Consider the following 47379-nt stretch of genomic DNA (forward strand, 5'->3'; position numbering starts at 1 on the left):
CGCACGGTAACGCCATCAAGATATTTTGCTACCAGATGTTCCTGGCCAGCACGTTCGCGAACCTGTTCTTCCGTTGCATCTACCGGAACGGTGATTTTGGCACGGACTTTACCGTTAACCTGCACCACCACCAGAGTGGAATCTTCCACCATCGCTTTCTCGTCTGCAACCGGCCACGGCGCGTTGTCGATATCACCTTCACCTTTCAGTTCCTGCCACAGCGTGAAGCAGATGTGCGGCGTGAACGGGTTAAGCATACGAACAACGGCCAGCAGGGCTTCCTGCATCAGCGCGCGATCCTGCTCACCATCGGTCGGTGCTTTTGCCAGTTTATTCATCAGCTCCATTATCGCCGCAATTGCAGTGTTAAAGGTCTGACGACGACCGATATCATCGGTCACTTTAGCGATAGTTTTATGAACATCACGACGCAGAGCTTTCTGATCTTCAGTCAGTGCGTCAACGTTCAGCGCCGCAACATCACCTTTCGCAGTGTGCTCGTACACCAGTTTCCAGACACGTTTCAGGAAGCGGTTAGCCCCTTCAACGCCGGACTCCTGCCATTCGAGAGTCATATCCGCCGGAGAAGCGAACATCATAAACAGACGAACGGTGTCCGCGCCGTAACGTTCAACCATCACCTGCGGGTCGATACCGTTGTTCTTCGACTTGGACATTTTGCTCATGCCGGTATACACCAGTTCATGGCCTGCCGCGTCTTTCGCTTTCACGATACGGCCTTTCTCGTCGCGCTCAACGATAGCATCAACCGGGGAAACCCAGTTACGTTCGCCGTTTTCGCCTACATAGTAGAAGGCATCTGCCAGCACCATACCCTGACACAGCAGCTGTTTCGCTGGCTCGTCAGAGTTCACCATGCCTGCATCACGCATCAGTTTGTGGAAGAAGCGGAAGTAGAGCAGGTGCATGATGGCGTGTTCGATACCACCAATGTAGATATCTACCGGCAGCCAGTAGTTAGCTGCTTTGGAATCCAGCATACCCTCTTTGTACTCCGGGCAAGTGTAGCGCGCATAGTACCAGGAGGACTCCATAAAGGTGTCGAAAGTATCGGTTTCACGCAGTGCCGGCATACCGTTAACGGTGGTTTTCGCCCACTCAGGATCTGCTTTGATCGGGCTGGTAATACCATCCATTACCACATCTTCCGGCAGGATCACCGGCAACTGGTCGTCCGGAGTAGGCATCACAGTGCCGTCCTCCAGCGTCACCATCGGAATCGGTGCGCCCCAGTAACGCTGACGGGAAACACCCCAGTCGCGCAGGCGATAGTTTACTTTACGCTCGCCAACGCCCATTGCCGTCAATTTGTCGGCAATGGCGTTAAAGGCCGCTTCATGGTCAAGACCGTTGAACTCACCAGAGTTGAACAGCACGCCTTTTTCAGTCAGGGCTTGCTGAGAAAGATCTGGCTCAGAGCCGTCAGCAGCCAGGATCACCGGTTTGATGTTCAGGCCGTATTTAGAGGCAAACTCGTAGTCGCGCTGGTCGTGACCCGGAACCGCCATGACTGCGCCAGTGCCGTACTCCATCAATACGAAGTTTGCTGCCCAAACCGGAATTTCTTCGCCCGTTAATGGGTGAACCGCTTTAAAGCCGGTATCGACACCTTTTTTCTCCATTGTCGCCATTTCAGCTTCGGCAACTTTGGTGTTACGGCATTCGTCGATAAAGGACGCCAGTTCAGGATTATTTTCTGCCGCTTTCTGTGCCAGCGGATGACCCGCCGCTACCGCCAGATAAGTACAACCCATAAAGGTGTCCGGGCGGGTAGTGTAAACGGTCAGCGTGTTGTCATAGTCGTTAACGTTGAAGGTGATTTCCACGCCTTCGGAACGACCGATCCAGTTACGCTGCATGGTTTTAACGGTGTCTGGCCAGTGATCCAGTTTATCCAGATCGTTGAGCAGTTCGTCAGCGTAAGCGGTGATTTTGATAAACCACTGCGGGATCTCTTTACGTTCAACTTTGGTATCGCAGCGCCAGCAGCAGCCGTCGATAACCTGTTCGTTCGCCAGTACGGTCTGGTCGTTCGGACACCAGTTGACCGCAGAAGTCTTCTTATATACCAGGCCTTTTTTATACAGCTCGGTGAAGAATTTCTGTTCCCAACGGTAGTATTCCGGCGTACAGGTTGCCAGCTCGCGGCTCCAGTCATAACCAAAGCCCAGCATTTTGAGCTGGTTTTTCATATACGCGATGTTGTCATACGTCCACGGTGCTGGCGCGGTGTTGTTTTTCACTGCTGCGCCTTCCGCAGGCAGACCAAACGCGTCCCAGCCGATCGGCTGCAGGACGTTTTTGCCCAGCATACGCTGGTAGCGGGCGATCACGTCACCGATGGTGTAGTTACGTACGTGGCCCATGTGTAGTCGACCAGAAGGATAGGGAAGCATAGACAGGCAGTAATACTTCTCTTTGCTCTCGTCTTCGGTTACTTCAAATGTGCGCTTCTCATCCCAGTGAAGCTGTACTTTGGATTCTATCTCTTCCGGGCGGTATTGCTCTTGCATGGCAGCCAGTGGTCCTGTTTTCAATACGGCTACAAATGTAGCGTTGAGGTGGTTTTTCAGATCCGCATAGCATAGCCCAAACGTCCGCGTCAAAACAGCCTTTCGCGCACTCGACGTTGAAATGATGCCCGGATTATTCATACATTAATTTACAGAGTTTGTGGGCGTATTAGCAAAGCAAGGAACAAAGAACGTCTATTATTATAGTCAGTTAACGACCCGGGAGATGAAACGATGAACAAGGTTGCTCAATATTACCGTGAACTGGTCGCGTCACTGAGCGAACGCCTGCGTAATGGCGAACGTGATATCGACGCACTGGTGGAACAGGCGCGGGAGCGCGTAATAAAAACAGGGGAGTTAACGCGAACCGAGGTCGATGAGTTGACGCGAGCTGTCAGACGTGACCTGGAAGAGTTCGCCATGAGCTATGAAGAGAGCCTGAAAGAAGAATCTGACAGCGTCTTTATGCGGGTGATAAAAGAAAGCTTGTGGCAGGAGCTGGCAGACATCACCGATAAAACGCAGCTTGAATGGCGCGAAGTTTTCCAGGATCTCAACCATCACGGGGTTTATCACAGCGGAGAAGTGGTAGGGCTGGGGAATCTGGTCTGCGAGAAATGTCACTTCCATTTCCCGATCTACACGCCGGAAGTCCTAACGCTATGCCCGAAATGTGGTCATGACCAGTTCCAGAGACGCCCGTTCGAGCCGTAATGGTAGTGCCGGATGACGTGATACCATCCGGCGAGTTATTAAGCGTAAAATTTAAGCCGTTCAGCCAGTAAATCAACAAAGCCCTGACGATCAACATCGACCATTACAGTGGCATTCGGTTTATTGCCAGTCAGATAATAATAATCAACCACCGTCATACCCTGGGTATATTTCCCCTGTGTTTCCACGCCGACCCAGCGTTCAACGGTGGTGAACAGTTCAGGTTTCAGTAGCCAGGCGATGGTGCATGGGTCATGCAGTGGTGCGCCGACAAAGCCCCATTTTTCGTCTTTATGATATTCGAGGAAGAAATCCAGCAGTTCGGCAACAATGGTTGAAACAGGGTTGCCAATCGCGCGGAAACGCTCGGTGTCCTCAACGTGGATTTGTGCTTTGTGAGTAACATCCAGACCGGCCATCACCACCGGGATCCCTGACTGGAAGACAATTTCTGCCGCTTCCGGGTCAACGTAAATATTAAATTCAGCCGCAGGCGTCCAGTTACCGAGTCCCATTGCACCGCCCATAATCACGATACGGGCGATTTTACTATGCAGTTCCGGATGGCTATTGAGCAGCAAGGCGACGTTAGTTTGCGGTCCGGTAGAGACAATGGTGACGGGTTCAGCACTTTCGTGCAGCGTTTTCGCCATCAGCTCCACCGCCGTGCAATTTTGCGGCGCAAATGCGGGTTCCGGTAATGCCGGACCGTCCAGTCCACTTTCGCCGTGCACGTTGTCGGCGATAATCAACTCACGCATTAACGGTTTCACCGCGCCGCCTGCTACCGGAATATCGGTGCGATTAAGCAAGGTCAGCATACGCAGAACATTGCGTAAGGTTTTTTCTGGTGTCTGGTTTCCGGCGGAAGAAGTAATCGCTTTAACATCAAGCTCAGGTGAGGCGAGGGCGAGAACTATTGCGATAGCGTCATCATGACCTGGGTCGCAATCTAACAGAATTGGCAGTGCCATTGTTGCTCCTTGTTGTGTGCTTCTTTGCGACAAGGGTAACGCCAGGATGTAACAGATACGAGGGGCGAAACGATAAAGCGTGAGATGGCGCGCACTTGGCTATGCGCGCCAGAGTGATTAATGCAGGATTTTCGCGAGGAAGTCTTTTGCGCGGTCCGATTTCGGATCATCGAAGAAAGCGTCTTTCGGCGAGTCTTCGACAATCTTTCCCTCGTCCATAAAGATCACCCGATTCGCCACTTTGCGGGCAAAGCCCATTTCATGGGTCACCACCATCATGGTCATTCCTTCGTTCGCCAGTTCCACCATTACGTCCAGCACTTCGTTGATCATCTCCGGATCCAGCGCCGATGTCGGTTCGTCGAACAGCATCGCAATAGGATCCATACACAGCGCGCGAGCGATCGCCACACGCTGCTGCTGACCACCAGAAAGCTGTGCCGGAAATTTATTGGCATGTGCGGAAAGTCCCACGCGCTCCAGCAGCTTGAGTGCTTTTTCACGAGCTGGTGCTTTATCGCGTTTAAGCACTTTCACCTGCGCCAGCGTCAGATTTTCGATAATCGACAGGTGAGGGAACAGCTCGAAGTGCTGGAACACCATGCCGACGCGGGAACGCAGCTTCGCCAGGTCGGTTTTTTTATCGTTAACCACGATGCCATCGACGGTGATTTCACCTTGCTGCACCGGTTCGAGGCCGTTGACGGTTTTAATCAGCGTTGATTTGCCGGAACCAGACGGGCCGCAAACCACCACAACTTCGCCTTTTTTCACTTCGGTTGAGCAGTCGGTCAGCACCTGAAAGTGACCATACCATTTTGAAACATTTTTCAGGGAAATCATTATGCTGTCCTTCTTTTCAAGTAGCTGACCAACAACGATGCGCTAAGGCTAATAACGAAATAAACAAATCCGGCAAACAGGATCATCTCAACCTGCGTACCATCACGTTCACCAATGGTTGAGGCGGTACGGAAGAAATCGGCCAGAGATAACACATACACCAGCGAGGTATCCTGAAACAGTACGATGCCCTGAGTGAGCAGTAGCGGCACCATTGCACGGAATGCCTGCGGCAGAATAATCAGTTTCATCGACTGCCAGTGGGTCATGCCGAGTGCCAGCGCGGCGCTCGACTGCCCACGGGAGATACTTTGAATACCGGCGCGGATAATCTCGGAATAGTAGGCCGCTTCAAACATCGAAAACGCCACCATGGCAGAAATTAAGCGGATATCTGTTTTTGGTGATAATCCCAGCACGTTTTGCAGAAAACCCGGCACGATCAGGTAAAACCATAGCAGAACCATTACTAATGGGATTGAACGGAACACGTTAACGTAGGCTTTGGCAAACCACGCCACGGGCGCAAAGCTGGACAGGCGCATCACCGCCAGCATGGTGCCCCATAAAATACCAATCACGACTGCCGTGATGGTAATTTTCAGGGTGATCACCAGCCCGTCCAGCAGATACGGCAGGGAAGGAACTATGGAACTCCAGTCAAACTCGTACATTACTTGCCTCCCATGTTGCCGGGCAGGCGAACTTTACGTTCAACCAGCGTCATCACCAGCATGATAACCGCGTTAATCAATACATACGCCAGCGTAATGGCGGTAAACGATTCCCAGGCGTGGGCGGAGTAATCGAGCAATTTACCGGCCTGCGCCGCCATATCCACCAGCCCGATGGTCGAGGCGATGGCGGAGTTTTTCACCAGGTTCATCATCTCGGACGTCATCGGCGGGACGATAACGCGATAAGCGTTAGGCAACAGCACGTAGCGATAAGCCTGTGGTAGCGTCAACCCCATCGCCAGCGCGGCATTTTTTTGCCCACGTGGCAGCGACTGGATCGCGGCGCGCACCTGTTCGCAAACACGAGCGGCGGTAAACAGCCCCAGACAGAGCATGGATGAAAGGAAAAACTGAATATTGGGATCCAGCTCGGCCTTAAACCACATGCCGATCTTCTCCGGCAGTAGCTCCGGGATCACCAGATACCAGGTAAAGAACTGCACAATTAGTGGCACGTTGCGGAACAGTTCGACATACAACGTACCCAGACCGGAGAGAAAACGGTTAGGAACGGTACGCAAAATGCCGAATAACGAGCCGACGAGGAAAGCGATAATCCAGGCGCAGATCGACAAAGCGATCGTCACCTGAAAGCCGCTCCAGATCCAGCCAAGATAGGTGGTGTTGCCGAACGGGGCTTGTTGTAAAAAAATACCCCAGTTCCAGTCTATAGACATAAATCTACTCCAGAAAAAAGAGGGTAGCAGCGTTAACTGCTACCCTCGAAGATTGTTACCCAGCGTATTGCGGTTTTCAGGCTCGATGGGGAACGACCATCAGGCGTATAGTCTGTCCGTGCTACGTAACAATCGAGAGGGCTGGAATTTCCGCCCCTGGTTCTTGTAATTAGTTCAGTGCCTTGTCATTCGGTTCTTTGAACAGTGCTTTCATTTCGTCTGACAGTTCGAAATTCATGTTCAGGTTTTTTGGCGGAATTGGATTTTTGAACCACTTATCAAACCATTTTTCCGCTTCACCGGAGGTCTGCACCTGAGCGATGGTGTCATCCATCAGCTTTTTGAACTGCGGATCATCTTTACGCAACATGCAACCGTAAGCTTCCTGAGACTGCGGCTTGCCGACGATTTCCCAGTTGTCTGGTTTCTTCGCTTTCGCACGCTCACCGGCCAGCAGGGCATCATCCATCATAAAGGCAACGGCGCGACCACTTTCCAGGGTGCGGAAGGAGTCACCGTGATCTTTGGCGCTGATGATGCGCATATTCATTTTTTGCTCTTCATTCAGTTTGTTGAGCAAAACTTCAGAGGTGGTGCCGGAAGTGACGACTACGGCTTTATCTTTCAGATCGGCAAAATCTTTAACATCGCCACCTTTTTTGGTCAGCAGGCGCGTACCGACCACGAAAATGGTGTCAGAGAAAGCCGCCTGTTTCTGGCGTTCGAGGTTGTTGGTGGTAGAACCACATTCAAAATCGAAAGTGCCGTTTTGCAGCAGCGGAATACGGTTTTGTGAGGTGATCGGAATCAGTTTCACCTGCAAGTCCGGTTTGTTGAGTTTCTTTTTCACTGCTTCAACAATGGCGTTGGAGTAATCCTGCGAGTAACCCACCACTTTTTGCTGATTGTCGTAATAAGAGAAAGGTACTGAAGATTCACGGTGACCGACGACAATCACGCCGTTTTTGGCGATTTTGTCCAGCGTACTGCCCGCTGCCGGGGCAGCGTCTTCTGCCTGTGCCAGTCCAGCAGAAAGCGCCAGGGCCAGGATTGCTGTGGCAGGTTTACGTAATTGCATATCCAACTCCTTTATCTCCTGCGTTAAGAACGCATGGATACCCGTTGTGAGTGTTTGTGTTGTTATCATCTGCAACTTTATTGTGCAGTGTTGTGCTTGTTAGGTAACATTTAGTTTGGCTAAATGTAAAGATATTGCTGTTTTATTGTTTGTTTTTGCGAGATGTACCGCACCATTCCGAAGCAAAATTCTTAAAATGCACCTTTTTGGTGCTATTGCTGTATTGCTGTGGTGCAACCGGGTTGCGCTAATGCCGGTTCAGGGTTTGCCTTGTATAACAAAGCAATAGATGTGCCAAAGTTGGATAGGGGAATTTTGTTATCCGGATAACGCACTGATGCCGCATCCGGCGAGCGTGCCGAAATACGGGATGTATTCCGGCACGATAAGAAGGGGTTATTTACGTCGCTGACGCAGGCTCATCAACACAGCGGCAAAACCAAACAGTGCCGTCAGCACCCACAGCGGCCAGTTGCCGGTACGTGCGTAAGGTGTGAGTCCGGTGGTCGGCGTCACGTGAGTGGTTAACACCTCGCGGGTGAACTGCGGGATCATCGCCTGAATCTCACCCTGCGGGCCAATCACCGCTGTAATGCCGTTGTTGGTGCTGCGCAACAGTGGGCGCGCCAGCTCCAGCGCACGCATTCGCGCCATCTGGAAGTGCTGCCACGGGCCAATAGACTTGCCGAACCACGCATCGTTGGAGATAGTCAGCAGATAGTCGGTATCCGGGCGGAAGTTATCGCGCACTTGCTCGCCGAGAATGATCTCGTAGCAAATAGCCGCAGTCAGCTCAATACCATTTACCGACAGCGGCGGCTGGATATATGGTCCACGGCTGAATGAGGACATCGGCAGATCAAAGAACGGCGCTAACGGACGCAGAATCGACTCCAGCGGGACAAACTCGCCAAATGGCACCAGATGGTTTTTGTTATAGCGATCGGCTGATTCGTAGCTGTATGGTGCACCTTTACCCAGCGTGATGATGGTGTTGTAGGTATCGTAGCGGTTCTGTTTATTGAGACGCGCGTCAACAATCCCGGTTACCAGCGAGCTACCTTTATCGCGCAACTCACCGTCCAGTGCTTTGAGGAACGGTTGCTGATTAATTTCCAGATCGGTTATCGCCGACTCCGGCCAGATAATCAACGATGATTTGCCCATCAGCGGTGCCGTTGCGTTGTAGTAAATCTTCAGCGTATTAAGAAGCTGGCCTTCGTCCCATTTCAGCGATTGCGGAATATCGCCCTGAACCATCGAAACCTGAATGGTTTTCTCCGGTTGCGGGGTAAACCACAGGATGTAACGCAGCGGGAAGGGAAGTGCGAACAGCACGACGGCCACCACCAGCGGACGCCAGTTGCGTTTGACCAACGCCAGCGCCAGCAGGCCGCTTACCATCATCAGCAGGAAGTTAATGGCTTCCACGCCCATTATCGGTGCCAGCCCTTTTAACGGGCCGTCAATCTGGCTATAGCCGAACTGTAACCACGGGAAGCCAGTCAGCACCCAACCGCGCAGAAACTCGGTCACTTGCCAGAGGGCAGGAGCCGCAATGGCTACGCGCAACCAGGTGGTTTTTGGCCACAGACGCGACAGCACGCCAGCAAACAGTCCGGTATACAGCGACAAATACGCCGCCAGCAGCACCACCAGGAAGATGTTAACCGGGCCAGGCATCCCGCCAAAGGTCGCGATGCTGACATAGACCCAGTTAATACCGCTGCCAAAGAGACCAAATCCCCAGCAAAAGCCAATAGCGGCAGACTGGAGTGGACGGCGGTTAAAGGTCAGCGCCTGAAGCCCCATCAGCGAAATAATCGCCGTAGGCCAGACGTCGTAAGGAGAGAAGGCCAGCGTTCCGCAGGCACCGAATAATAACGCCAGCAGCAGGCGAATGCGCTGGCGTTCAATTAATGAGGCAAAAGCCATGTAGTTATCTATCCAGTTTCGGTTTTATTCATCCAGCTTCGGCTGGGGTGAGTCATCCGGGATTTTGACATGAACCTGAATAATACGCCGACTGTCAGCCATCGCCACTTTGAACTGGTAACCGTCGATGTCGATGGTTTCACCACGTGCCGGAAGATGCCCAAACGCCTGCATCACCAGACCACCGATAGTGTCGACCTCTTCATCGCTAAAGTGAGTGCCGAACGCTTCGTTGAAGTCTTCAATGGAAGCCAGTGCGCGCACGGTCCAGGTATGACGACTCAGCTGACGGAAGTCGATATCATCTTCTTCGTCATACTCGTCTTCAATCTCACCAACAATCAGTTCCAGGATGTCTTCAATGGTCACCAGACCGGAAACACCACCGAATTCGTCAATGACGATCGCCATGTGGTAACGCTGAGAGCGAAACTCTTTCAGCATCCGGTCTACGCGCTTACTTTCAGGAACGACAACCGCCTGACGTAACACTTTGTCCATGCTGAAGGCTTCGGCATCGCTGCGCATAAACGGCAGCAAGTCTTTCGCCATCAGAATCCCTTCAATGTGATCTTTGTCTTCGCTAATCACCGGGAAACGTGAGTGGGCAGACTCGATGATGACATCAAGGCATTCGTCCAGCGTCTGGTTGCGTTTCAGGGTAATCATCTGGGAGCGGGGGATCATGATGTCGCGGACGCGTTGGTCTGCGATGTCCATCACTCCTTCGAGCATATCGCGCGTATCTTCATCGATAAGGTCGTTCTGCCCGGAATCACGGATCAGCGCCAGCAGTTCGTCACGGTTTTTCGGTTCACCGTGGAAAAGTTGGCTGAGTAACAGGGAGAAAAATCCCTTCTTGTTGCTTATCGTGTCACTACTGTGTGAATTGTCGTCGCTCATGGCGTCGTATGGGTTCTCATGTTAGTTAATCAAAACGCCGTCGTTAATCACCAACGGCGGGGACGTCTGCCAGTCAAATGCCTGGCAAATTACTCTTTCTCGGCAATGTACGGATCCTCATAGCCCAGAGCAAGCATAATCTCTGTTTCGAGGGCTTCCATCTCTTCTGCTTCGTCATCTTCGATATGATCGTAACCTAACAAATGCAGACTGCCGTGCACCACCATATGCGCCCAGTGCGCCTCCAGTGGTTTGCCTTGCTCCTGTGCTTCCTTCTCAACCACCTGACGGCAGATAACCAGATCGCCCAGCAGCGACATCTCCATGCCAGGCGGCACTTCAAACGGGAAGGAGAGCACGTTGGTCGGCTTATCCTTACCGCGATAGGTCAGATTCAGACTGTGGCTTTCGGCGGTATCGACCACGCGAATCGTCACTTCCGATTCTTCCTGAAACTGCGGGATCACCGCATTCAGCCATGTCTGAAACTGGCTCTCTTCCGGTAACCCGGAATTATCTTCACATGCCAGTTGTAAATCGAGGATCACCTGACTCATTTTTGTTCCTGTTCTTCGCGCTTGCGTTCTGCTGCCAGCGCCGCTTTACGTTTTTGTTCGGCTTCTTCCCAGGCTTCATAAGCGTTAACGATACGCGCCACCACCGGGTGACGAACCACGTCTTCGCTGTGGAAGAAGTTAAAGCTGATCTCTTCGACATCGGCCAGCACTTCGATGGCATGACGCAAACCTGATTTAGTATTACGCGGCAGGTCGATCTGTGTGACGTCGCCGGTGATAACCGCTTTTGAGTTAAAACCGATACGGGTCAGGAACATCTTCATCTGTTCGATGGTGGTGTTCTGGCTTTCATCGAGAATGATAAACGCGTCGTTCAGCGTACGGCCACGCATATAGGCCAGCGGCGCGACTTCAATAACGTTGCGCTCAATCAGTTTCTCAACTTTCTCAAAGCCCAGCATTTCAAACAGCGCGTCGTACAGCGGGCGCAAATACGGGTCTACTTTCTGGCTTAAATCGCCAGGCAGGAAGCCCAGTTTCTCACCGGCTTCTACCGCCGGACGAGTCAGCAGAATACGGCGAATTTCCTGACGCTCCAGGGCATCAACTGCCGCAGCCACTGCCAGGTAGGTTTTACCCGTACCCGCCGGGCCAACGCCGAAGGTGATGTCATGGTCGAGAATATTGGCGATGTACTGCGCCTGGTTTGGCGTGCGCGGCTTGATTACGCCGCGTTTGGTTTTGATATTGACCGCTTTGCCGTACTCCGGCACGCTCTCCGCGCTTTGCTCCAGTACCCGCGCTTCTTTAATCGCAAGGTGGATCTGTTCCGGTTCGATATCCTGAATCTGACCGCGCATCGGGGCTGTATCGACATACAGGCTACGCAGAATGTCTGCCGCAGCGGTGACGCAAATCGGACGGCCGGTCAGTTTAAAGTGGTTATCGCGGCGATTGATCTCGATGCCGAGACGGTGTTCGAGTTGTTTGATGTTGTCATCAAACGGGCCGCACAGGCTCAACAGACGCGCATTGTCTGCTGGCTCCAGGGTGATTTCGCGAGTGTCTATGTTCAAACCGTTCCTCTTATCTGTATGCCGCCGGAAGCTGAACATTCACCGGCCTATAAGGAAATTATTCACGCCACAGGAAAAAGGCGCAAGCATTGCGATAAAGATGGGGATAAAGAGAGAAAAAACAAGGCCCACCGGAACGGCGGGCCTGAGAATTACGGCTGATAATAACCCACGCCAAGGTCGTTTTCTTTGCGAGTACGGGCAATCACCGATTCCGGCGTTTCTGCCACACGCAGACCCATTTCCTCTTCGGTACGTACCACTTTACCGCGCAGGGAGTTCGGGTAGACGTCGGTAATTTCTACATCGACGAATTTACCGATCATATCCGGCGTGCCTTCGAAGTTAACCACGCGGTTATTTTCAGTACGACCAGAAAGCTCCATGATGCTCTTACGCGATGTACCTTCTACCAGAATACGCTGGGTGGTGCCGAGCATCCGGCGGCTCCATGCCATCGCTTGCTGATTGATACGTTCTTGCAGAATATACAGACGCTGTTTCTTCTCTTCTTCCGGAACATCATCAACCATATCGGCGGCTGGTGTACCCGGACGTGCAGAGAAGATAAAGCTGTAGCTCATGTCGAAATTGACGTCGGCAATCAGCTTCATCGTTTTCTCGAAGTCTTCGGTGGTTTCGCCAGGGAAGCCAACGATGAAGTCAGAACTGATCTGAATATCCGGACGCGCCGCACGCAGTTTACGGATGATCGCTTTGTACTCCAGCGCCGTATGGGTACGACCCATCAGGTTCAGAATGCGATCGGAACCGCTCTGTACCGGCAGATGCAGGAAGCTCACCAGCTCCGGCGTGTCGCGATACACTTCGATGATATCGTCGGTGAATTCGATTGGATGGCTGGTGGTAAAGCGAATACGATCGATCCCGTCGATCGCTGCAACCAGACGCAGCAGATCGGCAAACGATCCAGTGGTGCCGTCGTAGTTTTCACCACGCCAGGCGTTCACGTTCTGACCGAGCAGGTTGACTTCACGCACGCCCTGAGCCGCAAGCTGGGCAATCTCAAACAGAATATCGTCGGATGGACGGCTTACCTCTTCACCACGGGTGTAAGGCACCACGCAGTAGGTGCAATATTTATTGCAGCCTTCCATGATGGAGACAAATGCGGTCGGCCCTTCGGCGCGCGGTTCCGGCAGACGGTCAAACTTCTCAATTTCCGGGAAGCTGATATCTACAACCGGGCTGCGGTCGCCGCGCACAGAGTTGATCATCTCCGGCAGACGGTGCAGCGTTTGCGGCCCAAAAATTATATCGACATAGTGGGCGCGCTGGCGAATGTGCTCGCCTTCTTGCGATGCCACGCAGCCACCGACGCCGATAATCAGGTCTGGATTCTTCTCTTTTAACAGTTTCCAGCGACCCAACTGATGGAAGACTTTTTCCTGAGCCTTCTCGCGGATTGAGCAGGTGTTCAGCAGCAGCACATCCGCTTCTTCCGCCACGTCGGTCAGTTGATAGCCGTGGGTGGCATCCAGCAGATCGGCCATCTTCGATGAATCGTACTCGTTCATCTGACAGCCCCAGGTTTTAATATGGAGTTTTTTGGTCATCGACTTGCTCTTGCGAAATAGTAGCCAGGAATGCAGGGCGCATAGTGTAATGCTTTGCTGCCGTTGTGACCAGTATGAGCGTTATCAGCCCTTGGGGGTAAAAATCCTGTAAACTTAAAGCATATTGCTAACAGGATGATTGACCATGACAAATCAACCAACGGAAATTGCCATTGTCGGCGGAGGAATGGTCGGTGGCGCACTGGCGCTGGGACTGGCACAGCACGGATTTACGGTAACGGTTATCGAACATGCCGAACCTGCACCGTTTGTCGCAGGTAGTGAGCCGGACGTGCGGATCTCAGCGATCAGCGCGGCTTCGGTATCATTGCTTAAAGGTTTAGGCGTCTGGGATGCGGTACAGGCCATGCGTTGCCATCCTTATCGCAGACTGGAAACCTGGGAGTGGGAAACCGCGCATGTGGTGTTTGACGCAGCTGAATTAAAGCTGCCGTTGCTGGGCTATATGGTGGAAAACACCGTCCTGCAACAGGCGCTGTGGCAGGCGCTGGAAGCGCATCCGAAAGTAACGTTACGTGTACCTACCTCGCTGATTGCGCTGCATCGCCATAATGATCTTCAGGAGCTGGAACTGAAGGGCGGTGAAACGATCCGCGCGAAGCTGGTGATTGGTGCCGACGGCGCAAATTCGCAGGTGCGGCAGATGGCGGGAATTGGCGTTCATGCCTGGCAGTATGCGCAGTCGTGTATGTTGATTAGCGTACAGTGTGAGAACGATCCCGGCGACAGCACCTGGCAGCAATTTACCCCGGACGGACCGCGTGCGTTTCTGCCGTTGTTTGATAACTGGGCATCGCTGGTGTGGTATGACTCTCCGGCGCGTATTCGCCAGTTGCAGAATATGAATATGGCGCAGCTCCAGACGGAAATCGCGAAGCATTTCCCGTCGCGTCTGGGTTATGTGACACCGCTTGCCGCTGGTGCGTTTCCGCTGACGCGTCGCCATGCGTTGCAGTATGTGCAGCCAGGGCTTGCGCTGGTGGGCGATGCCGCGCATACCATCCATCCGCTGGCGGGGCAGGGGGTGAATCTTGGTTATCGTGATGTCGATGCCCTGATTGACGTTCTGGTGAACGCCCGCAGCTACGGCGAAGCGTGGGCCAGTTATCCGATCCTCAAACGTTACCAGATGCGGCGCATGGCGGATAACTTCATTATGCAAAGCGGTATGGATCTGTTTTATGCCGGATTCAGCAATAATCTGCCGCCGCTGCGTTTTGTGCGTAATCTCGGGTTAATGGCGGCGGAGCGTGCGGGCGTACTGAAACGTCAGGCGCTGAAATATGCGTTAGGATTATAGCCTTACAACATTGCCGGATGCATGCCAACCGTAGGTCGGATAAGACGCGGCAGCGTCGCATCCGACATTGAAGGATAAGACGTGTCAACATCGCATTCGACATTGAATATACGCAGAAAAACAAAAAGCTCGCCGAAGCGAGCTTTTTTAATGTGGCTGGGGTACGAGGATTCGAACCTCGGAATGCCGGAATCAGAATCCGGTGCCTTACCGCTTGGCGATACCCCAACAGGGCGCACTTACAAAGTAAGCGACTTGAATAAATTGGCTGGGGTACGAGGATTCGAACCTCGGAATGCCGGAATCAGAATCCGGTGCCTTACCGCTTGGCGATACCCCAACAGGGCGCACTTACAAAGTAAGCGACTTGAATAAATTGGCTGGGGTACGAGGATTCGAACCTCGGAATGCCGGAATCAGAATCCGGTGCCTTACCGCTTGGCGATACCCCAACAAATTTGTTTTTGAATTTGCCGAACGTATTCGACACATTCAGAATTTGGTGGCTACGACGGGATTCGAACCTGTGACCCCATCATTATGAGTGATGTGCTCTAACCAACTGAGCTACGTAGCCAGATTGTTTCTTCGATGGCTGGGGTACCTGGATTCGAACCAGGGAATGCCGGTATCAAAAACCGGTGCCTTACCGCTTGGCGATACCCCAATAACCGGGCGGTGAACCGCTTACTCGAAGAATATGGCTGGGGTACCTGGATTCGAACCAGGGAATGCCGGTATCAAAAACCGGTGCCTTACCGCTTGGCGATACCCCATCCGTACAACGCTTTCTGGTGAATGGTGCGGGAGGCGAGACTTGAACTCGCACACCTTGCGGCGCCAGAACCTAAATCTGGTGCGTCTACCAATTTCGCCACTCCCGCAAAAAAAGATGGTGGCTACGACGGGATTCGAACCTGTGACCCCATCATTATGAGTGATGTGCTCTAACCAACTGAGCTACGTAGCCATCTTTTTTTCGCGATACCTTATCGGCGTTGCGGGGCGCATTATGCGTATAGAGCCTTGCAGCGTCAACCTCTTTTTCAAGGAAAATTGCTCGAAAGTGACTGTTTGGTTAGGTTGCGAACAGCGTGGCGCTATATTCGTCAATTATTGTTTACTTTGTGTTTTTTCCCCACCCTACAGCCATTCTTTTGTCGTACAGGATGAAATTCGGAATTCAACAATAGTGGTGGGAAATTAATCTATGAAGTACTGGCCTACAGTGATGAATTGTCAAACAGTGATGTAGCAAATCCGGAACATTTCCTCACTGCGTATCAGAATCAGCAAGCTCCCCAGTAACTGAAATTGCCCCGGAATTCTCCGGGGCGTTAATACACTTCTTATTTATATGCCGACTGGTGAACGCCGACCGCGCGACCAGAAGGATCGTCCATTTTCTTGAACGCTTCATCCCACTCGATCGCTTTGGCAGAAGAACAGGCGACGGATGGGCCGCCCGGTACGCACTCAGCGGCGCTCGGAAGCGGGAACAATTCTTCAAAGATTTCCCGGTACAGATACGCTTCTTTTGAGGTCGGTGTGTTGTACGGGAAGCGGAAGCGGGCGGTTTCCAGTTGTTGATCAGAAACCTGCTGCGTTGCCACTTCTTTCAGAGTGTCGATCCAGCTATAACCGACGCCATCCGAGAACTGCTCTTTCTGCCGCCAGGCCACGCTTGCGGGCAAATACGATTCAAAACATTCACGCAGGATGTGTTTTTCCATTTTGCCGTTGCCGCACATTTTATCCTGTGGGTTAATGCGCATTGCCACATCGAGGAATTTCTTGTCGAGGAACGGAACGCGCGCTTCCACGCCCCAGGCTGACATCGCTTTGTTGGCGCGCGCGCAGTCATACATATGTAGAGCCAGCAGTTTACGTACTGTCTCTTCATGCAGCTCTTTGGCGTTTGGTGCTTTGTGGAAATAAAGATAACCACCAAACACTTCGTCAGAACCTTCACCGGACAGCACCATTTTAATGCCCATCGCCTTGATCTTACGCGACATTAAATACATCGGTGTTGAAGCACGAATAGTCGTCACGTCATACGTTTCGATGTGGTAAATCACGTCGCGGATGGCATCGAGACCTTCCTGTACGGTGAAGTGAATTTCATGATGTACAGTACCCAGATGGTTTGCCACTTCCTGTGCCGCTTTCAGATCCGGTGAACCCGGCAGACCCACGGCAAAAGAGTGCAACTGCGGCCACCAGGCTTCGGAACGTTCCTGATCTTCCACGCGACGGGCGGCGTATTTCTTGGTGATAGCGGAAATAATTGAGGAATCCAGACCACCAGAGAGCAGCACACCGTAAGGCACATCAGACATCAGATGGCTTTTCACGGAATCTTCCAGTGCCTGACGTAGCTCGTTTTTGTCGGTCACGTTATCTTTCACCGCATCGTAGTCGAACCAGTCACGGTGATAATAAGAACGGATTTCGCCGTCCTGACTCCACAAATAGCTCCCCGCCGGGAACTCTTTAATCGTGCGGCAAACCGGCACGAGGGCTTTCATTTCTGAGGCCACATACAGCTGACCGTGTTCGTCATAGCCCATATACAGCGGGATGATCCCCAGATGGTCGCGACCAATCAGGTATGCATCTTTTTCGCTGTCGTACAGGGCAAAGGCAAACATGCCCTGCAAATCGTCAAGAAATTCCGCCCCTTTTTCCTGATATAGCGCGAGGATCACTTCGCAGTCAGACCCGGTCTGGAACTGGTAACGATCACCATATTCAGCGCGCAATGCCTGGTGGTTGTAGATTTCACCGTTTACCGCCAGTACGTGGGTTTTTTGTTGGTTGTAGAGAGGTTGCGCCCCCGCGTTAACGTCAACAATTGACAGACGTTCGTGAGCGAGAATGGCGTTATCGCTGGCATAAATACCGGACCAGTCCGGGCCACGATGACGCATCAGGCGTGACAGCTCGAGTGCTTTCTTACGCAGCTCAACTGCGTCTGTTTTGATATCGAATACGCCAAAAATTGAACACATAACCTTCTCCGTTAACCTGGTATTTGTTGCTTGTTGTGTTTGCTTGTTTAAAAAAATGCCGCAAAGCAGCACTGTGCGCAAGCGATTTGGCGGTAGAAAAATAAAAAACGTAATGGTGATTGCTGATTGATGAAAAAGGGTAGGGTATGGTGGCGTGTTTATTGATGAATCGATAATTTTTAGCGGGTTTTATTGAATGGTTATATTTTACGGGGGCCAAATTGCTGACAAAGTGCGATTTGTTCATGCCGGATGCGGCGTGAACGCCTTATCCGGCCTACAAAAGCATGAATATTCAATATATTGCAGGAGCTGCGTAGGCCTGATAAGCGTAGCGCATCAGGCAGTTTGGCGTTTGTCATCAGAGCCAACCACGTCCGCAGACGTGGGTGGTATTCAGATAACGTCGATTTCAGCGACTGACGGGTAAATCCAGCTTGGGCGGAACGGCATACTGTCGATATCGTCAAGCGACGAAACACCAGAGAGCACAAGAATCGTCTCCAGACCGGCCTGGAAGCCCGCCAGAATATCGGTACGCAAGTTATCGCCGACAATCACCGTTTCTTCCGAATGCGCCTGCATTTTGTTTAATGCCGCGCGGATGATCCACGGACTCGGCTTTCCAACATAGAACGGTTTGCGCCCGGAGATTTTCTCAATCCCTGCACACAACGCGCCACAGGCGGGATAAAAACCGCGCCCGTGGGTGTCCGGGTTGGTGGCGATAAAGCGTGCACCGTTAGCGACGAAATAGGCTGCTTTATGCATCATGTCCCAGTTGTAGGAACGCGTTTCGCCAACAATCACAAAATCAGGGTTCACATCGGTAATAGTGAAACCGGCTTTGTACAGTTCATGAATCAGTGCGCCTTCGCCCACCACATACGCTTTCTTGCCTTCCTGGCGACGCAGGAAATCGGCGGTCGCCATCGCGGAGGTATAAAACACGCTATCCGGTACATCGACACCAGCAGTGGCAAAGCGGTTCGCCAGATCTTGCCCGGTCTGCGAAGGATAGTTGGTCAGCAACACCAGCGGCAGGCCTTTATCCATAATCCCGTGTAAAAATTCCGCTGCACCTGGTACGGCGACATTATCGTGCATCAGCACGCCGTCGATATCGCAAATTACATTTTTAATGGTCATGGACTACCCAGAATATTGACAACAATAAGCGCCACTATAAAAGCACATTAATTTTCCAGCAAATGCTGGAGCAAAATACCGTTGAGCATGGCGCGTTTTACCAGCGCAAAAGCGCCGATTGCTGAGCGGTGATCCAGCTCAGAACGTACCACCGGCAGATTAGTGCGAAATGCCTTCAGCGCCTGGGTATTAATGCAGCTTTCAATAGCAGGGAGCAGCACTTTATCGGCTTCGGTGATTTCACCGGCAATAACAATTTTTTGCGGATTAAATAAGTTGATAGCAATGGCGATGGTTTTACCCAGATGACGACCGACATACTCAATCACTTCCGACGCCAGACCGTCACCTTTGTTCGCGGCTTTGCAGATAGTTTTGATGGTGCAATCGTCCAGCGGCACGCGACTCTGGTAGCCCTGCTTTAACAGATTCAACACCCGTTGTTCAATGGCAGCGTTGGCAGCGATAGTTTCCAGACAACCAAAGTTGCCGCAGTGGCAGCGTTCACCCAGCGGTTCGACCTGAATATGACCAATTTCACCGACGTTGCCGTTGCGACCGATAAAAATGCGCCCGTTAGAGATAATTCCGGCTCCGGTTCCGCGATGTACTCGCACCAGAATGGAGTCTTCGCAATCCTGACTTGCACCGAAGTAGTGCTCTGCCAGCGCCAGACTACGGATATCGTGGCCGACAAAACAGGTCACTTTAAAACGCTCTTCCAGTGCTTCTACCAGCCCCCAGTTTTCCACCTGAATATGCGGCATGTAATGAATTTTGCCGCTGTCCGGGTCAACAAGCCCAGGCAGGATCACGGAAATCGCGATCAGCTCGCGCAGTTTGCGCTGGTAGCTATCAATAAACTGAGCAATGGCATTCAGCAGGGCATGTTCCAGCGTCTGCTGGGTTCGTTCAGGCAGCGGGTAATGTTCTTCTGCCAGCACTTTGCTACTGAGATCAAACAGGGTGATGGTGGCATCGTGACGACCAAGTCGTACGCCGATAGCGTGGAAATTACGAGTTTCAGTGACGATGGAGATAGCGCGGCGGCCTCCGGTGGAGGCCTGCTGATCGACTTCTTTGATCAGCCCGCGCTCGATAAGCTGACGTGTAATTTTGGTTACGCTGGCGGGGGCAAGCTGGCTTTGCTCAGCAATCTGAATTCGCGAGATTGGCCCGAACTGGTCAATCAGGCGATAAACCGCCGCGCTGTTAAGCTGTTTTACGAGATCAACATTACCTATCTGAGCTTGTCCGCCTGGTGTCATACTTTCTCTTATTGAGTTACGACCTCGTTACCATTAACGATGGTCTTAGTGATTTTAAAATCAGGTGTGAATGCGGTCAGGTTGGCCACTTTGCCTGCGGCGAGCGTGCCGAGACGTTTTTCAACGCCAATTGCACGTGCTGGGTAGAGCGTCGCCATACGCAAAACTTCATCCAGTGCGATACCGCAATGTTCGACCAGATTACGCACGCCTTCAATCATGGTTAAGGATGAACCGCTTAACGTACCATTTTCATCCACACAAAGTCCGTTGCGGTAGTATATTGTTTTACCCGCAAAAATGAACTGTTCAATATTGGCGCCTGCTGGTGCAGTAGCGTCGGTGACCAGACACAGTTTGTCGCCTTTCAGACGCTTGGCGTTGCGGATGTTAGCGTAATCAACGTGCAAGCCATCGGCAATAATACCGCAATAAATGTCGGCGTCATCGAGGATCGCGCCCGCCAGACCTGGCTCGCGACCGGTAATATACGGCATCGCGTTGTACAGATGGGTGGCAAAGGTAATCCCCGCGCGGAAACCGGCTTTCGCTTCTTTCAGTGTTGCGTTGGAGTGACCGGCAGAAACTACAATCCCGGCATTTGCCAGTTTGCTGATCACTTCCGCAGGAACCATTTCCGGTGCCAGGGTAACTTTAGTAATCACATCAGCGTTTTCGCACAGGAAATCAACCAGCGCAGCATCGGGTTTACGCACGAAGTTCGGGTTATGAGTGCCTTTTTTCACCAGGTTCAGCCACGGACCTTCCAGATGCAAACCTAGCGCCTGGTTCGGATGGTTTGCCAGGTACTCACGCATTACGCGCACACCCTGTTTCATCAGGTCATCGCTGGTGGTGATAAGCGTTGGCAGATAGTTAGTACAGCCAGATTTCTCATTGGCTTTTTGCATGATTTCCAGCGTTTCAACGCTTACCGCTTCCGCAGTATCGTTGAACTGTACGCCGCCGCAGCCGTTTAACTGCACATCAATAAAACCGGGGGAGAGAATGGCTCCGTTCAGTGAACGCTGTTCAATCTCTGGCGGCAGTTCCGCTACCGGACAGACACTTTTAATCAGGCCATCAGCGATAACAACCGCGTGGTCATCAAGAAATTCGTGACCGGTAAAGATCCGGCCCTGGGTTAATGCATACATTCCGACCCCCGATTTTAAAGATAATATTGCCCTGAACAAGGTGTCAGGGCAGGGATAATAATTACAGACCTTTGATATTTTCTGCTTCTAATTCATTGAAATATCTTAAGGTCTTAACTTTCAGCTCCATGGTGGAAGGTTCATCGCACACCATGATCGCTTTCGGATGCAGTTGCAGACAGCTGATGGTCCACATATGGTTAACGCAACCTTCAACTGCGGCTTGCAGCGCCAGTGCTTTCTGGCTACCCAGAACCAGAATCATCACTTCTTCGGCATCCAGCAATGTACCAACACCGACAGTCAGGGCATATTTTGGCACCTGATTAACATCGTTATCAAAGAAACGAGAGTTCGCGACGCGAGTGTCATGAGTCAGGGTTTTGATACGGGTGCGAGAAGCCAGAGAAGAGGCTGGTTCGTTAAATGCGATGTGACCGTCGTTACCTACGCCGCCCATAAACAGATGAATTTTACCGTAAGAGCGGATTTTTTCTTCATACTGGCGGCACTCGGCGTCGATATCCGGGGCGTTACCGTTGAGAAGGTTTATATTTTCTGCTGGAATATCAACGTGATCGAAGAAATTACGGTGCATAAAGCTGTAGTAACTTTCCGGATGCTCTTTCGGCAGACCGACATATTCATCCATGTTGAAGGTGACAACGTGCTTAAAGCTGACCTGGCCTGCTTTATGCATTTCGACTAACGCTTTATAGGTGGTCATCGGTGTGCCGCCAGTCGGCAGACCGAGCACGAACGGACGATCGGCAGTCGGTTTGAACGCGTTGATACGATTAACGATATGGCGAGCAGCCCATTTGCCGACCTGTTCAGCGGTAGTCAGGGGGATCAGTCTCATTATTCACCTCAATAAGTAAAATGTAAGCCGTTGGCGGATTAGGCATCTTTAAGCGTAACCTGGATTTGCGCAGAGAGGCGTCAATCCGACCTGATTTTTTGAATGATAAAATAAGTTTTCTGGTTTAGCCAGTAAAAGGGAGTAATGATAACGATATTTGGTGACAAAACTCACAAAAGACACGCGTTTAATTTGCGGTACGAATTAATTTTTTACACACTCTGTAGCAGATGATCTAACAATATGATTACAGAACATCGGCAGTACAGTTTGCAGCAAAATAAAAAACGGCTTTAAACGAGCCAAATAGGGTTCTCGTAGGGGGAATAAGATGAATATTTTAGGGTTTTTTCAGCGACTCGGTAGGGCGTTACAGCTCCCTATCGCAGTACTGCCGGTGGCGGCGCTGTTGCTGCGATTCGGTCAGCCAGATTTACTTAACGTTGCGTTTATTGCCCAGGCGGGCGGCGCGATTTTTGATAACCTCGCATTAATCTTCGCCATCGGCGTGGCATCCAGCTGGTCCAAAGACAGCGCAGGTGCGGCGGCGCTGGCGGGTGCGGTAGGTTACTTTGTGTTAACCAAAGCGATGGTGACCATCAACCCGGAAATCAATATGGGTGTACTGGCGGGTATCATTACCGGCCTGGTCGGTGGTGCAGCCTATAACCGTTGGTCCGATATTAAACTGCCGGACTTCCTGAGCTTTTTCGGCGGCAAACGTTTTGTGCCGATTGCCACTGGCTTCTTCTGCCTGGTATTGGCGGCTATTTTTGGTTATGTCTGGCCACCGGTGCAGCACGCTATTCATGCTGGTGGTGAATGGATCGTTTCTGCGGGCGCGCTGGGTTCCGGTATCTTTGGTTTCATCAACCGTCTGCTGATCCCAACTGGTCTGCATCAGGTGCTGAACACCATTGCCTGGTTCCAGATTGGTGAATTTACCAACGCGGCAGGGACGGTTTTCCACGGCGACATCAACCGCTTCTATGCCGGTGACGGCACTGCGGGGATGTTCATGTCCGGCTTCTTCCCGATCATGATGTTTGGTCTGCCGGGTGCGGCACTGGCGATGTACTTCGCAGCACCGAAAGAGCGTCGTCCGATGGTTGGCGGGATGCTGCTTTCCGTTGCTATCACCGCGTTCCTGACTGGTGTTACCGAGCCGCTGGAATTCCTGTTCATGTTCCTTGCGCCGTTGCTGTACCTCCTGCACGCACTGCTGACCGGTATCAGCCTGTTTGTGGCGACGCTGCTGGGTATTCACGCGGGCTTCTCTTTCTCTGCGGGCGCCATCGACTATGCGTTGATGTATAACCTGCCGGCAGCCAGCCAGAACGTCTGGATGCTGCTGGTGATGGGCGTTATCTTCTTCGTTATCTACTTTGTGGTATTCAGTGCAGTTATCCGCATGTTCAACCTGAAAACGCCAGGCCGTGAAGATAAAGAAGACGAAATTGTTACTGAAGAAGCCAACAGCAACACTGAAGAAGGTCTGACTCAACTGGCGACCAACTATATTGCTGCGGTTGGCGGTAGCGACAACCTGAAAGCGATTGACGCCTGTATTACCCGTCTGCGCCTGACGGTGGGTGACTCAGCCCGCGTCAACGATGCGATGTGTAAACGTCTGGGTGCTTCTGGGGTGGTGAAACTGAACAAACAGACCATCCAGGTGATTGTTGGTGCGAAAGCGGAATCTATCGGTGATGCGATGAAGAAAGTCGTTGCTCGTGGCCCGGTAGCTGCTGCTTCTGCTGAAGCGGCTCCGGCAACTGCCGCGCCGGCAGCAAAACCACAGGCAGTACCAAATGCAGTGTCTATCGCTGAGCTGGTATCGCCAATTACCGGTGATGTTGTCGCACTGGATCAGGTGCCAGACGAAGCGTTCGCCAGCAAAGCCGTGGGCGACGGTGTGGCGGTGAAACCGACGGATAAAATCGTTGTATCACCAGCGGCGGGAACCATCGTGAAAATCTTCAACACCAACCACGCGTTCTGCCTTGAAACTGAAAAAGGCGCAGAGATCGTCGTCCACATGGGTATCGACACCGTAGCGCTGGAAGGTAAAGGCTTTAAACGTCTGGTGGAAGAGGGCGCGCAGGTAAGCGCAGGGCAACCGATTCTGGAAATGGATCTGGATTACCTGAACGCTAACGCCCGCTCGATGATTAGCCCGGTGGTTTGCAGCAATATCGACGATTTCAGCGGTCTGATCATTAAAGCCCAGGGTCATGTTGTGGCGGGTCAAACGCCGCTGTATGAAATCAAAAAGTAATCTATTTCATGCCTGATGCGACGCTTGACGCGTCTTATCAGGCCTACAAAAGCTCAGTGTAGGTTGGATAAGACGCACCAGCGTCGCATCCAACAATGACACAGGAGTGGCAAAAGCGGCGGATATCATCTTCGCCGCTTTTTTTTTCATCAATCATCCCCATAATCTCAGTGAGATTTTCTATTTTCTCTAACTAACAGTTGTCAGCCTGTCCCGCTTATAAGATCATACGCCGTTATACGTTGTTTACGCTTTGAGGAATCCACGATGAGTGAGGCAGAAGCCCGCCCGACTAACTTTATTCGTCAGATCATTGATGAAGATCTGGCCAGTGGCAAGCACACCACAGTACACACCCGTTTCCCGCCAGAACCAAATGGCTATCTGCATATTGGTCATGCGAAATCTATCTGCCTGAACTTCGGGATCGCTCAGGACTATAAAGGCCAGTGCAACCTGCGTTTCGACGACACTAACCCGGTAAAAGAAGATATCGAGTACGTAGAGTCGATCAAAAACGACGTTGAATGGTTAGGTTTTCACTGGTCTGGTAACGTTCGTTACTCCTCCGACTATTTTGATCAGCTCCATGCCTATGCGATCGAATTGATCAATAAAGGCCTGGCGTATGTCGATGAACTGACGCCGGAACAGATCCGCGAATACCGTGGCACCCTGACGCAGCCGGGTAAAAACAGTCCGTACCGCGACCGCAGCGTTGAAGAGAACCTGGCGCTGTTCGAAAAAATGCGTACCGGTGGTTTTGAAGAAGGTAAAGCCTGCCTGCGTGCGAAAATCGACATGGCTTCGCCGTTTATCGTGATGCGCGATCCGGTGCTGTACCGCATTAAATTTGCTGAACACCACCAGACTGGCAACAAGTGGTGCATCTATCCGATGTACGACTTCACCCACTGCATCAGCGATGCGCTGGAAGGTATTACGCACTCTCTGTGTACGCTTGAGTTCCAGGACAACCGTCGTCTGTACGACTGGGTACTGGACAACATCACCATTCCTGTTCACCCGCGCCAGTACGAATTCTCGCGCCTGAATTTGGAATACACCGTGATGTCCAAGCGTAAGCTGAACCAGTTGGTGACCGACAAGCACGTAGAAGGCTGGGACGATCCGCGTATGCCGACCATTTCCGGTCTGCGTCGTCGTGGTTACACTGCGGCTTCTATTCGTGAGTTCTGCAAACGCATCGGCGTGACCAAGCAGGACAACACCATTGAGATGGCATCTCTGGAATCCTGTATTCGTGAAGATCTCAACGAAAACGCGCCGCGCGCAATGGCGGTTATCGATCCGGTGAAACTGGTTATCGAAAACTATCAGGGCGAAGGCGAAATGGTCACTATGCCGAACCATCCGAACAAACCGGAAATGGGTAGCCGTCAGGTGCCGTTTAGCGGTGAGATTTGGATCGATCGCGCCGATTTCCGCGAAGAAGCTAACAAGCAGTACAAGCGTCTGGTGCTGGGTAAAGAAGTGCGTCTGCGTAATGCTTACGTGATTAAAGCAGAACGCGTGGAGAAAGATGCCGAAGGCAATATCACCACCATCTTCTGTACTTACGATGCCGACACTTTAAGCAAAGATCCGGCTGATGGTCGTAAAGTGAAAGGCGTTATTCACTGGGTAAGCGCGGCACATGCGCTGCCGGTTGAAATCCGCCTGTACGATCGTCTGTTCAGCGTGCCGAATCCAGGCGCTGCGGATGATTTCCTGTCGGTGATTAACCCTGAATCACTGGTCATCAAACAGGGCTTTGCTGAACCGTCTCTGAAAGACGCGGTAGCGGGTAAAGCGTTCCAGTTTGAGCGTGAAGGTTACTTCTGCCTCGACAGCCGCCATTCCACTGCGGAAAAACCGGTATTTAACCGCACCGTTGGGCTGCGTGATACCTGGGCGAAGGTTGGCGAGTAATTCTAAGTTTCACCATGCCGGATGCGGCGTAAATGCCGCATCCGCAAGAAACACACAAACAGTATCAAACGCTAAATTGCCTGATGCGCTACGCTTATCAGGCCTACGAGATCTCTGCAATATATTGAATTTGCGTGCTTTTGTAGGTCGGATAAGGCGTTTACGCCACATCCGGCATGAAACATACAAACAATCCCAAACGCCGCGCTCTGCGGCGTTTTTTCTGCTTATCATCGCGAATTAATTCCGCTTCGCAATTTATCCGTAAAATAAATTTAAAAACACAAATCATAATTAAATAAAATGTAACCGCTTTCATCCTACTGGAAAGCCACATATTTTTTCTTCTACAAACTCTTCTGCTGCAAACTTAAATCCTGTAACAAAAATCATCAAAATATGTGCGGTTGCTCATGTTCTTACATTCTGGTTACAGAAAGAGATTGATAATTCGCGTCGCGAAAAATAGTCTGTTCCTGTAGTCAGCGAGACTTTTCTCAACGCTACTTTTTTAATTTTTATTTTTTTCGCTGTTCACCTTTGGTGCAGCAATTTATACGTCAAAGAGGATTAACCCATGCGTACGTTTAGTGGCAAACGTAGTACGCTGGCGCTGGCTATCGCCGGTGTTACAGCAATGTCGGGCTTTATGGCAATGCCGGAGGCTCGCGCCGAAGGATTCATCGACGATTCAACCTTAACCGGCGGTATCTATTACTGGCAGCGTGAACGCGACCGTAAAGATGTTACCGACGGCGACAAATACAAAACCAACCTTTCTCACTCCACCTGGAACGCCAACCTCGATTTTCAGTCTGGTTATGCTGCTGATATGTTCGGCCTTGATATTGCTGCGTTTACGGCGATTGAAATGGCAGAAAACGGCGATAGCTCCCACCCGAACGAAATCGCGTTTTCAAAAAGTAATAAAGCCTATGACGAAGACTGGTCCGGCGATAAAAGCGGTATAAGCCTGTATAAAGCAGCGGCTAAATTTAAATACGGTCCGGCGTGGGCGAGGGCTGGTTATATTCAGCCAACCGGTCAGACGCTGTTAGCGCCGCACTGGAGCTTTATGCCGGGTACTTATCAGGGTGCGGAAGCCGGGGCGAATTTTGATTACGGCGATGCCGGTGCGTTGAGTTTCTCCTACATGTGGACCAACGAATACAAAGCGCCGTGGCATCTGGAAATGGATGAGTTTTATCAGAACGATAAGACTACCAAAGTTGATTATCTGCACTCCCTCGGGGCGAAGTACGACTTCAAAAATAACTTCGTACTGGAAGCGGCGTTTGGTCAGGCGGAAGGGTATATCGATCAATATTTTGCCAAAGCCAGCTATAAATTTGATATCGCCGGTAGCCCGTTAACCACCAGCTACCAGTTCTACGGTACGCGCGACAAAGTTGACGATCGCAGCGTCAACGATCTTTATGACGGCACCGCCTGGCTGCAGGCGTTGACCTTTGGCTACCGGGCGGCTGACGTAGTGGATTTGCGCCTCGAAGGCACCTGGGTTAAAGCCGATGGTCAGCAGGGATACTTCCTGCAACGTATGACCCCAACCTACGCTTCCTCGAACGGTCGCCTGGATATCTGGTGGGATAACCGCTCTGACTTTAACGCCAACGGCGAAAAAGCGGTCTTCTTCGGTGCGATGTATGACCTGAAAAACTGGAATCTTCCCGGCTTCGCCATCGGCGCTTCCTACGTTTATGCATGGGATGCCAAACCAGCGACATGGCAGAGCAATCCGGATGCGTACTACGACAAAAACCGGACTATCGAAGAGTCTGCTTACAGTCTGGATGCGGTCTACACCATTCAGGACGGTCGCGCCAAGGGCACGATGTTCAAACTGCATTTCACCGAATACGACAACCACTCCGACATCCCAAGCTGGGGGGGCGGTTACGGCAACATCTTCCAGGATGAGCGTGACGTGAAATTCATGGTTATCGCGCCGTTCACTATCTTCTGATGCCCGACGCGGCAGGCATTTCACCTGCCGCATGTTTGAGGAATTTGCTATGAAAAAACTGATTCTCATCGCCATGATGGCATCGGGGCTGGTGGCTTGTGCGCAATCAACCGCGCCACAGGAAGACAGTCGTCTGAAAGAAGCTTACAGCGCCTGCATCAACACAGCACAAGGCTCGCCGGAAAAAATTGAGGCCTGCCAGAGCGTGTTAAACGTGCTGAAGAAAGAGAAACAACATCAGCAGTTTGCCGACCAGGAAAGTGTGCGGGTACTGGATTATCAGCAGTGTCTGCGCGCAACGCAAACCGGAAATGATCAGGCGGTGAAAGCCGATTGTGATAAGGTCTGGCAGGAAATTCGCAGTAATAACAAATAAGTGAGAGCTGTAACTCTCGCTTTTCTTATTTCCCTTATATAAAAAAGCCAACCCGCAGGTTGGCTTTTCTCGTTCAGGCTGACTTATTTGCCTTCGTGCGCGTGCTCATCTTCGCGGCAATCGCCTTCGGCGCAGTGACCGTAAAGATAGAGACTATGGTTAGTCAGGCGAATACCATGTTTCGCGGCGATTTCACGCTGACGCGCTTCGATAGATTCATCACTAAATTCAATAACCTTGCCGCAGTCGAGGCAGATCAGGTGATCGTGATGATGTTGCTGGGTCAGTTCAAATACGGATTTACCGCCTTCAAAATTGTGGCGGGTGACGATACCGGCATCGTCAAACTGGTTCAGTACGCGATATACCGTAGCCAGACCAATTTCTTCACCCATATCGATCAGACGTTTGTATAAATCTTCCGCACTGACGTGATGGTTGTCCGGCTCCTGAAGAACTTCCAGGATTTTTAAACGAGGAAGCGTTACTTTCAGGCCAGCTTTCTTTAGGGCGGTATTGTTATCAGTCATGCGGAATCTGTCCTGTTACTAAGCGGTTCACTTCATTAGGAGAAGTGACAGAATTTGCTCTTGAGATAATGCGTATCATTATAGAATTGCCACGCCTAAATGAAAACTACAAGTCCCTGGCAAATATTGTTAATAAAAACGTGGCTTAGCTTACATTTACATCGGCAAGGCCACTTCAATACTGGAACATTGTACAGGTACTACGGCAAAAGTTACAAATTTGTAGCAATTATTTTGATTGGCATTATCTATTAATACGGCGTAGACATTAGCCTACACCGCATCACATCAGGCGTTGATAATTTCGTCGAGATGCAGCTCTTCAGAAATTTGCTTAACCCATTTTTCCACGCGTTCAGCGGTCAGTTCCGGCTGACGGTCTTCGTCAATAGCCAGGCCGACAAAGTGATCGTCATCTGCCAGACCTTTTGATGCTTCGAAATGGTAGCCCGCAGTTGGCCAGTGACCCACGATAGTCGCGCCGCGCGGTTCGATGATGTCACGGATAGTGCCTAATGCATCACAGAAATATTCGGCGTAATCTTCCTGGTCGCCACAGCCAAACAGGGCAACCAGTTTACCATTGAAATCAATCTCTTCGAGAGTCGGGAAGAAGTCGTCCCAGTCACACTGCGCTTCGCCGTAATACCAGGTTGGGATACCCAGCAGCAGAATGTCATAAGCTTCCAGATCTTCTTTGCTGCTTTTTGCAATGTCATGGACATCGGCAACGTCTTTACCAAGCTGTTTTTGAATCATTTTTGCGATATTTTCGGTATTACCGGTGTCGCTGCCGAAAAAGATGCCAGTGATAGCCATGAGTGAAATAACCTCTTGAAACTTATTGAAATGGGGGTGGCAAATTGCCCACGGATAAAGGCAATCATAGCAGAACAGGCAGTCTTGCGGAATCAGCAAACGGGCAGGACTGCACACTGTGCTACATGAAAGTGGAAATTTAAACGATGCCTTGATTACGCAGTGCCGCCAACTGCTGCATCAAAATCTCTTCGATCAGTTCGCTACGGCTCATATTGCGCGACTCTGCCAGCTCATTCAGCGCCTCGACAGCTTCCGCGTTCAGCTTCAGTTCGACACGCTTAAGACCACGTACTTTGTCGCGTTTTAGCTGGTTGCGTTTATTAATACGCAGCTGTTCATCGCGCGAAAGCGGATTGGTTTTCGGTCGTCCCGGTCGACGCTCGTGCGCGAACAGATCTAATGTCGTACGGTCCGTTTGTTCTTTGGCCATGATCTTGGTGACTTCGGGGGAAACAATCAGCCGGGCGTCTGCCCGGATGGATAGCGCGCCATAATACATCAGCGCGATGAGTCACGCCAACGCCCACGCGCGGAAAGCGACGCGGACGCTGGGTTTTTAATCAGTTGCGTTAATCATTGAGATAGCGACGGATGGCGCGCAGTACCGCATCAGGTTTTTCGGCGTGTACCCAGTGACCCGCACCCGCAATCACATGCGCCCGTGCCTGCGGGAATTGCGCCAGTAAATCATCACGATATTGTTCAGTGACATACGGTGAATTACCGCCGGGGATAAACAGGGCAGGGTGATCCCATGCCGGGATTTTCTCCCAGCCAACAATATGCGGATACTGATCCCACAACACTGGCACGTTAAAACGCCATTCACCATCAACGTAAGATTTCAGCAGAAACTGAATCACCCCTTCTTCATTCAGATGTTGGCGCATCACCGTTACTGCCTGCTGTCGCGTTTGCGCGCTGGATTCGCTGACGGCGTTGATGGCGGCGAAAATCTCATCATGACGACGCACGTGATAATCAACCGGCGCAATATCGATCGCCACCAGCTTATCGATGCGATCGGGGGCCAGTGCAGTTAGCGCCATAACGGCTTTACCGCCCATAGAGTGACCGATAAACGTCGCTTTTTCGATCTGTTGTGCATCCAGCGTATCCAGCAGATCTTGTGCCATTGCTGGATAATTCATCACAGGATCGCGCGGTGAAAGTCCGTGGTTACGCATATCGACCTGGATAATATTGTGGTCGCTCACCAGGTCGCGCGCCAGAACGCCGAGGTTGTCGAGACTACCAAACAAACCGTGGACGAGGACGATGGGAGAATTATTATGCTGGTTTTGTGCAGATTGCGCGCGGATATTCAATTTCATGGCAAAGTTCTTTTTTTCGCGAAGTCGGGTTAGGGTATTATGTTGACCATTGTGCCACAGGGCTGCAACAAATAAGGTTTAATCCGAGTTTTTCTGCAAGCCAGGCTTGACGCTATCCGCTGCCGGGATTTATTCATATACTCCTGGCGACTTGTATTCAGCTAAGACACCGCACTGGATTAAGATGAAAACGATTGAAGTTGATGATGAACTCTACAGCTATATTGCCAGCCACACTAAGCATATCGGCGAGAGCGCATCCGACATTTTACGGCGCATGTTGAAATTTTCCGCCGCATCACAGCCTGCTGCTCCGGTGACGAAAGAGGTTCGCATTGCGTCGCCTGCTATCGTCGAAGCGAAGCCGATCAAAACGATTAAAGACAAAGTACGCGCAATGCGTGAACTTCTGCTTTCCGATGAATACGCAGAGCAGAAGCGCGCGGTCAACCGCTTTATGCTGCTGTTGTCTACACTATATTCTCTTGACGCTCAGGCGTTTGCCGAGGCAACGGAATCGTTGCATGGTCGCACGCGCGTTTACTTTGCGGCAGATGAACAAACGCTGCTGAAAAATGGTAATCAGACCAAGCCGAAACATGTGCCAGGCACGCCGTATTGGGTGATCACCAACACTAACACCGGCCGTAAATGCAGCATGATCGAACACATCATGCAGTCGATGCAATTCCCGGCGGAATTGATTGAGAAGGTTTGCGGAACTATCTAAAACGTTGCAGATAAAGGACAAAGCAATGGCAATCCACAATCGTGCAGGTCAACCTGCACAACAGAGTGATTTGATTAACGTCGCCCAACTGACGGCGCAATATTATGTACTGAAACCAGAAGCAGGGAATGCGGAGCATGCGGTGAAATTCGGTACTTCCGGTCACCGTGGCAGTGCAGCGCGCCACAGCTTTAACGAGCCGCACATTCTGGCGATCGCTCAGGCAATTGCTGAAGAACGTGCGAAAAACGGCATCACTGGCCCTTGCTATGTGGGTAAAGATACTCACGCCCTGTCCGAACCTGCGTTCATTTCCGTACTGGAAGTGCTGGCAGCGAACGGTGTAGACGTTATTGTGCAGGAAAACAATGGCTTCACTCCGACGCCTGCCGTTTCCAATGCCATTCTGGTTCACAACAAAAAAGGTGGCCCGCTGGCAGATGGTATCGTGATTACGCCGTCCCATAACCCGCCGGAAGATGGTGGTATCAAATACAACCCGCCAAATGGTGGCCCGGCTGATACCAACGTCACTAAAGTGGTGGAAGACAGAGCTAACGCACTGCTGGCTGATGGCCTGAAAGGCGTGAAGCGTATCTCCCTCGACGAAGCGATGGCATCCGGTCATGTGAAAGAGCAGGATCTGGTGCAGCCGTTTGTGGAAGGTCTGGCGGATATCGTTGATATGGCGGCGATTCAGAAAGCTGGCCTGACGCTGGGCGTTGATCCGCTGGGCGGTTCCGGTATCGAATACTGGAAGCGCATTGGCGAATATTACAACCTCAACCTGACCATCGTTAACGATCAGGTCGATCAAACCTTCCGCTTTATGCACCTCGATAAAGACGGCGCGATCCGTATGGACTGCTCTTCTGAGTGTGCGATGGCGGGGCTGCTGGCGCTGCGTGATAAGTTCGATCTGGCGTTTGCTAACGACCCGGATTATGACCGTCACGGCATCGTCACTCCGGCAGGTTTGATGAATCCAAACCATTACCTGGCGGTGGCAATCAACTACCTGTTCCAGCATCGTCCGCAGTGGGGCAAAGATGTTGCAGTGGGTAAAACGCTGGTTTCTTCTGCGATGATCGACCGTGTGGTCAACGATTTGGGGCGCAAGCTGGTAGAAGTACCGGTAGGCTTCAAATGGTTTGTTGATGGTCTGTTCGACGGTAGCTTCGGCTTTGGCGGCGAAGAGAGCGCGGGGGCTTCCTTCCTGCGTTTCGACGGTACGCCGTGGTCAACCGATAAAGACGGCATCATCATGTGTCTGCTGGCTGCGGAAATTACCGCAGTCACCGGTAAGAACCCGCAGGAACACTACAACGAACTGGCGAAACGCTTTGGTGCGCCGAGCTACAACCGTTTGCAGGCAGCTGCGACTTCCGCACAAAAAGCGGCGCTGTCTAAGCTGTCTCCGGAAATGGTGAGCGCCAGCACTCTGGCAGGTGACCCAATTACCGCGCGCCTGACTGCTGCTCCGGGCAACGGTGCTTCTATTGGCGGTCTGAAAGTGATGACTGACAACGGCTGGTTCGCCGCGCGTCCGTCAGGCACGGAAGACGCATACAAGATCTACTGCGAAAGCTTCCTCGGTGAAGAACATCGCAAGCAGATCGAGAAAGAAGCAGTCGAGATTGTTAGCGAAGTTCTGAAAAACGCGTAAACATATTAAATAAGAAAAAGGGCGGTCGGAAGATCGCCCTTTTTACTTATGACTGCCTGATGCGCTACGCTTATCAGGCCTACGAGGATAGTGCAATCTATTGAATTTACGCTATTTTGTAGGCCGGGCAAGGCGTTCACGCCGCATCCGGCATGAACAACGAGCACTTTGTTAATAATCCCAAAGGGCGATCATTCGATCGCCCTTTTTTACTTCGCTTTATTAACCGTGTTTATTTTTCAGTTCAAAGCGGGGTGATACCAGACCATACAGTGTCCAGCCGAGGAAGGTCACGATGGAGCCATACAGCATGGCCTCTTCCCCAGACGAGTACAGCGCATAAAAGCTGTACATCGCACCAATAAAGGCAACAAAGTTAGCCACTTTCGCTTTAGCAGCCGGAACATTCGCTGCTTTCTGGATGATTACCAGTGCTGCCATCGACAGAATATACGGGATGATATTGGTCACCACGGCCAGGTTAACCAGCACGTTGAACTGGCTGTTCAGCGACGGGCTAATGGTCATCAGCGATAATCCGCTCTGGATAATCACAATGGTCAACATTCCCTGAACCGGTGCATCAACTTTGGTTACACGGGAGAAAATTTTCGGGAAGTACCCTTCATCGGCAGACGATTTAAACACCTGGGCGATGGTGAACTGCCAGCCGAGCAGTGAACCGCAGCAGGACATCACCATCAACGCCATAATCACTTTACCGACTTCCGGTGTGAACATCTGCGCGAAGGCCAGACCAAACGGTGCCGTTGAATTTGCCAGCTCCATATTTGGCACAATCCCGGCAATCACGTTAGTAGAGACGATATAAATTACTGCCGCACCCAACGTACCGCCAAGAACAGCAATTGGCACGTTACGTTCCGGGTTTTCTACCACTTCAGCATTCGCACAGGCAGACTCCAGACCGAGAAAAGCCCACAATGTCATGGCGATGGAAGAACCAACCGCGCTAAAGAAGGGCGCATGATGCGGATTCCAGGAGTCAGCGTAAAGCGTCGGGCTGAACCAGAACCAGCCGATAATGCACAGGCCAATTACCGGAATAATGACACCCCACACGGTAATGCTACTGATTTGCCCGGTAATGCGTGCACCACCAAAGTTAGCCACGGTACATACCCACAGCACAGCAATAGTGGCAAGACCAATCTGAACAGGCGAAAGGGTTGTGTCAAACAACTCAGTACCGTAGCCAACGGCGGAAATAGCGATGGCGACATTGGCAATCAGTAGCGACACACCGTAGGTATAGTTCGCCATGAAGTTACCGGATTTACCGAAGGCATATTCGGCATAACCCCCCATACCACCTGGTTTACGGCTATACATACCGCATTTTGCAAAGGCCCAGGCCAGCGCCATTGATCCTACAGCCGTCACTAGCCAGGAGATAATCGAGATCGTCCCGACTTCGGCTAGTTTGGTCGGCAGCATAATGATGCCGGAACCCATCATGTTGACCATCGTCAGTATGGTTAACTGCACGACGCCCATTTTATTCGCTTTAGCCTGACTCATAATTTTTCTCCCTTCAGCAGGGCGCTTTGTGGTTCGCTTGATTTGATGACATAGCACCAGACCTGTTTGCGACCGTCATGTTCTTCGATGTAGACCCCCTGTAATTCCGGCGCAAAACCTGGCAGCAGGTTAATGCCTTCTTCCAGGGCAATGAAGTAACGCAGAACTGCACCGCCCCAGACTTCACCCGGAACAACACACAGCACGCCCGGAGGATAAGGCAGGGCACCTTCGGCTGCGATACGCCCTTCTGCATCCGGCAGACGAACCAGCTCCACCTCACCGCGTAAGTAGGCGTAGTTAGCTTCTTGTGGATTCATGCTGACGCGAGGGAAGTGTTCCTTACGGAACATCTCTTTTTGCAGTTGTTTCACGTTATGACGGGCATACAGGTCGTGCATTTCCTGGCACAACTGACGCAGGGTATAACCGGCGTAACGGGCTTCATGTTGTTTGTAAATGGAAGGCAGTACGTCTGCCAGAGGCGCATCATCTTCCAGCAGTTTTTCGAAACGTGCCAGCAGGGCGACAAGCTGTTGTAGTTTGGCCATATCTTCTGCCGGAGTCAGCAGGAATAAAATGGAGTTAAGGTCGCATTTTTCTGGAACGACACTATTTTCACGCAGGAAGTTAGCGAGAATGGTTGCAGGAACACCGAATGCCTCATATTCGCCGTTACGTGCATCAATGCCTGGGGTAGTCAGTAGCAGCTTGCACGGATCGACAAAATATTGGTTTTCTGCGTAGCCTTCAAAAGAGTGCCAGTATTCTCCTGGTACAAACTGGAAGAAGCGCAGGTCATTGGCAATTTCAGCGGTGGGGTATGACTGCCATGGCTTGCCATCCACCAGTTCAGGAACGAACGGACGAATATGATGACAGTTTTCAAGGATCAGTTTGCGTGCATCAATGCCATTCGCCACGCAGTCCATCCACATATTGCGACCGCTTACGCCTTCATGCATTTTAGCGTTGACGTCCAGTGCCGCGAACAACGGATAGAACGGGCTGGTAGAGGCATGCATCATAAAGGCATTGTTCATGCGTTTATGCGGTACATAACGCGGTTGCCCTTTGATATGGCTGTCTTTTTTATGGATTTGTGAAGTTTGAGAAAAACCAGCCTGCTGTTTATGTACGGATTGCGTAACCAGAATACCCGGATCGTTCTCATTAAGATCCAGCAACAGTGGTGAACAGTCAGCCATCATCGGGATAAATTGCTCATAGCCGACCCATGCGGAGTCAAACAGAATGTAGTCACACAGATGACCAATTTTATCCACTACCTGACGGGCGTTATAAATTGTACCGTCGTAGGTGCCTAACTGAATAACTGCGAGGCGGAACGGACGAGCCTCTTTTGCCCGCTGCGGTGCAACTTCTGTAATCAGTTCGCGCAGGTAATTTTCATCGAAGCAGTGCGCATCAATGCCACCGATAAAGCCATACGGGTTGCGTGCCGTTTCCAGATAAACCGGTGTTGCACCAGCCTGTAGCAACGCCCCGTGGTGATTAGATTTATGGTTATTGCGGTCAAACAGCACCAGGTCGCCCGGTGTCAGCAGTGCGTTTAATACCACTTTGTTTGAAGAGGAGGTGCCGTTTAAAACGAAGTAGGTTTTATCGGCATTAAACACTTTTGCCGCATGTTGTTGTGCGATACACGGTGCGCCTTCATGAATCAGCAGGTCACCCATTGCCACGTCGGCGTTGCACAAGTCGGAACGGAAAAGAGTTTCACCAAAATACTCTACAAACTGGTTACCTGCCGGATGGCGACGGAAAAATTCGCCGCCCTGATGACCGGGACAGTCAAAGGCACTATTGCCCTGGTTGACATAATCGACCAGTGCGCGGAAGAAAGGTGGGCGCAGTTGAGTTTCATAATGGCTGGCTGCGGTTTCTAACTGACGACCATAAAATTCTCGTCGCGATTCGCAATTCTCAAAGACACCCGAAATACGGGGCAAATACTCTGCGGGTACACGTTCTTGATTTTCAGTAGCAATAAATACCGGGATGCCATAACCCGTGGCATCGATTTCATCGAGTTTTCCGCGTGTAACATCGTTGAGCGATAAAACTATTGCCGCCACATCGATATTACTGTTTTCATTAATATAGATACATTCTCGCTGCGTGGTAAAACAGTCCGGGCAAGAATCACTAACCGCAATTTTTAATTTTGACATTTTTCATCTCTTTATTTTTGGTAATAGCAGGTCCTCAATTTCTCGAATGAGAAATCGATCGTGCCGGAAATAAAAGCAAAGTTACCCCGCTGATAAATTAATCAGAAGTTTGCTTTTTTCAGAATGCAGAAACCCTTATCAGTCCGGTGGCTGACAATACAAGGGTTAACAGAGAATGAGCACTGCGGAATACAGACTTATGCCTGTAATACAGAGAGTCAGGAAGACCTGTACGCTGAAGTGCCCTTAGTCGATAGACTAACGGGCATTGAAGAAGTGAAAGTCGAAGCTATTGCGATGAGCAAACTTCATAATATGAGTTGTCCGCCTTATATGGGGCATAGTGCGGCTGTTATTTTCCATTTAATTTACCTTTCCTGATGTGAATGAAGGTGAAGGTATTCTATCCAGGAAATACGGTTGAACTGTGAAGGTGATCAATAAAAAATGATCAACCTTAATTTATTTAATGATGAGCTTTTTACTCAGTAATATAAAATATTGAATTGTTATTTTTGTGTGTTGTTTAAGATAAAAAGCCGTATTTATTATTACGGCTTTAATTAATAAAAGGCAGGATGTATTAAAATTAATATTCAAAGCATAAATCGATACCCAATACCGGTTTCAGTAATAAAATGGCGGGGCCGAGCCGGGTCTTGTTCCAGTTTTTGCCGCAGATGCCCCATATAAATCCGCAAATAGTGGCTGTGTTCAACCGCATTTGGCCCCCACACCTGGTTGAGTAACTGGCGCTGGGTGAGCACTTTCCCGGCGTTATTAAGCAGCACCGCCAGCAGGCGAAACTCAATCGGGGTGAGATGCACCTCTTCCTCACCGCGATGGATCACACGAGCCGCTAAATCGACGGTCACATCGGAAAATTTCACCACCGGATCGGGCGCGGCGGTGGCTGAATGGCGGCGTAAAGCGACGCGCAGACGAGCCTGAAGCTCGCCAATGCCAAACGGTTTACTCAGGTAATCATCAGCTCCGGCATCCAGCGCGGCGATTTTGTCGCTCTCTTCACTACGTGCGGAAAGCACAATCACCGGCACCGCGCTCCACTGGCGCAGGTCGCGGATAAACTCAATCCCATCACCGTCGGGCAGACCGAGATCGAGAATAATTAAATCCGGCTTGCGGGTTGCCGCTTCCAGTAAGCCGCGTTGCAGCGTTTCGGCCTCAAAGACGCGCATACCATCGCCCTCCAGCGCCGTGCGCAGAAACCGACGAATAGCCTGTTCATCTTCAACAATCAGAACGTTTGTCACATATCCTCATGAAATTCTTCAAGTTCAGGGGCAGTTTGCTGGGGAAGTGTAACACGAAAACAGGCACCACCTTCCGGTCGGTTGAACGCGGTAATGGTGCCGCCGTGTACATCCACAATCGCCCGACAAATTGCCAGCCCAAGCCCTACACCCGGCACCGCCGATTCTTTATTCCCACGCGCAAACTTATCGAATATCGTCTGCTCCTGGCCTGGCGGAAGACCGGAGCCATTATCCCAGACATCCAGTTGTAGCTTCTCGCCCTCAACGTGGGCATCAATACCAATTTCGGCCTGCGCACCCGCGTATTTCACCGCGTTCTCCAGCAGATTAATCAGCACCCGTTCAAAGAGTGGTCCGTCAACGTGGATTAAAGTCAGTGGTTCTGGCAGAGAAAGGTTGATGGGCGACGATAATCCCGGTTCCAGCATTTGCAGCGCGCTGCCGACCACTTCTTCCAGCGTTAACCACTCTTTCTTCAAATTAAAGCCGCCGGACTGAATTCGCGCCATATCCAGTAGATTATTCACTAGTCGGGTAGTGTTCAGCACATGCTGGCGAATCTCGCTGGCCTGGCGGGCGTGGGGCGATCCTTCGCTTGCCAGATCGAGCGTTAAGATTTCAGCCTGACCGAACAGCACCGTAAGCGGAGTGCGTAAATCATGCGAAAGTGCCGCCAGCAGGGCGTTGCGGATCTGTTCACGTTCGCTTGCCATCCGCGCCTGTTCTTCGCTGGCGGTCAGCGTCAGGCGTTCCAGGGCATTGGCAACTAACAGCGTAAACGTCTCCAGCAGGCGCTGCTGTTCCGGGATCATCAACTGGCGCAGATTCCCCGGTTCCACCACCACCAGACCGTAGGTTTTCTCGCCGCTTTTTAACGGCAAAATCTGGTACGGCACGCCGGGTAACGTGTCGGTGCCCGCGCCCGCAGGCAGGCCTTTATCAAAACTCCACTGCGTGATGGCATCGTCCCACGGCGTCATTCCTTGCGGATGTGTCAATGGCTGCAATTTTCCATTGTCATCGGGTAACAATACCTGGCTGCGGGCATGAAACGTGGAGGCAATAAACTGTTCGCTGGTGGCGGCGATATCCTGCGGACTGCGGCCTACCGCCAGGGCTTTCGACATTTCATATAAGTGCCGTGTGCGTTGCTCGCGGTAGCGGGCTACCCGCGCCTGATAACGCACGCCAGCAGTAAGGTTCCCGATCACCAGTCCGACGGTTAACATCACCGTGAAGGTCAGCAGATATTGCACATCAGAGACGGCGAGCGTGCCGCGTGGAGCGATAAAAAAGAGATCGAAACTCACTACATTAATGACGGTGGCGACCACCGAAGGCCAGCGCCCATAAAATAGCGCCACCACTACCACGCCTAACAGATACAGCATCACCAGGTTGGCGGCATCAAACGCCATCAGCCACTGCATGGCAATTAAGGTGATAACGGCGCATAACGCGGCGGCAACCACGCATCCCTGAATCTGTACCCGCCACTTGTCTTTAAAAGAGCGGCTATCCGGCTCGTTGTTAATCGTGCGGGCGGGTGGTTCATCAAGCGCGACCAGCACCTGATCGAGATCGGGGGCGATGCGCGCCAGTCGGTCAGCAAACGTTTCCCGACGCCACCAGCGGCGCGAGGCCGGACGACCGAGAATAATCTTGCCGAGATTATGTTCACGGGCATAACGCACTACCGCTTTTTCTTCCGCTGGATCAGAAAGTGTTGCCGTCTCTGCGCCCAGCTCCTGCGCCAGACGTAAGGCGCGGAGAATTGCCCGACGTTTTTTCTCCGGTAAGCGGTGCAGGGCAGGGGTTTCAACATACACCGCGTGCCAGACGCTCCCCAGCCTTGACGCCAGCCGCGCCGCCGCGCGAACCAGTTTTTCGCTGCCGGTGTTATGGCCGATGCATAAAAGGATCGCGTCACGCGTGTGCCAGACTTTCTCTTCGCCAGGATGTCCCCGCCAGGCGCGCATTTGTTCATCTACGCGATCGGCAGTACGGCGCAGAGCCAGTTCGCGCAGGGCGATCAGATTGCCTTTGCGGAAAAAATGTTCAATGGCGCGCTCCGCCTGCCCGGCAATGTAGACTTTGCCTTCTTTCAGCCGTTGACGCAGATCGTCCGGGGGCAGGTCCACCAGCACCACGTCGTCGGCAGCATCAAAAAAAGGATCAGGCACGGTTTCCCGTACCTGAATTCCGGTGACGCCGCTGACCACATCGTTCAGACTTTCCAGATGCTGAACGTTGACGGTAGTGAAAACATCAATGCCAGCTTCCAGCAGCTCTTCGATGTCCTGCCAGCGTTTGGGATGACGGGAACCTGGCGCATTACTGTGCGCCAGTTCGTCCATTAAGATCAGTGCCGGACGGCGGGCGAGGGCAGCATCGAGATCAAACTCGCTGATGTGCCGCCCACGGTACGCCTGGCGTTTTAGCGGCAGAACAGCCAGCCCTTCCAGCATTGCGGCAGTATCTTTCCGACCGTGGGTTTCTACCACGCCAACCACAATATCCAGCCCTTGCGCCCGCAGTCGCTGTGCTTCTGCCAGCATCGCCCAGGTCTTCCCGACGCCTGCACAGGCACCGAAGAAAACTTTTAGCTTCCCCCGATGCGGCGCGGCAGTTTGTTCCAGCAGACGGTCGGGATCGGGACGTAAGGGTTCGTTATTCATCAAGCTTATCCAGCGCCAGATTGAGTTCGACAATATTGACGACCGGCTGGCCGATAAATTTCACCAGCGGTTGTTGGCTGTATTTTGCGACCAGTTGCGTGAGTTGTTCAACGCTGAGATTACGCGCTTTCGCGACGCGTGGGATCTGCCAGGCCGCCGCTTGCGGGGTAATGTTATTGTCCAGCCCGCTTGCCGATGCCGTCACCAGTTCAACCGGAACGCTCGTGCTGGCATCCGGGTTTGCTGCCCGTAAGGCGGCAACGCGTGCAGCTATCTGTTTATCCTGCTCCGGGTTACTGACCGCCAGATTACTCCCGCCAGAAGCCTGTGGATTATAGGGCATTTCTGCCGTTGCCGATGGGCGACCATGAAAATAGCCGTTGCCGGTAAAATTCTGCCCGATTAACGCTGAGCCGCGTACCGTATCACCTTCACGAATCAACGAACCGTTGGCCTGCCAGGGAAACCACCATTGCCCCAGCGCGGTGGTCAGCAGCGGGTAAACACCGCCGGTAATCAATAACAGAAAGAGAAATGTCGATAATGCCGGACGTAATCCACTCATGGTAACCCTCACACCAGACCGCAAACGGTCAGCAGTAAATCAATGACTTTGATACCAATAAACGGCACCAGCAGCCCACCCAGACCGTAAATCCATAAGTTACGGCGCAACATGGCAGAAGCGGTAAGCGGTTTATAACTCACGCCTTTTAACGCCAGGGGAATCAAAAAGACGATAATCAAGGCGTTGAAAATGACCGCACTGAGAATGGCGGAGTCGGGCGAATGCAGGCGCATAATGTTCAGCGCATTTAACTGCGGATACGTTGCCGCGAACGCCGCCGGAATAATGGCGAAGTATTTCGCTACATCGTTGGCAATGCTGAAGGTGGTCAGCGAGCCACGGGTCATCAGCATCTGTTTGCCAATGTGCACCACCTCGATCAACTTGGTCGGGTTGGAGTCGAGATCCACCATATTGCCCGCTTCTTTCGCCGCCTGGGTGCCGGAGTTCATCGCCACCGCGACATCTGCCTGCGCCAGCGCCGGAGCATCGTTGGTGCCGTCGCCGGTCATCGCCACCAAACGGCCTTCCGCCTGATACTGACGAATCAATGCCAGCTTGGCCTCCGGTGTCGCTTCGGCGAGGAAATCATCGACGCCCGCTTCCGCAGCAATCGCGGCGGCAGTCAGACGGTTATCGCCGGTAATCATCACCGTTTTAATGCCCATTTTACGCAGTTGCGCGAAACGCTCTTTTATGCCGCCTTTGACAATATCTTTCAGTGCAATAACGCCCAGCACGCGGGAACCTTCTACTACTACCAGCGGCGTGGCACCCTGACGCGCAACGTTATCAACTTTTTGATCGACATCGGCAGGGAAGTGACCACCGTTAGCCTCAACATGGCGGCGAATAGCATCGACAGAACCTTTACGGATCATACGGTTATCGATGTTGATCCCACTCATCCGGCTTTGCGCAGTAAACGGCACAAAAGTAGCGTGAAGCGACTGCACATCGCGCTCGCGCAGGTTAAAACGCTGCTTGGCGAGGATCACAATACTGCGGCCTTCCGGCGTTTCGTCGGCCAGCGAAGCCAGTTGTGCGGCATCGGCCAGCGTTTTTTCCTCTACGCCCTGCGCGGGGATAAACTCCGACGCCTGACGGTTACCTAGCGTGATGGTGCCGGTTTTATCCAGCAGCAGAACGTCAACGTCGCCTGCCGCTTCAACGGCACGTCCGCTGGTGGCGATCACATTGGCGCCCAGCATCCGGCTCATCCCGGCGACGCCGATCGCTGAAAGCAAGCCGCCAATAGTCGTTGGGATCAGACAGACCAGCAGCGCCACCAGTACCGTTACGCTGACCGCGTTACCGCCCCAGGCAGAAAATGGCCATAGCGTTGCGGTTGCCAGTAAAAAGACGATGGTCAGGGCAATCAGCAGGATGGTCAGGGCAATCTCGTTCGGCGTTTTGCGTCGCTGTGCGCCTTCCACCATCGCGATCATCCGATCCAAAAATGTCTCGCCGGGATTAACGCTGCACGCGATCACCAGCCAGTCAGAAAGAATACGCGTACCACCAGTGACGGAGGCAAAATCGCCGCCGGATTCACGGATCACCGGTGCTGATTCCCCGGTGATGGCGCTTTCATCAACCGATGCGCCACCTTCAATAACCTCACCATCACAGGGGATAATATCGCCTGCCTCTACCAGCACGATGTCACCTTTACGCAGTTGATCGGCGGGAACTTTGTCCGCCGCAGCGCCATATTCCGGCTCGCGCAGCTTGCGGGCAAAGGCGGTTTTTTTGACCCCTTTCAGACTGTTGGCCTGCGCTTTACTGCGGCCTTCTGCCAGCGCCTCGGCGAAATTAGCGAACAGCACGGTGATCCACAGCCAGCCACTAATTGCCGCGCTAAACAGCGCATTGCCAGGCATCGCGCCGCTTGCCATCGCGATGCTAATAACGGTGGTCAGCAGACTGCCTATCCAGACGATAAACATCACCGGATTGCGCCATTGCGCCTGCGGGTTTAATTTTTTCACCGCTTCTTTCAGCGCCTGAACGACAAGTGTTGGTTCGAATAGCGCCAGTTGTTTACGACTCATATTCAGTGCTCACTCAAGATCATCAGGAGAGATATTCCGCCACCGGACCAAGCGCCAGGGCAGGGATAAAGGTCAGTGCGCCAACCAGCAACACGGTGCCGATTAACAGGCCAACAAACAGCGGGCCGTGCGTAGGCAGCGTGCCGGAGCTGGCGGGTTGGCTCTTTTTACTCACCAGCGAACCGGCAATCGCCATCACCGGAATAATCACCCCGAAGCGACCGACAAACATGCAGAACGCCAGTAAACAGTTCCAGAATGGTGAGTTGGCGCTTAAGCCGGCAAAGGCGCTGCCATTGTTGTTGGCGGCGGACGACACGGCGTACAGCACTTCGCTAAAACCATGCGGGCCAGGGTTGAGCATGGCGCTACGTCCGGCGTCGGTCATCATCGCCAGCGCCGCGCCCATCAACACCAGCGTCGGGGTGACCAGAATCGCCAGCGCGGTCAGTTTCATCTCGCGCACGTCGATCTTTTTACCCAGATATTCCGGTGTGCGACCAATCATCAGCCCGGCAATAAACACTGCCAGCAGGACGAACAGCATCATGCCGTAAAGACCAGAACCGACACCGCCGAATACCACTTCACCAATTTGCATCAGCCACATCGGCACCATACCCCCGAGAGCGGTAAACGAATCATGCATCGCAATCACCGCGCCACAGGACGCCGCCGTAGTCACGACCGCAAACAGGCTACTGACCAGCACGCCGAAACGGCTCTCTTTACCTTCCATATTGATGCTGCTGTCTGCGCCGAGCGCCAGCAGATGAGGATTACCCTGAACTTCTGCCCACATCACCACGCCTACGCAGATGACAAAAATCACCGACATCGCCCACAGCAACATGCGCCCCTGGCGGCGCTCGCCCGCCACTTCGCCAAAGGCAAAACACAGCGCCGTTGGGATCAAGAAGATCGCCAGCATTTGCACGAAGTTGGTCAGTGCTGTTGGGTTTTCAAACGGATGCGACGAGTTGGCATTAAAGAAACCGCCGCCGTTAGTGCCGAGCATCTTGATCGCTTCCTGAGAAGCTACCGGTCCCATCGGTAACAGTTGTTGTACACCTTCAACGGTCGTCACCGGCTGATAGGGCAGAAAATTTTGCAGCGCACCTTGTTGAATAAAAAACAGTGCGATCAACAACGCCACAGGGGCTAACACCCATAACGTGATGCGTAGCAGATCGATCCAGGCATTGCCGAGCGTGCTCATGCTCTGGCGGGTAAATGCGCGGATGAGGGCAAAAATCACCGCAATCCCACTGGCGGCAGAAAGAAAGTTTTGTACCGTTAAGCCTGCCATCTGGCTGAAATAGCTCAGCGTGGTTTCACCGCTATAAGATTGCCAGTTGGTATTCGTGACAAAGCTGACGGCGGTATTGAGCGCCAGATCCCACGACAGCCCCGGCAACTGCTGTGGATTAAGCGGCAGATAGTGCTGACCGAGCAACATAAAAAAAAGCACCGCCAGCCCCAGCATGTTCAGGCCGAGAATGGCACAGAGATATTGCTTCCAGTTCATCTCACGGTCAGAGACGCCAAGTGCGCGAAAAAGTACGCGCTCAACGCCCGTCGTACCGGGAAGAGGAATGTCATTAATCAGCCGCGCCAGCCCGCTGCCTAAAGGACGCGCCAGCACCATTAACACCAGTAAAAACGTGGCAATCAGTAAGAACCCTTGCGCAGCCATCAGAACGCCTCCGCATTGATCAGGGCATAAACCAAATAACCCAGTAATAAAAACACCAGCAACACGCCGGCTATCACGCCTGCACTCACAGTGCACCTCCAGTGGCCTAAAAGTGATACCGGAAGGGTAGAATTCTGGCTGCAAAGATTTCGCAAAAATCTGCGGGCGGGGTGTAAAAAAAGTATAAAAATGGCAAAAGCCATGATTTAACTAATGATTAGTATTAATTTAACTTTCATGTAACTTAATTACACGGTGAATGTAAATAAACCATCAATAAGCAAAAATAAGTGGTCGGATGAGTAGTAAAATTACACAAAAGGCGGTACTATTTTCATCAGATAAACAAATTCATTTTTCCGGTGCCATTCACCGGGTAGATACAAAAAGGGGGAGAAAAGTATGGAACTCTACAGAGAATATCCTGCATGGCTTATCTTTTTACGCCGTACTTATGCGGTTGCAGCGGGCGTACTGGCGCTGCCTTTCATGCTTTTCTGGAAAGACCGCGCCCGCTTTTACAGCTACCTGCATCGCGTCTGGTCGAAAACCAGCGAGAAACCGGTGTGGATGGATCAGGCCGAAAAGGCAACTGGTGATTTTTATTGATTGCCTGCGCGTTTAAGCCAGCCTCGTATTAGGGGGCTGGTTTAGGGGTTTTGCATCAACGGATTCCTTGGCGTTGTTCATTTCATCACTGTTTTAGCATCAAGTTTCGATAATATCCTTTCAAAGGACAGCTCGGGATGCGCTCGCCTTCATTGTCGCTCAAAGCGACTATATCGTCAGAAATCTCCAGTTAGGTTGTATCCTCCATTACACACTTTCCTGAAACTTCAGGGTAAAGTGAGAAAGTCGCTATCACTTTTGCTCATTCCAGCATCTAAATAAATTCCGAATTTTGCTATTAATATCGCTACCGCAATAAAAGCAGGTAGTAAAGAGAGTAATATATACTTTATTGATATGTTAAGAATAATTTATTGTTAACATATCTAATACGATAAGATGTGTTGCTGTTAATAAAAAGCTTCAAGAGTTATAGTTGATAATTAAAATACACCCGATATTTCATCTTTTTCTATGCAAGATACAGTTTTATTAGAGGCCATTTTTATATGGAGGCGGTAGCGTGTCTGTTACTAGTGATTTTATTTGCAAGGTGAATATATTGGGGTTGTTAAATACATAACGATGTGTCTGTTCCGGTCGTTGTAAGCATGGATAATCACTTAATATTCTTAGTGGTTATGGCTGGAAAGGTAAAATTAGCAGCAAAGCGGCGATAGATATTACCTTTATGACTGAAAAATAAATCACAACCATTATTAAATATTTTATTCAAAGGGACTCTTTCCATTATGACGGAATATTATG

39 protein-coding genes and 8 tRNA genes (1 of these 47 only partly in view) are annotated in these 47379 nt (G+C 51.6%); 9 read left to right on the forward strand and 38 right to left on the reverse strand.

Annotated elements, in window-relative coordinates; translation table 11 throughout:
* Window positions 1-2534: the 5' portion of a leucine--tRNA ligase gene (gene leuS / locus A7Z29_RS04080; protein WP_010346551.1), read on the reverse strand. The gene continues 49 nt to the left of window position 1, outside the view; only the first 2534 of its 2583 coding nucleotides appear in the window; its start codon is at window positions 2532-2534; the stop codon falls past the left edge of the window.
* A gap of 234 nt (window positions 2535-2768) precedes the next feature.
* On the opposite strand from leuS, the gene A7Z29_RS04085 reads away from it, so the two are divergent.
* Window positions 2769-3251 carry a zinc ribbon-containing protein gene (locus A7Z29_RS04085; RefSeq protein WP_105289821.1) on the forward strand — a complete coding sequence of 161 codons (483 nt, stop codon included), beginning with the start codon at window positions 2769-2771 and terminating at the stop codon, window positions 3249-3251.
* A 38-nt stretch (window positions 3252-3289) separates the two neighbouring features.
* Here the strand turns inward: A7Z29_RS04085 and rihA are convergent, their stop codons facing one another.
* The 10 genes from rihA to miaB all read right to left on the reverse strand — a co-directional run bounded on the left by rihA (window position 3290) and on the right by miaB (window position 13569).
* Window positions 3290-4225: a pyrimidine-specific ribonucleoside hydrolase RihA gene (gene rihA / locus A7Z29_RS04090; RefSeq protein ID WP_105289822.1), complete on the reverse strand. Its 936-nt coding sequence runs from the start codon at window positions 4223-4225 to the stop codon at window positions 3290-3292.
* Between the two features lie 117 nt (window positions 4226-4342).
* On the reverse strand, window positions 4343-5068 hold the full coding sequence (gene gltL, locus A7Z29_RS04095; RefSeq protein ID WP_000624497.1) for a glutamate/aspartate ABC transporter ATP-binding protein GltL: 726 nt from the start codon (window positions 5066-5068) through the stop codon (window positions 4343-4345).
* Window positions 5068-5742 carry a glutamate/aspartate ABC transporter permease GltK gene (gene gltK / locus A7Z29_RS04100; RefSeq protein ID WP_000272809.1) on the reverse strand — a complete coding sequence of 225 codons (675 nt, stop codon included), beginning with the start codon at window positions 5740-5742 and terminating at the stop codon, window positions 5068-5070. The genes gltL and gltK overlap by 1 nt, the downstream gene beginning before the upstream one ends.
* Window positions 5742-6482, reverse strand: coding sequence for a glutamate/aspartate ABC transporter permease GltJ (gene gltJ, locus A7Z29_RS04105; protein WP_000020950.1), 741 nt, complete (start codon window positions 6480-6482; stop codon window positions 5742-5744). Before gltJ ends, gltK begins: the two co-directional genes overlap by 1 nt.
* Window positions 6483-6651: 169 nt before the next feature.
* Window positions 6652-7560 (reverse strand): glutamate/aspartate ABC transporter substrate-binding protein GltI, encoded by a 909-nt coding sequence (gene gltI, locus A7Z29_RS04110; RefSeq protein WP_016159089.1) that lies wholly within the window; start codon window positions 7558-7560, stop codon window positions 6652-6654.
* Between the two features lie 396 nt (window positions 7561-7956).
* Window positions 7957-9495, reverse strand: coding sequence for an apolipoprotein N-acyltransferase (gene lnt / locus A7Z29_RS04115; protein ID WP_105289823.1), 1539 nt, complete (start codon window positions 9493-9495; stop codon window positions 7957-7959).
* Window positions 9496-9519: 24 nt separating this feature from the next.
* Window positions 9520-10398 (reverse strand): CNNM family magnesium/cobalt transport protein CorC, encoded by an 879-nt coding sequence (gene corC / locus A7Z29_RS04120; protein ID WP_001278605.1) that lies wholly within the window; start codon window positions 10396-10398, stop codon window positions 9520-9522.
* 89 nt (window positions 10399-10487) lie between these two features.
* The gene (gene ybeY / locus A7Z29_RS04125) at window positions 10488-10955 is read right to left on the reverse strand and encodes an rRNA maturation RNase YbeY (protein WP_000084469.1); all 468 of its coding nucleotides are present in this window, start codon (window positions 10953-10955) and stop codon (window positions 10488-10490) included.
* Window positions 10952-11992 carry a PhoH family protein gene (locus A7Z29_RS04130; protein WP_186186865.1) on the reverse strand — a complete coding sequence of 347 codons (1041 nt, stop codon included), beginning with the start codon at window positions 11990-11992 and terminating at the stop codon, window positions 10952-10954. The genes ybeY and A7Z29_RS04130 overlap by 4 nt, the downstream gene beginning before the upstream one ends.
* 152 nt (window positions 11993-12144) lie before the next feature.
* Entirely contained in the window at window positions 12145-13569 is a 1425-nt protein-coding gene (miaB, locus tag A7Z29_RS04135; RefSeq protein WP_000162741.1) for a tRNA (N6-isopentenyl adenosine(37)-C2)-methylthiotransferase MiaB, read from the reverse strand.
* Between the two features lie 145 nt (window positions 13570-13714).
* Here miaB and ubiF point away from each other — a divergent pair, with 145 nt between their 5' ends.
* Complete coding sequence (gene ubiF, locus A7Z29_RS04140) at window positions 13715-14890, forward strand: 3-demethoxyubiquinol 3-hydroxylase (protein WP_105289825.1); 1176 nt, start codon at window positions 13715-13717, stop codon at window positions 14888-14890.
* A 153-nt stretch (window positions 14891-15043) separates the two neighbouring features.
* Here ubiF and A7Z29_RS04145 read toward each other — a convergent pair.
* The 13 genes from A7Z29_RS04145 to nagB all read right to left on the reverse strand — a co-directional run bounded on the left by A7Z29_RS04145 (window position 15044) and on the right by nagB (window position 22340).
* Window positions 15044-15118 (reverse strand) — tRNA-Gln (locus tag A7Z29_RS04145).
* A 37-nt stretch (window positions 15119-15155) separates the two neighbouring features.
* Window positions 15156-15230 (reverse strand) — tRNA-Gln (locus A7Z29_RS04150).
* 37 nt (window positions 15231-15267) lie between these two features.
* A tRNA-Gln gene (locus tag A7Z29_RS04155) sits at window positions 15268-15342 on the reverse strand.
* Window positions 15343-15390: 48 nt separating this feature from the next.
* Window positions 15391-15467, reverse strand: a tRNA-Met gene (locus tag A7Z29_RS04160).
* A 15-nt stretch (window positions 15468-15482) separates the two neighbouring features.
* Window positions 15483-15557, reverse strand: a tRNA-Gln gene (locus A7Z29_RS04165).
* A gap of 34 nt (window positions 15558-15591) precedes the next feature.
* Window positions 15592-15666 (reverse strand) — tRNA-Gln (locus A7Z29_RS04170).
* Between the two features lie 23 nt (window positions 15667-15689).
* Window positions 15690-15774 (reverse strand) — tRNA-Leu (locus A7Z29_RS04175).
* 9 nt (window positions 15775-15783) lie between these two features.
* A tRNA-Met gene (locus A7Z29_RS04180) sits at window positions 15784-15860 on the reverse strand.
* A gap of 379 nt (window positions 15861-16239) precedes the next feature.
* Window positions 16240-17904 carry an asparagine synthase B gene (gene asnB, locus A7Z29_RS04190; protein WP_105289826.1) on the reverse strand — a complete coding sequence of 555 codons (1665 nt, stop codon included), beginning with the start codon at window positions 17902-17904 and terminating at the stop codon, window positions 16240-16242.
* Between the two features lie 396 nt (window positions 17905-18300).
* Window positions 18301-19053: a ribonucleotide monophosphatase NagD gene (gene nagD, locus A7Z29_RS04200; RefSeq protein ID WP_000153129.1), complete on the reverse strand. Its 753-nt coding sequence runs from the start codon at window positions 19051-19053 to the stop codon at window positions 18301-18303.
* 47 nt (window positions 19054-19100) lie between these two features.
* Window positions 19101-20321, reverse strand: a complete 1221-nt coding sequence (gene nagC, locus A7Z29_RS04205) for a DNA-binding transcriptional regulator NagC (protein ID WP_000187570.1) — start codon at window positions 20319-20321, stop codon at window positions 19101-19103.
* An 8-nt stretch (window positions 20322-20329) separates the two neighbouring features.
* Window positions 20330-21478, reverse strand: coding sequence for an N-acetylglucosamine-6-phosphate deacetylase (nagA, locus tag A7Z29_RS04210; RefSeq protein WP_000271146.1), 1149 nt, complete (start codon window positions 21476-21478; stop codon window positions 20330-20332).
* 61 nt (window positions 21479-21539) lie between these two features.
* On the reverse strand, window positions 21540-22340 hold the full coding sequence (gene nagB, locus A7Z29_RS04215) for a glucosamine-6-phosphate deaminase (protein ID WP_001237072.1): 801 nt from the start codon (window positions 22338-22340) through the stop codon (window positions 21540-21542).
* 331 nt (window positions 22341-22671) lie between these two features.
* On the opposite strand from nagB, the gene nagE reads away from it, so the two are divergent.
* The 4 genes from nagE to A7Z29_RS04235 all read left to right on the forward strand — a co-directional run bounded on the left by nagE (window position 22672) and on the right by A7Z29_RS04235 (window position 28910).
* Window positions 22672-24618, forward strand: a complete 1947-nt coding sequence (gene nagE, locus A7Z29_RS04220; protein WP_085460516.1) for a PTS N-acetyl glucosamine transporter subunit IIABC — start codon at window positions 22672-22674, stop codon at window positions 24616-24618.
* Window positions 24619-24885: 267 nt separating this feature from the next.
* Window positions 24886-26550, forward strand: coding sequence for a glutamine--tRNA ligase (gene glnS / locus A7Z29_RS04225; RefSeq protein ID WP_001287167.1), 1665 nt, complete (start codon window positions 24886-24888; stop codon window positions 26548-26550).
* A gap of 577 nt (window positions 26551-27127) precedes the next feature.
* Window positions 27128-28534 (forward strand): chitoporin ChiP, encoded by a 1407-nt coding sequence (chiP, locus tag A7Z29_RS04230; protein ID WP_105289827.1) that lies wholly within the window; start codon window positions 27128-27130, stop codon window positions 28532-28534.
* Window positions 28535-28583: 49 nt separating this feature from the next.
* Window positions 28584-28910 carry a ChiQ/YbfN family lipoprotein gene (locus A7Z29_RS04235; protein ID WP_000733592.1) on the forward strand — a complete coding sequence of 109 codons (327 nt, stop codon included), beginning with the start codon at window positions 28584-28586 and terminating at the stop codon, window positions 28908-28910.
* Window positions 28911-28993: 83 nt separating this feature from the next.
* Here A7Z29_RS04235 and fur read toward each other — a convergent pair whose 3' ends face one another.
* The 5 genes from fur to ybfF all read right to left on the reverse strand — a co-directional run bounded on the left by fur (window position 28994) and on the right by ybfF (window position 31596).
* Window positions 28994-29440 (reverse strand): ferric iron uptake transcriptional regulator, encoded by a 447-nt coding sequence (gene fur / locus A7Z29_RS04240; RefSeq protein WP_000131706.1) that lies wholly within the window; start codon window positions 29438-29440, stop codon window positions 28994-28996.
* Window positions 29433-29519: a fur leader peptide gene (gene uof / locus A7Z29_RS04245; RefSeq protein WP_001695552.1), complete on the reverse strand. Its 87-nt coding sequence runs from the start codon at window positions 29517-29519 to the stop codon at window positions 29433-29435. Before uof ends, fur begins: the two co-directional genes overlap by 8 nt.
* Window positions 29520-29728: 209 nt before the next feature.
* Window positions 29729-30259 carry a flavodoxin FldA gene (gene fldA / locus A7Z29_RS04250; RefSeq protein ID WP_010346538.1) on the reverse strand — a complete coding sequence of 177 codons (531 nt, stop codon included), beginning with the start codon at window positions 30257-30259 and terminating at the stop codon, window positions 29729-29731.
* Window positions 30260-30398: 139 nt separating this feature from the next.
* On the reverse strand, window positions 30399-30692 hold the full coding sequence (gene ybfE, locus A7Z29_RS04255) for a LexA regulated protein (protein ID WP_064528940.1): 294 nt from the start codon (window positions 30690-30692) through the stop codon (window positions 30399-30401).
* 139 nt (window positions 30693-30831) lie between these two features.
* Window positions 30832-31596 carry an esterase gene (gene ybfF / locus A7Z29_RS04260; RefSeq protein ID WP_105289828.1) on the reverse strand — a complete coding sequence of 255 codons (765 nt, stop codon included), beginning with the start codon at window positions 31594-31596 and terminating at the stop codon, window positions 30832-30834.
* A 184-nt stretch (window positions 31597-31780) separates the two neighbouring features.
* Here ybfF and seqA point away from each other — a divergent pair, with 184 nt between their 5' ends.
* Window positions 31781-32326 carry a replication initiation negative regulator SeqA gene (seqA, locus tag A7Z29_RS04265; protein WP_001515978.1) on the forward strand — a complete coding sequence of 182 codons (546 nt, stop codon included), beginning with the start codon at window positions 31781-31783 and terminating at the stop codon, window positions 32324-32326.
* Window positions 32327-32351: 25 nt separating this feature from the next.
* Window positions 32352-33992 carry a phosphoglucomutase (alpha-D-glucose-1,6-bisphosphate-dependent) gene (pgm, locus tag A7Z29_RS04270; protein WP_001297249.1) on the forward strand — a complete coding sequence of 547 codons (1641 nt, stop codon included), beginning with the start codon at window positions 32352-32354 and terminating at the stop codon, window positions 33990-33992.
* Between the two features lie 222 nt (window positions 33993-34214).
* Here the strand turns inward: pgm and potE are convergent, their stop codons facing one another.
* The 9 genes from potE to kdpF form a co-directional block, all read right to left on the reverse strand.
* Window positions 34215-35534, reverse strand: a complete 1320-nt coding sequence (gene potE, locus A7Z29_RS04275) for a putrescine-ornithine antiporter (protein ID WP_000075809.1) — start codon at window positions 35532-35534, stop codon at window positions 34215-34217.
* Entirely contained in the window at window positions 35531-37729 is a 2199-nt protein-coding gene (gene speF / locus A7Z29_RS04280) for an ornithine decarboxylase SpeF (protein WP_105289829.1), read from the reverse strand. The genes potE and speF overlap by 4 nt, the downstream gene beginning before the upstream one ends.
* Before the next feature lie 258 nt (window positions 37730-37987).
* Complete coding sequence (locus A7Z29_RS23600; protein WP_211180488.1) at window positions 37988-38092, reverse strand: leader peptide SpeFL; 105 nt, start codon at window positions 38090-38092, stop codon at window positions 37988-37990.
* A 233-nt stretch (window positions 38093-38325) separates the two neighbouring features.
* Complete coding sequence (kdpE, locus tag A7Z29_RS04290) at window positions 38326-39003, reverse strand: two-component system response regulator KdpE (protein WP_000186069.1); 678 nt, start codon at window positions 39001-39003, stop codon at window positions 38326-38328.
* The gene (gene kdpD / locus A7Z29_RS04295; RefSeq protein WP_105289830.1) at window positions 39000-41684 is read right to left on the reverse strand and encodes a two-component system sensor histidine kinase KdpD; all 2685 of its coding nucleotides are present in this window, start codon (window positions 41682-41684) and stop codon (window positions 39000-39002) included. Before kdpD ends, kdpE begins: the two co-directional genes overlap by 4 nt.
* On the reverse strand, window positions 41677-42249 hold the full coding sequence (gene kdpC, locus A7Z29_RS04300) for a K(+)-transporting ATPase subunit C (protein WP_105289831.1): 573 nt from the start codon (window positions 42247-42249) through the stop codon (window positions 41677-41679). The genes kdpD and kdpC overlap by 8 nt, the downstream gene beginning before the upstream one ends.
* Window positions 42250-42257: 8 nt before the next feature.
* Complete coding sequence (kdpB, locus tag A7Z29_RS04305; RefSeq protein WP_105289832.1) at window positions 42258-44306, reverse strand: potassium-transporting ATPase subunit KdpB; 2049 nt, start codon at window positions 44304-44306, stop codon at window positions 42258-42260.
* 22 nt (window positions 44307-44328) lie between these two features.
* A complete protein-coding gene (kdpA, locus tag A7Z29_RS04310) occupies window positions 44329-46002 on the reverse strand; it encodes a potassium-transporting ATPase subunit KdpA (protein WP_105289833.1) in 1674 nt (557 codons plus the stop codon).
* Window positions 46002-46091: a K(+)-transporting ATPase subunit F gene (gene kdpF / locus A7Z29_RS04315; RefSeq protein ID WP_001365534.1), complete on the reverse strand. Its 90-nt coding sequence runs from the start codon at window positions 46089-46091 to the stop codon at window positions 46002-46004. The genes kdpA and kdpF overlap by 1 nt, the downstream gene beginning before the upstream one ends.
* Before the next feature lie 313 nt (window positions 46092-46404).
* Here kdpF and A7Z29_RS04320 point away from each other — a divergent pair, with 313 nt between their 5' ends.
* The gene (locus A7Z29_RS04320; RefSeq protein ID WP_000424926.1) at window positions 46405-46611 is read left to right on the forward strand and encodes a YbfA family protein; all 207 of its coding nucleotides are present in this window, start codon (window positions 46405-46407) and stop codon (window positions 46609-46611) included.
* The last annotated feature ends 768 nt before the right edge of the window (window positions 46612-47379 follow it).

Source organism: Escherichia sp. MOD1-EC6842 (assembly GCF_002965705.1).
Classification (GTDB): Bacteria; Pseudomonadota; Gammaproteobacteria; order Enterobacterales; family Enterobacteriaceae; genus Escherichia; species Escherichia ruysiae.

Bases quoted from the DNA above. Each gene is read 5' to 3' on its own strand.
- A7Z29_RS04085 (WP_105289821.1), top strand. From the start codon at position 2,769: ATGAACAAGGTTGCTCAATATTACCGTGAACTGGTCGCGTCACTGAGC.
- rihA (WP_105289822.1), bottom strand. From the start codon at position 4,225: ATGGCACTGCCAATTCTGTTAGATTGCGACCCAGGTCATGATGACGCT.
- gltL (WP_000624497.1), bottom strand. From the start codon at position 5,068: ATGATTTCCCTGAAAAATGTTTCAAAATGGTATGGTCACTTTCAGGTG.
- gltK (WP_000272809.1), bottom strand. From the start codon at position 5,742: ATGTACGAGTTTGACTGGAGTTCCATAGTTCCTTCCCTGCCGTATCTG.
- gltJ (WP_000020950.1), bottom strand. From the start codon at position 6,482: ATGTCTATAGACTGGAACTGGGGTATTTTTTTACAACAAGCCCCGTTC.
- gltI (WP_016159089.1), bottom strand. From the start codon at position 7,560: ATGCAATTACGTAAACCTGCCACAGCAATCCTGGCCCTGGCGCTTTCT.
- lnt (WP_105289823.1), bottom strand. From the start codon at position 9,495: ATGGCTTTTGCCTCATTAATTGAACGCCAGCGCATTCGCCTGCTGCTG.
- corC (WP_001278605.1), bottom strand. From the start codon at position 10,398: ATGAGCGACGACAATTCACACAGTAGTGACACGATAAGCAACAAGAAG.
- ybeY (WP_000084469.1), bottom strand. From the start codon at position 10,955: ATGAGTCAGGTGATCCTCGATTTACAACTGGCATGTGAAGATAATTCC.
- miaB (WP_000162741.1), bottom strand. From the start codon at position 13,569: ATGACCAAAAAACTCCATATTAAAACCTGGGGCTGTCAGATGAACGAG.
- ubiF (WP_105289825.1), top strand. From the start codon at position 13,715: ATGACAAATCAACCAACGGAAATTGCCATTGTCGGCGGAGGAATGGTC.
- asnB (WP_105289826.1), bottom strand. From the start codon at position 17,904: ATGTGTTCAATTTTTGGCGTATTCGATATCAAAACAGACGCAGTTGAG.
- nagD (WP_000153129.1), bottom strand. From the start codon at position 19,053: ATGACCATTAAAAATGTAATTTGCGATATCGACGGCGTGCTGATGCAC.
- nagC (WP_000187570.1), bottom strand. From the start codon at position 20,321: ATGACACCAGGCGGACAAGCTCAGATAGGTAATGTTGATCTCGTAAAA.
- nagA (WP_000271146.1), bottom strand. From the start codon at position 21,478: ATGTATGCATTAACCCAGGGCCGGATCTTTACCGGTCACGAATTTCTT.
- nagB (WP_001237072.1), bottom strand. From the start codon at position 22,340: ATGAGACTGATCCCCCTGACTACCGCTGAACAGGTCGGCAAATGGGCT.
- nagE (WP_085460516.1), top strand. From the start codon at position 22,672: ATGAATATTTTAGGGTTTTTTCAGCGACTCGGTAGGGCGTTACAGCTC.
- glnS (WP_001287167.1), top strand. From the start codon at position 24,886: ATGAGTGAGGCAGAAGCCCGCCCGACTAACTTTATTCGTCAGATCATT.
- chiP (WP_105289827.1), top strand. From the start codon at position 27,128: ATGCGTACGTTTAGTGGCAAACGTAGTACGCTGGCGCTGGCTATCGCC.
- A7Z29_RS04235 (WP_000733592.1), top strand. From the start codon at position 28,584: ATGAAAAAACTGATTCTCATCGCCATGATGGCATCGGGGCTGGTGGCT.
- fur (WP_000131706.1), bottom strand. From the start codon at position 29,440: ATGACTGATAACAATACCGCCCTAAAGAAAGCTGGCCTGAAAGTAACG.
- uof (WP_001695552.1), bottom strand. From the start codon at position 29,519: ATGATACGCATTATCTCAAGAGCAAATTCTGTCACTTCTCCTAATGAA.
- fldA (WP_010346538.1), bottom strand. From the start codon at position 30,259: ATGGCTATCACTGGCATCTTTTTCGGCAGCGACACCGGTAATACCGAA.
- ybfE (WP_064528940.1), bottom strand. From the start codon at position 30,692: ATGGCCAAAGAACAAACGGACCGTACGACATTAGATCTGTTCGCGCAC.
- ybfF (WP_105289828.1), bottom strand. From the start codon at position 31,596: ATGAAATTGAATATCCGCGCGCAATCTGCACAAAACCAGCATAATAAT.
- seqA (WP_001515978.1), top strand. From the start codon at position 31,781: ATGAAAACGATTGAAGTTGATGATGAACTCTACAGCTATATTGCCAGC.
- pgm (WP_001297249.1), top strand. From the start codon at position 32,352: ATGGCAATCCACAATCGTGCAGGTCAACCTGCACAACAGAGTGATTTG.
- potE (WP_000075809.1), bottom strand. From the start codon at position 35,534: ATGAGTCAGGCTAAAGCGAATAAAATGGGCGTCGTGCAGTTAACCATA.
- speF (WP_105289829.1), bottom strand. From the start codon at position 37,729: ATGTCAAAATTAAAAATTGCGGTTAGTGATTCTTGCCCGGACTGTTTT.
- A7Z29_RS23600 (WP_211180488.1), bottom strand. From the start codon at position 38,092: ATGGAAAATAACAGCCGCACTATGCCCCATATAAGGCGGACAACTCAT.
- kdpD (WP_105289830.1), bottom strand. From the start codon at position 41,684: ATGAATAACGAACCCTTACGTCCCGATCCCGACCGTCTGCTGGAACAA.
- kdpC (WP_105289831.1), bottom strand. From the start codon at position 42,249: ATGAGTGGATTACGTCCGGCATTATCGACATTTCTCTTTCTGTTATTG.
- kdpB (WP_105289832.1), bottom strand. From the start codon at position 44,306: ATGAGTCGTAAACAACTGGCGCTATTCGAACCAACACTTGTCGTTCAG.
- kdpA (WP_105289833.1), bottom strand. From the start codon at position 46,002: ATGGCTGCGCAAGGGTTCTTACTGATTGCCACGTTTTTACTGGTGTTA.
- A7Z29_RS04320 (WP_000424926.1), top strand. From the start codon at position 46,405: ATGGAACTCTACAGAGAATATCCTGCATGGCTTATCTTTTTACGCCGT.